Source organism: Brevibacillus ginsengisoli (assembly GCF_050113715.1).
GTDB classification, from domain to species: Bacteria; Bacillota; Bacilli; order Brevibacillales; family Brevibacillaceae; genus Brevibacillus_H; species Brevibacillus_H ginsengisoli.
The window spans coordinates 115,344-172,316 of the sequence record NZ_JBNJQR010000011.1; the positions used below are offsets into that span (position 1 = coordinate 115,344).

A 56,973-nucleotide genomic window follows, 5' to 3' on the forward strand; every position below is an offset into this window, starting at 1 on the left:
CCTCCAAGCGCTTTAATTCACTCATCGCTTGCCTGCACGTCTGACATTGCTCCAAATGCAGGGCAATCTCTTTTCGTTCATCTCGCTCAATCTCGCCGTCTATATAGGCTTGCAATAGCCCCCATTGTGGACAGTTCATTACTCTTGCCCCCTTATGCGCTGATAGTACTCACGAAAGCGTTTCTTGGCTCTGACCAGCAATGTGCCGATTGAGCTGCTCTCCACCTCTGCCGCCCGCGCAAGCTCTTGATAGTTGTAGCCTGAGTATTTCATCAGAAGAAGCAACCGATCCCGTTCACTTAATTCGTGCAGGACCGCTCGTACCTCTTCGATCTCATCCAAATGAAGCCATTTCTCTTCCGTGGACACAATCACCTGATGATCCGCCTCAAAATCTTTTGCTTCGCGCAATACCCTTCGCTTCTCCTGACGAAGCTGGTTATACGTCGTAGTTATCGCCGTTTTGATTAGCCAAGCCGAGATGTTCTCAATCTCAGAAAGATTCGCGGCATAAAGCTTCAGAAAAACGTCTTGCGCGATGTCTTCAGCTATTGTCTGCTCATGGACAAATCTCATAATATATCGAACAACCTGCGGATAATGCGTGCGAAATATCGTCTGAAAATCTTCCGCCGCAGATTGTGGTTCTTCTCTCATCCGGGCCAAACCCTCCATTTCTCTCCCCCCTCTTCCGTCTACACTAGATAGACACCACGGAGATGATTTTTGTGACAGGTCTTTTTAAAAATTTTTCAAATAAAAAAGTGGAAACCTTACAATCAGGTTCCCACTCTCTTCTGGTTTCATTCTGGTCAGGCGATTTCTGGATTGTAGCGCTTGAGATAGTTGTAGATCTCTGTTTCACGCAAACTGGAGGCTTCCAGTTCAAACCCACACTCTTTCAGATAGTTAGATAAAGCGATACCTCCACGAATTAATCGTTTCTGCGCTTGCTCCAATGGGGTAAACAAATAGGGAATCAGAAGCTGCAAATACCAAGTATCCTGAGATTCTTCGGATACGTCAACCTGTACTTCCAGATCGGCATGTTCAAATCCAAATAACGCGTCAAACAAAGCTTCTCTTGCTTGTTCATTCAGTTCTTTAATCGAAACCCTCCACACACTGATGTAGTGCTCTTCATTAAATAAAGCTAGTTTCTCATCGACTAACTGATACGTTTTTTGAAATGCGTCCCCTGTCATCTGTGTACCTCCCTTTGAACTCAATTGCCTATTGCATCGCTTCGTTGGAGTACTGCTTGTTGCTTTGTTTACCTAAAACTATAAAAGAGACGTCCCTTCCGAGAGCGCAATCGCATCCTCCGCGGTAATCAATACGGCTCTTGGCTTGCCGCCGCTTTGTCCAGCGACATAACCTGCTGCCTCCATCATATCGATCAGGCGGGCGGCCCGATTATAGCCTACACGGAATCTGCGCTGCAGAGATGAGGCTGAAGCTTGACCTTGCTCTGCGACAAAGACCAGCGCTTCATGAAACAAGCTGTCGTCTCCCATCTCATAGCTGCTCATGGTCTGTTCCAGCTCTTCCTTGCTGAAGAAGTAAACAGGTTTTCGTTGATCTTTTATGACTTCGGTTACACGATCAATTTCGTCATCGGAGACGTAATTTCCTTGTAAACGTACAGGCGGTGCTCCGCTTTCCAAAAACAGCATATCCCCGCGTCCGAGCAATCGTTCGGCGCCGCTCTGGTCAAGGATGGTACGGGAATCGATCTGAGAAAATACGGCGAACGCGAGGCGTGTCGGTACATTCGCTTTGATATTACCTGTAATGACATCCACTGACGGACGCTGTGTAGCCAACAGGAGATGAATCCCGCAAGCGCGAGCCTTTTGGGCAATACGGATAATGCAATCCTCTACATCCTGTGGAGAAACCATCATGAGATCAGCCAACTCGTCAATGATAATGACAATGTACGGAAGCTCCTGATCGGCCTGCTTGTTGTATCGTTCAATATCTCTTACACCCGCGTCGACGAACAAGGCGTAACGTTTCTCCATCTCCTCCACCGCCCATTTCAATGCGGCAGTGGCTTGTTTAGCGTCAGTCACAACTGGCGTAACCAGATGCGGCAGATTATTGTAAGGGGCAAGCTCAACCATTTTCGGGTCGATCAACAACAGTCGTACCTGCTCGGGAGTTGCTTTATACAGCAGACTGACAATAATCGAGTTGATACATACGCTCTTACCCGACCCCGTTGCGCCAGCGATCAATCCGTGCGGCATTTTTTTGATATCGGCCACAATCGGCTCGCCACCAATATCCATGCCCAAGGCAATTGCTAGTGGTGACGGGTGGTTCTGAAACTTCTCCGATCCAATAATTCTTCGCAGGAAGATCGGCTCACTTTTGACGTTAGGAACTTCAATCCCAACCGCATTGCGTCCTGGAATCGGCGCTTCAATCCGAATATCCTTGGCGGCCAGATTCAGCTTGATATCATCCGATAAGCTGGTAATCTTGTTGACCTTAACCCCTGGAGCGGGCTGTAGCTCAAAGCGTGTGACAGCTGGCCCTTTCACAATCCCAACGACAACAGCATTGACATGGAAGTTTTCCAGCGTCTCTTCCAATAAGCGTTTCTGCTCCAATGTATATTCATAGGAATCATTCGACATAACGGGCGGAGAATCCAACAGAGACAAGTCAGGGAACTCATAGTCCGCTAGCTCTGGTTGTTCTTCCTGCTCCAGTGGTTCTGCATCGTCATTTTGATCAACCGATTGTGAAGAGTAGATGAAAGTCGTGCTCGTGAAAGCTGGCTCGCTTGTCGCTGAAGTGTTAATAAGCGGTTGTGACCAAGCTGCTGGCGGCATATGCGCTTCACTCTCCGGCTGATCTTCGTCATCCGTGGTATGCTCTTCCAGGTATGAAGGAACATCTACGGTTTGGTCTATCACATACGATTCTTCATACGGGGTCATCTCTTCTATATGCGATTGTTCATCAGAGGTCATCTCTTCCACATGTGGTTGATCATCCGCCAGAGTCGCCCGTTCCAGCAGGGCTTCAATCGCTTGAGCGCGCTTGTCGGATAAATCGGTACTCATTGTTGGCCTTGCATACCATGGAGCTGCTTCATCGACTGCTGGTTCGGTTTGGATTTCATTATGTATAATAGCTGGTTGTTCACTGGACGGTTCCTCGATGTTCTCCTCAGGTTCCTCTTCGTGGGTTGCTTCATCTTGTACTTCATCTTGTACTTCATCTTGTACTTCGTCTTGTTCTTCATTTTGTACTTCATTTTGTACTTCATTTTGTTCTTCGTTCTGTTCTTCGTCTTGTACTTCGTCTTGTTCCGCAGACTGCTCCTTGATTGCCTCGCCTGTTTCTTCTGGCAGGTCAAGAGACTCGAACGGCTGCTCTTCCGTAATCATCGGAGTTTCTAGATGCTCGTTACCGTACTCGGCTTCTTTGGTCGTTCCGGTTCCGGTTTTGGTTTCAATCACTCCTATGGTTTCAATTGCTCCAGCCACTTCAGCCTCAGCAGCAACCTCTGTCCAAACCCGCTTGTCCGGTCTGACTCGCTCAGATTTGTCATTTTGTACACGCTCGAGCTTGGTTGTGTCAATTTTTCCGTGAATGGGGGAAATAACGTCTGTCGGCTTGAATGACTGGTCCTGTCGCCCGGAATACACTGACTGGGTCTGTTTGAACGCGGATACCTCAGGCTTTCTCTCTTTTCGAATGAAGTCATCCTGCTTCTGCTTTTTTTCTGTGAACACCGGCTCTACGTTGGTTTTTAAGGTAGATGCGCCTGTTTGTCGGTTTACATTTGTGTCCCCCGAAGAGTTCGGAAAACGTCCATGTCCGTTTTGTTTAAATTCCTCTATAGGCGACTCCATCTCCGGCGTCGGTTTACGTCGAGAGACCGTCTTGTCATTGTCTGGGATTACCGGAAAACGAAACTGTCCACCAGATTGTACTTCTCCCTCAGGTTGTGTCGGTTGTGTCGGTTGTGTAGGTTGTGTCCGTCTGCGTTCCCGTTCACGTGGGTAGATGTTTTTGGTTCTCGTCTGCGGCTGCTTGGAGGATGACGCTACACGTTGTTCTCTCTCTTCTGTTTCTTCCCCAGTATCCGCCTGTAGGCTTTTTAACAATCTTTCTAACCACGACCACATTTTTAAACGTCCTTTCTTGCCATTAATCCACATTTTCTACTTTCATCTTACCATGAAAACTTTCTCTAGTATCTTTTTTCGAAATGATTGCAACCTTTTTCCTTTTTTTTCGTATATACTTATGTCGGGGTGGCAGTTTGTACCAATATTGGTCGGATTACTTAAATAATCGGGTAAATCTGCCAACCCAAAACTCAAAAAAGGTGGTACATACACATGTTGAAAAAGGGTAGTATACTTCTGCTAGCATTCATGTTGCTACTGACAGGCTGCTCCTCCCAGGCATCACTGGTTCGCGATGCTGTCGTGAAAACGATGGATAATCCAAACTACGATTCTCAAGGTACATTGAAAATCGTTGGTGACTTCCAAAAAGTTGCTGATCTCACTGGGGAAGCTCTTGATCCTGAAGCCAAATCAATAATCTCCGCCCTGCAAAGCGGCGTAACAATTGAAGGTTCCACCAAGGATCTTCAAACTGGTAAAGTAGTCCTTACGTTAAATGATGACAAAATTCTGCGTGATCACAATCTTTGGACTGGTGACAAAAAAGCCACCATGGAATTTCTAGTTAACAAAGAAAATCTCTATTTGAAATCAGGGTTGGATAACAAATACTTAAGTCTGAATACCGGAACAGTTCCTCCTGATGCTAAATTTGATCCTGTGAAACTTAAAGAAATGCAGGAAAAAATTCAGAACCTGACCCTCTCTTTCATGAAAAAATACATTGCTCAATACGGCTACAAATTGAACAATGTAACGAATCATGGCAAAGAAACTGTTCAATTGCCAAACGGTGAAAAAGTGGACACAACCCACCTCACCATCACCCTCGATGCTAAAGAAATCATGAACATGCTGCTCTTCACAGCAAAAGACGCAACGGTTAATAAAGAAGTTCGTTCCTTCGCTGTTGATATGATCCTCTTGATCAATCAATACGCTGATCCACAAGAAAAAATGTTGAAACCAGGTATTGATGAGCGCAAACAAGCAGAATTGATGGTTGACGCGGGAATGCTTGCTGCGAAAGACGAAATCGCTAACTTCGAAAAAACCAACTCGATTGACAAATTGTTGGCGGATGCCAAAAAAGAAGGCTTGGAAGGCGTAAACTTTACGTTTGATTACTACATTTCAGCTGACAAATTACCGGTTGAATCCAACGCGAAACTTCTTGTAACTGTTAAAGATCCAGAAGGTAAAATCAAAGAGCCATTCACATTTGGCTTTGAAACAACCAGCTTCTCATGGAACTGGGGCAAAGCAACTTCCTTCAGCTTCCCAACAGCTGATCAAGTGGTAACCGTTCAACAATTGGAGAAAGATCCGAATGCCATCAAAGCGTTTAACGAAAAAGGATTCTTCTACCAATTGATGAAAAAGGAACAAGAAGATAAGAAAATGAACGGCGAATCTCTCCTGCTCCAATAGGAGCTTGAGATTCCCTACAGTTCATTCTCGGGTTTAGAAGGCAAGGAAGAGGTACTACCGCGACGGCGTTAGTACCTCTTTTCTATAAACAGGAGGAATAGGTCGATGAAGAATATCATAAATCATCGGAAGCTGGATGAAGTGGCGCTTGCCCCATTCGCGCAGCGGATCACGAAAGATAAAATAGACACCTGCTTAATCAGCGAGAAGAGCTTGACAGTGCTTCAGTACTATAAAAACAGAAAAATGGCGGAAAAGCTTCACAAGGTCAACTCCGTTACCAAAAGCGTGCTCTCCATTCTAGTCGGCATTGCCATAGACCAAGGCGCAATCGCAGGGATTGACCAACCGATTCGTGATTTCTTGCCCAACTGTCCGCAAGACAAACAGGAGCTTACCATCGAACATCTGTTGACCATGACCCCTGGCTTCGATTGGCCCGAGTTTGGCGCGTGGGGTGGAAGGCCTTTTCCCATGATTAACAGTAAAGATTGGGTTCAGTTTGTGCTCGAACGAGACATGCTAACGTCACCAGGACAGACCATGTTCTACAATTCAGGTTGTTCCCATCTGCTTAGCGCTATTGTGCAAAAGGCTGTCGGAATGAGCTTAACCCAATTCGCTGAGCGCCAACTGTTCAAACCATTGGGAATTCAAGAATATGACTGGCATATCGATTCTAAAGGGATTATCATCGGGGGCTTCGGGTTATCTCTTAAAGCGCGTGATATGCTCAATATCGGACGTCTAATGTTACTAGAAGGTGTCTGGAAGGAACAGCGAATTGTCTCGGCAGAATGGGTCCAAGCTTCTTCCCTTGCCGGCTTCCATACGCACTCCAAGATCGGCGCTTACGGCTATCATTGGTGGATACTAGCCGATGAATCTGGTCATCCTGTTGAACCCTATACCTATTTTGCGATGGGATATGGAGGACAGTATATTATTGTCGTACCGAAGCATGAACTTGTTGTTTCCATGACGAGTGAGCTATACCGGGATACCTTTCGTCCTCTGAGCTACTTTCGCGAGTTGATTCTGCCAATTCTTTAGCTGTTCGTTACATAGCGGCCATGCTCAGGAACAGCGATTTGACCAAAATCACGAACCAGTTTGGCCAGTTCACGAGACAGCAACTCCCCTTCAATTGGCAATCCATGGCCTGTCACGGCTACAGAAGGTCTCAATTTTTCCAGACGCTCTACGGATTCTCGAGCCGCTTCCCAATCGGTGGTGAAGTATTTAGGCGGACCGCTCATTTCCAGCTCCTGAAAGATCACCTTATAAAGCGATTCCTGTTTGACTGTAACAAACGCGTCTCCAGCAATAAGCGCGTGGTCTTTAACTCTAAAAAGCGAGACGTGTCCAGGGGTGTGTCCTGGTGTGTGAATCCACTTCCAATCCGCCAAAAATGGAATGCTTCCGTCAGCAGGCAATGGGTGAACCTGATCCCCTAACTGAATGGCCTCATGCGGAAAGAACGGAGACATCTCGGTGACAAGACCCCCATCCACAGTCGGGTCAGCAGGAGGATAATTCCTCTGTCCTGTCAGGTAAGGCATCTCCCGTTCATGGGCATAAATAGGTACAGCCCACCGTTTCATCAGCTCTGGCAATGCCCCCACATGATCAAAATGCCCATGTGTCAGAATGATTGCTTGTGGACAGGCACCGCTGCCGAACCTTTCTTCCGCTGCTCCGATAATGGCTTCAGCCGAGTAGGGCATTCCCGCATCAATCAGCACCCATTCCTTCGTTTGATTGGGCTGTCCTACAAAACACACATTCACAATTTGCACCGGCAGACAGAAGAGATCGGCCCGCACTTCTTGACCAAGACCGCTAGTTATCGAAGTGATTGGCATAAACAGGTTATTCATCGTTGTCCCCCTTTTCGTTCTCACAGGCAACTCGTTCCTCAAGTAGTGTGTCTTTCCAACCGCTATCTATGCTTTTCCCTCAACGAGAAAAGCCCAGAGATTATCTCTCTAGGCTTTATGTCATTTTTACTGACATCTCATTCGATTCTATAGTATACTAACCTACAACATGTCAGATTTCCTAACAAGGTGATACATATGAAGAAACGCCCACTTGAGCTTTGCCCGATCTGTCGCGCTGTGCTTACTGCCCATTACGGAAAAGGCGTAACCGTACTTTGGTGCTCCCGCAATCCCGCTCATTTTCGTTGGACACAGGAGAAGTAATCCCCTAGTTAATTGACCCTTAGTGATAACCTTTTGCCTTTTCTGCTGTAATTTTTTCTTTGAAGATCCGTTGAACCCAAATTTGATAAGCGATGACGATTGGAACAATGATGACGGCTACAAAGAACATGATTTTCAGGTTTAATTCACTGCCTGCCGCATCAAATAAAGATAAAGAATAAGCTGTATCAACCTTCGACAGGATCATATAAGGGAACATACCGATAAAGCCTGTCGCCGCTAGTGTCAGAATCGAAAGACTGACAGTGAAGAACGCCCAGATATAGTGTGCTTTGGCAACAAACCTTCTGGTGATGAGGATTGCGGCAATGCACAGGAGTGGAACAATCCAGAGCAGCGGATATTGACCGAATTTATCGTAAAGCTTTGTCTGATTGGCCGTTGCCACAAGGAACAGCACCGTTACAAGCGAAGCGACAAACCAGATGTAATCGATCCACTTCACAGCTTTTCGCTGAATGTCCCCAGCAGTCTTAAGCGAAACCCAAATCGCTCCTGATAACGCGAACAAAGAAACGAACGTGATTCCACCCAAGACGGCGTACGGATTTAACAAATTAAGCAGCGTCACATGCGATCCCGTCTGATCAATCAAGAGCCCTTTATAGAGGTTGCCAAACGCTACTCCGAACAACAAGGCGATCAGAAGGCTGCCTGTAAAAAACGCCCACTTCCACGTCTTCTTCCACCACTCGGCATGATGCTTATGCATAAATTCCAGGCCAATCGCCCGAAAAAACAAGGCAAACAGGATCAAGAACAACGGTGTATAAAGAGAGCTGAACAGCAACGCGTATGTTTTTGGAAACGCGGCAAAGGTCGCTCCACCCGCTGTTATCAGCCACACCTCATTGGCGCCCCAGAACGGGCCAATCGTTTCTTGAAGCTGTCGCTGTTCCTTCTCGTTTGAAGCAAGGAAAGGAAACAGCATGCCAACCCCTAATGAATAGCCGTCCAAAACGAAGTAAAGTGCCCAAATCAGCCCCCACAGACCAAACCAAATAACTGCCAAGACGTCATGTGTCATTGTAATTCCTCCCTTTTATGCGACTTGTTGGCTGGTTCCTTTTTGATCGGGCAAATCAGGGCCTTTTTTCGCATATTTCCTTAACAGAAATACATCGGCAACAATCAAGAGACTGTAAAATACAACCAAACCAACAATAGAGAAAATCACTTGTCCAGTCGCAATCGGCGATACCGCATTGGATGTTTTCATAAGTCCGTAAACGATCCACGGTTGTCTTCCCGCTTCCGCTACAACCCAGCCCAAATTAATGGCCAAGTATGGAAGCGGCAAGGCATACAGCATGATTTTGAGATAAGTTGGCGTCTCCAGGAGTTTTCCTTTCCGCACCAGATAGAAGCCATACCAGGATAATAGAACCATGATGACCCCGAAACCGACCATCAGACGGAAGCTCCAGAAAACCAACGGAACATTCGGACGTTCATCTGCCGGAATATCCTTCAAGCCTGTTACTTTTCCAAACGGATTATTGGTGTAAAGAATGCTGCCCAGATAAGGAATGGACAGGCCTTCTACAAGATTTCGCTCTTCTTTTGCGGATGGGACCTGGATAATGTGGAACGGATGACTCTCCGATGTTTCCCAAACCGCTTCCATTGCCGCCGCTTTTGCCGGTTGGGATTTAGCGGTATTTACCCCATGCTGGTGACCGATAAATGGAGTTAGTGTCGCCGCGAACAATGCCAAGCCCAAGCCGATCCGAAACGATTTGGTAAAGAACTCGACATGTTGCTTACGCAGCAAATGGTATGCGCTGATCGCCATCACAAAGAATGAACCGACGATATAACAAGCGATGACTGTGTGGAAAAACATATACCAGGTATATGGATTAGTTGTCAGTTCAGCAAAACTGTTGAGTTCTGCACGTCCATTGCGAATGACATAACCAACCGGATGCTGCATGAAGCCATTGGCTGTCAGAATCCACAAAGCGGAAATATTCGTTCCGAGCGCGACCATCCACATGGCAAAAGCACGCATTTTCGGAGTGAGTCGATCACGTCCAAAAATCCATACCCCAATAAACGTGGACTCTAAAAAGAACGCAAACAAGGCCTCAATGGCCAATGGGGAACCAAAAATGTCACCCATGTATTTGGAATACTCCGACCAGTTGGTACCAAATTGGAATTCCATGGTGATACCCGTAACCACACCTAATGCGAAGTTAATCGTAAACAACTTTCCCCAGAAGTCTGCCATTCTCCGATACAGATCGTTCTTGGTTCTCGCGTACATTGTTTCCATAATTGACACTAAGATGACAAGACCGATCGTCAATGGCACAAATAAAAAGTGGTAGATTACAGTTATAGCAAACTGAATCCTGCTAAGCTCGATTACCCCTTCCATCCTTCCTCACTCCTATCTTTTTTCTTGCTGTTGTTATTTTTACTGTATAGGAGGGAAGTAGTCGAACACATGAGGGAAGTCCCCTATTCTTGTTTGAGTATATGACTATTCTGTGAAAGAAGGATCAAACAGGATGAAACTGGAATGGTATAAAAGCATCATGGATCACTTATCGGAAGGTATCGTCATCATGGATGATAAGCGAACGATTCATTATCTCAACGAGTCGGCTTCTGAGATGACTAGTTGGCGTATTGGAGAGACAGTCCCCCACTGCTCCTATTGCAAGATCAGAGGGATTACTGAGGGTGTACAGAGGTGCTTATTATCTCAGGAGAACCCCCTTCCCATTTTTCAGTCTAATATGCCTACATACAACGGGGATATTAAGAACTTTCACATGCGGACTACCCACTTACGTTTAGATGGCGCAGATTACATCGTATTAGCGCTTCGAAATTCTGAGCAAGAGGAAGAGGAAGGAAGCAGAAAAGTTAAGAATTTGCTTGTGCGGGAAACCATGATGGCACAGGAAGCGGAACGCAAACGGATTGCTATGGAACTACACGATCAGATTGGCCAGAGTATCTATAGTATTTTTCTCGGCCTGCAAAGCATGAAGCATGTGGTAACCGATAGCCGGTATCAAAAACATCTAGGAAAAATGGAGCTTAATCTGGAGAATACTCTTGAAAATGTGAAACGTCTGTCTACTGAACTGCGCCCAGCTATTCTTGATCACTTAGGACTTGAGAAGGCGATTTCTTCTATGGTAGACATTTGGCAAGATGCCTACCCCGTTATTTTTGAGACCCATGTCATCAATGTGGATCGGCTCAAGCTGCCGAAAGACGCTAACTTGCACATTTTCCGAATTATCCAGGAAGCCGTTCACAACGCCGTTCGTCACGGAAAGCCCCGTACTATTAAAATTCATTGCTCCATTGAGAACGACAATCTCTTTTTCCAGGTAACGGACGATGGAATTGGTTACGACCCGAACGGATTGCTCGAAAACAGCTTCGGTATGTACCACATGATGGAACGCATTGATATGATCGGTGGCAAATTGACTTTATTTAGCCAGATCGGCGGACCAACTAGAGTGGAAGGTGTAGTCCCGCTTCCACAACCACAGGAGAATTCATAATGAAGGTATTAATTACAGATGATCACGAAATTGTTCGTGACGGATTAGCCCTGCTGATACAGGATCACTATCAAGTAGAAGGAATCTACTTTGCGACTGAGGGTAGAGAAGCAATTCAACTGTCCCTTCAATTTCCGTTTGACTTGGTGCTTCTTGATCTGTCGATGCCGCATGGCTTGGATGGGCTTCAAGCGTCTGTTGAGCTTCGCAAACAGTTGCCTGATGCCAAGATCGTCATATTCTCAATGTATGGCGAGGAAGCTTATCAACGGAAAGCGTACGAAATTGGATTGGATGGTTATCTGGTCAAAAGGCTGAAAGGAAGCGAAATCATTCAATCGCTCAATATGGTCCTCGCCGGACAAAAGGTATTCAGCAATCAAATGGTCCAAAGCGCTTCGGAAGCAGCCAACAGACAGCATCCCTGGGAATTGCCGATCAGTCAACGGGAGAAGGAAGTCTTTACGCTAACCATCATGGGACATTCTCAGAAGGAAATAGCTGAAATACTCGCCATCTCTCCAAAAACGGTAGAAAATCATCGTCGCAACATCAGCAACAAATTAGGGACGAATAAAAAAAGTGACTGGTTTGAACTCGGGAAGAAGTACAATCTGCAAAACTTTTATTAGCGAAGTCTTTTCTTGAGCGGGCTTACGCGAACGGAAAAAGTTAAAGCGCTTGACAACTTTAAAGCACTTTTACTTCTTATTTAGAAAAGCACGGCGACGTAAGTTAATTCCCTTACGTCGCCGTGCTTTTATTGAGAAACTGGCTCCGGTCTTGCTGTAAAGTGACGGAGAATGGGAGGCTCACGCGTTCCGAGCAAAACAAGCGGCATCAAACAAGACGCGAACCTTGTACTGCTTATCTTGTTGGTATTCTTCAGGGTTTGGCATGGTTGAGCAGATTCGACAACTCTCGCAAATTCCCCGGGAAATCATAGGTTCCATCGCCAAAATCGCATCATTCGACAGCTTACCCGCCCGATCTCTAGCTTATTGATCGCTTTATCCAGAAAAAATGCGGAAAAGCACGGATATCCTCGGTGATTTCGCGCAGAGGAGGCAACTCAATGGTCATCCTGGTCATATGAATCCCCTACTTCTTGATCAGATTCAGAATTTGTTCGTGAATCAAACCATTCGTCGCCATAATGCTCGGAAGCGCCTGTGGATCAAAATACGTATGCACATACTCCCGATCCTCCCAATCCGTCACCCTTGCTCCCGCTTCCTGGGCGATTAATACGCCAGCAAGTACGTCCATAATTCCCGATTTTTGCATCACAATGTAGTCCAACCAGCCGTGGGCTAGCAAACACCAATCCAAAGCGGGAGCGATGTTTCTCATGACTCGTTTGGTGTTCAGAAAAAATGGCTCCGTGAAGGCAAGCTCTTCCGCTTTCGTTACCGAATCCCGCCCTCGAACATACGTCCCTACCGAACGAGCAAGGTCATTCTTCTGATTCACTGACATTTTCTTATCGTTTAGATAGGCGCCCTTGCCTTTTTCCGCCCAAAACATCTGCTCAGAAATCGGATTATAGACAACGCCTAACACGGTTTCTCCTCGATTCTGCAAGGCAATAGAAACGGAGAAATACGGATATCCGATAAAATAATTATTGGTTCCATCCAATGGATCCACAATCCAGACGAACTCGTCATCCCGTTCTACGACTCCGATCTCTTCCGAGTAGATGGTATGGGTTGGGAAGTGACGATGAATCACTTCGATGACCAGCCGTTCACTCTCTTTGTCTTCGGGTAATTTTACATCATTATGGGATTCCAGATCAGGAAACAACTGCTGAGTGAATCTTTCCTTTAAATAAGCACCAGCGACTAATGCCGCTTCTTTGGCTACATGTATCAACTGTATCTACTCCTTTATGGCTTGTTGCTAATGGGCTAATTTCATAATTTTCCTGCATTTTCCCTTGCAATCATACGCTAAACTGTCTATGATGAAAAGACCATTTTCTGAGGAAGGGGGCGTAAGCATTGAACAGTGATTTCATCCGCCTCAAGAACCTCGAAGGCGAATTGAAGCTTACGCAGATGAATAGCGTACTGGGTTGTTCTGTAACGAGCAAGGAACTCGTATTTCAGAAGCCTCATATGACCTACCATCTTTTCTTGCAGGATATTATCAGTATGGTTCCCGTAACCTTGAATAAACGAAACATCTCTTTTCGAAACTCCTCCGAATGGATTCAAACCAGCTTCGGCGGTGACTATTATAAACTCTCGGTAAAATGGGTGCGGGTGGTTACCCGTTCTGGAGTAACGGAGAGGGAAGACGTTGAATTTATTGTTCCGCTATCCACCAAAATGCTGGAATATATCTCTGCCTACAGTGGATTAGTGGTTATCCATTAATATTTACAGGATATTGCGGGACTTGCCAATTGCTGCGCACATTCTGATGCCTTATCCGCTCTATGAAGAAACGCTCTTGCTGAGATGAATCAGCAAGAGCGTTTTTTTATGTATTAGACCCAAGAATCATGAAGGTCGCTGTCGCATGAACCACTAGTCGATCACGATCGTCGTAAATACTCCCCTCACTGACCACCAGTTGTTTTCCACGGTTCAGGATTCGAGCTTCCACACGAAGATTTCCCGATTTCGCCGCGCGGATATAGTTGGTTTTTAACTCGGTAGTGACCGCGGCTTGTCCCTCGGGCAATAGCTCCTTAATCATGAAGCCCATGGCGGTATCTACCAAAGTAGCTGTGATCCCCCCATGCACGACCCCAAGGCTGTTATGCATAAACGGCGTGACGGGAACGATGAACTGATAGGTATTGTCCTCTACAAAACGCCCTTGCAACCCAAGAAACCCGGATAGATACATACTCCCTCTTTCTTTTCGCTGACGAATTGCTTGCAGTGCCAGCTCAAGAATCGCGCGGTCTTCCTCTGTTCCCTGCTCATAGACTGCTTGAATTTCTTCGATCATCTCTACTCCTCCACTCTACTCACGATGTCCCAGCGATTTGAAAAACCCACACGGCTTTACATTCGTTCACCGAGTGGGATCCAAAATTCTGTTTATATACGTAAGATTTTACAGTAGACAAGACAAGATTTCACGCATTAACTTCACTCGAAGCCGATTCATTCTTCACATGCAGTCCCTTAGGAGCGCGACGTCTGCGCGGCTGTCGGAAGGAGAATAAGACCCCGGACAGAATGAACATGCCGCCAATCGCCTGAGCCACTTCCAGCTTCTCTCCCAACAAAACCATCGCAAAAAGAGTGGCAAACAGCGGTACTAGATTTAAGAATGGAGATGATTTGCTCGGGCCAATCCTTTGAATCGATAAGGTCCAGCAGAAAAAGGAGACAACAGAAGCGAAAATCCCTAAATAAAAGAGTGACAACCAGACATGAACAGAAGCGAGATGAGCTTCTCGGAATTGCAATTCAATCAATGAGGCAGGGAGCAGAAACATCACACCAGCTGCTATCGTAAGGGCAAAACTGGTTAATCCAGGAATGAGTCCCGCGGTTTTGCGAAGAAGTATCGAGTAGAACGCCCAAATTAGGTTTCCGCCCATCATAATTAAATCGCCCGCATTAAATTGTAAATGTCCCAACTGAGCCAAACTTCCTTTGCTGACGATCCACATCACTCCCAGCAAAGATAGGACGAAACCGACCACCTGCGAGCTGTTGACCTTCTCGCCGAGAATGAAGTAAGCTACGATCACAATCATGACAGGTGAACACGACGACAGGATGGACGCATTAATCGCGGTAGTATGCTGGATGGAGATATAGACCGTTGCGGTAAATGCGGCGATCCCCAAAAATCCCATGCCCAGAATAGTTTTCCAGTGCTTGGCATATTTCTTGTAATTCATTCGGATATCACGGTACGTAAACGGAAGAATAATCATCAATGCCAAAGCCCATCTCAAGAAAGATAAAGTAAACGGCGGTACCTCTGGCAGGATATAGCGTCCAGCCACGAAATTACCCCCCCAAAACAAAGCGGCGATCAATGGCAACATATAGGGTGATTTCAGTTGCATCTACGTTGTTCCTCCTGTTTTACGTTCTGTGATTTCTATCACTTTAGCATATACAAACCTCCAAAACTCAGATTCCGAATTATTTTGCTATTTTGTTTTTATTCATTCCTTTCATCTTGCAAAGCGTTTAAGCGAATACGCAAAAAAGCGATAAAACATTGATAATAGTTCCCCTGACGGAGAGAATGGTGGTTATTTTCACCATGATTATTTATTCTGTTCTATTGAATTTTTATTCATATAATTACAGTGTTGTCGCCCTTTTCGGATCTTGCGCATTTCGGCTTTTGTTGGAAAGCAGTCGAATAGGGTAAGATGATAGAAGTAAAAGTAAAAGTAAAAGTAAAAGTATAGGCTTGTTCACAAGGAGGGACATTTCGTTTTGTTCCAGAATGCTCGATCCAAAAGGTCTTTTTTTTCATTTCTTTTTATATCCGGATGTATTGTCACCACCCTTCTTTTTCTATTGTTATACAATCCGTATCTGAATGATCTTTTCCAGCCCGTTAAGAATATAACCATGCAGCATATCCAGATGGGTAAGCGCCTATTAGTGATTGCCCCACATCCTGATGACGAAGCCTTGGGTAGCGCTGGAATTATCCAACACGCTCTTGCGTCGGGCAATCAGGTCAAGGTAGTTCTGATGACAACTGGAGACGGCTTCACAAGTGCCGTGGAAGTGAATTATCAGCTCCTATCGCCCGGGCCGTCCGATTATCGACGTATGGGCGAAGAACGTCATCTAGAAACACTGGCGGCGATGACTCATTTGGGCGTTCCAAAAGAAAACGTCATCTTCTTGGGGTATCCTGACGGTGGAGTCAACACGTTATGGCAAAGCAATTGGGATACCAACAATCTCTTGCGGGCCACAAACGGTTCCGAGCGTGCTCCTTACGCGTTCAGTTATGAGAAAAATGCCCCCTATTGCGGTGAGAACGTTGTGAAGAATTTGACGAAAATCATCCACGATTATCAACCGACCGATATTGTCTACCCCGATCCGAACGATCAACATCCCGATCATTGGGCGACAAACGCGTTCGTCAAATATGTGTTGGCCGAGCAGCATTATCACGCACAGGAGCTGACCTATCTGGTTCATCGCGGGGACTTCCCCGTTCCTTGGCTGTACAGACCCAATCATTCTCTCAATCCGCCTCACGCTTTGGTAGGCTTGGATACTCGATGGGTTCACCTGCCAATGAACGAGCAGGAAGAACAGAAAAAAAGAGAAGCCATTAGTAAGTATGTGACCCAGGTAAAGGTGATGAACCCTTTTCTCGAAGCGTTCGTTCGAACAAATGAGCTGGTGGGAACCTATGTCCCAGCTGTTCTTCCACATACCACGGGACAACCGAATGTTAATCAGCTGGAGAAGACCTCCATCACCTTTTGCAAAGATGCCATGCGGGATACGATTCGCAGAGAATTGCACAAGGAAGCTGATATTTACACGGTGGGCGGGGTACAGTCCGATCATGGCATTCATATTCGATTAGACACAAGGGCACCCATAAACGCGCGAGTGACCTACAATATTCGCTTGAGGATCTTTGAACCGGGGATTGTCAGAAGGATCGACCTGGCTTTCTACGACTCAAAATTAACGAGCAGCATGTATGCCAGCAACAGCCTTAAACTCCCTCCTGGTTCTGCTTATCTCGTGAAGGATAACCGATTGTGGGTTCATTTACCTGCAATCCTTACCGATCAAACAACCGATTTTCTTATCTCGGCGGATACGCTTGTCGGTAATGAGCTTGTTGACAAGACCGCATGGCAGCTGGTTCGGGTTAAATAATGGTCGAAGGTGGTCGTTTCAGGTGGCTCACATCTCTATTCGAAACTACCGTAAGACGGACGAAGAGGAAGTATTAAACATAGGGTATCGAACGGGTTATATGGGTGAGGATTTAACCGAAAAACAGATATTCAACGACAAGCGGCTGTTCGGTTATCTATTTTGCCTCTACTACACTTTCTATGAGGAAGAAAACTGTTTTGTTGCTGTAGATGAAAGCAACGGGAACAAGGTTGTCGGTTATGTATTGGGGACAAATGATTCTCGGAGGCAGGAAATCCGCTTTGCCCTCACGATGGCATGGCGAATCGTTTTACGATTAACGCTGTATACGATTTGGAAGCATCCAGAGTCCTTCCAGTCTGTTATTTTTTTGCTGCGTAATATCGGCCAAAACAGAGTACCAGACAATCTTTACGAGCAATACCCGGCTCATTTGCATATCAACGTGCTTCCAGAATACCAGAGCTTTGGGATTGGCTCCTTGTTGATTAGCCAATTTGAAAAGCATCTGCAAGGACAACGTGTTCCGGGGGTCCATTTGCGCACGTCGAACAACAACCAGAAAGCGATCCCTTTTTACCATAAAAAGGGGTATAGCTTGCTCTATGAAGAAAAAGTCTGGCTATGGAAAAACACTACGGATACCAAAATCCTTATTTTTGCAAAAAAACTCGACTAACAGCAAGAAACCGACCCTCACAGGTCGGTTTCTCTTATTTCACAAACTCTTTCATTTCGTTCAGCGGATAGTATCGGAAAACGGCCTTCCCGATGATGGCACCTTTATCAACGAAAGGAGTCGGCCACAGATGGGAGTCAAAGCTGTCATTCCGATTATCTCCAAGGAAGAAGAACTTGCCTTTGGGGACAACAATCGGCCCATACGAATAATTCATTGGTTCCTTGATATAGGGCTCGTCGACCTTTTGATCATTTCGGTACAATGCGCCATCCTTCACTTCAATCTTATCTCCACCTACACCAATCAATCGCTTGATAAAGCGTTCTTCTTTGCCTTGGACTGGCGGATAGAAGACGACAATATCCCCTACGTGCAGATTTGATGGATCAGTTACTTTTTCAATAAACAATCTGTCATTTACTTGAAGTGTAGGAATCATGGAACCTGATGGGATTTCTACAGCTTCTGCAATATAAACTCGCACGGTAAAGCTTAGTGCAAGGGCGATAGCGATTGGCACAAACCACTCTTTCATAAACGCTACGACTCGGTTCAATGTATTCCCTCCATTCAAAATTATTGTCCATTCAAATATTACGTTACCGGAGTGAGAAAAGTTGCACGAAAATATTTCCTGAGCGAATGTTCAGACTTTTTGGGTTGTTCAATCATTTGCAACAATGGTAAGATAATTTGAAATACAAGAGAAGATTTGGAGGGGTAGAGAGTGGCTGAAAGAAGAAGTGACATGATCAAAAAAGGTTTTGACCGAGCGCCTCATCGCAGTTTGTTGCGTGCTGCCGGTGTGAAAGACGAGGATTTTGACAAACCGTTTATCGCGATTTGTAATTCCTACATTGATATTATCCCCGGTCACGTGCATCTGCAGGAATTCGGCAAGCTGGTTAAGGAAGCCGTTCGCGCTGCGGGTGGAGTGCCTTTTGAATTCAATACAATTGGAGTGGATGACGGAATCGCGATGGGTCATATCGGGATGCGCTATTCCCTACCGAGCCGTGAGATCATTGCGGACAGTCTGGAAACCGTCGTCTCGGCTCACTGGTTTGACGGTCTAATCTGTATCCCGAACTGTGACAAAATTACGCCCGGCATGATGATGGGAGCTTTGCGCGTCAACATCCCGACGATGTTCGTCACCGGTGGACCAATGAAAGCCGGGAAGACGTCTGACGGCCGCTCGATCTCTCTTTCCTCTGTTTTTGAGGGAGTCGGTTCCTATCAAGCGGGTTTGATTGACGAATCTCAATTGCAGGAATTAGAGCAATTCGGTTGTCCAAGCTGCGGTTCCTGTTCCGGGATGTTTACAGCCAACTCCATGAACTGTCTGCTTGAAGCGATCGGTTTGACCTTACCAGGGAACGGGACGACGCTTGCTGTCTCGCCTGAACGCCGTGAGTTGGTCAAATCTACCGCTTCCTATCTGATGCAATTAATTGAAAAAGATATCAAACCGCGTGACATCGTAACCTTGGAGGCGTTGGACGATGCCTTCGCATTGGATATGGCCATGGGTGGCTCTACCAACACCGTGCTTCATACCTTGGCGCTTGCTCAGGAAGCTGGTATCGAGTATCCAATTGAACGAATCAATCAAGTAGCTAATCGAATCCCACATCTGTGCAAGCTCGCTCCAGCATCCGACTACCACATCGAAGATTGCCATCAAGCAGGCGGTGTGTCGGCGATCTTGAACGAGCTGTCCAAAAAACCGGGTGCCTTGAGCCTAGACCGCATCACGGTTACGGGTAAAACACTTCGAGAAAATGTTGCCGAAGCGAAGATTCTGGATGAAAAAGTGATTCGTCCACTCGATAACCCATACAGCGAACGTGGCGGCTTGGCCGTATTGTTTGGGAATCTGGCTCCGCAAGGCTCGATTATCAAAGCAGGTGCCGTTGACCCTTCGATCTCACGTCATGTAGGACCAGCCATTTGCTTTGACTCCCAAGAGGAAGCGCTCGCGGGAATTGCCAATGGCCAAGTAAAAGAAGGACACGTAGTGATCATCCGCTACGAAGGGCCAAAAGGCGGCCCAGGTATGCCAGAAATGCTTGCCCCTACCTCTCAAATCGTTGGCATGGGACTTGGCAGCAAAGTAGCCTTGGTGACAGACGGTCGTTTCTCCGGCGCTTCTCGCGGAATCAGCATCGGACATGTGTCGCCTGAAGCTGCCGAGGGCGGGCCAATCGCTTTCGTCCAGGACGGAGATATGGTCAGCATCGACATTGCCGAGCGTTCGATCGAGCTTCAAATCTCTCCCGATGAGTTCGCTCGTCGCCAAGCGGCATGGAACGGATTCGAACCAAAAGTAAAAACAGGCTATCTGGCACGTTACTCCAAGTTAGTCACAAACGCTAGCATGGGTGGAGTCCTAAAGATTTAATAGAGAAGGCACGAAAAGGTGGCCACACGTTAGACAGATCTAATGTGTGGCCACCCTATTTTTTTTATCCTTTGACTAAGAGCGATCCAGTTTTGATAGTTGAATCTCTCATGGGTTGATCGGTATCAGCATTTCTAATTTATTCAAAGCTTTTGGAGATGGAAGCTCCCGAGTCACAAATTTCAGCTTTTGATCCGGTCTAAATGCCGGATATTCTCGAACAAAAGAATAGGTTTCGGGACGATCTATCTCCACTTTTTTATCTAGAAGAATATGCTTCTTCCCCGATTCGTCTTCTATCCACAAAGGATTGCTCTGTTCAAACGGATTATCTCCAATCACATGATAATGTACCAGCGTTTTATCAGCTAAAATCTCTACTTGCGTAATCTCTAGTCTGCCAGCTTCCCCTTGAGATAAAACTAACGGGTGATCTTTCGTCGGGGAATGATCCATAGCTACATGGACTTCCTTCAATGGAGTACTCGCCATCTCATGACGGATCGGACGAACGAGTATCGATTTCGGAAGCTCTTTCACTGGAGCAAAATTCGCCTTTAACTGCCAAATCTCCGCTTGTCCATCGTTGTTCGCGCTGCCAGATGACCCGAAGGCTTGTAAGATAATGCCTTTATCATCAACCAATTGAAAGTCTATCTGTTCTGATTGAATCGGCTTCCTCAGTTCAACATTCAATTCTGTTGAACTTGGTGTGAAAAGAATTTTTTTCACGGTTATTGACTGGGCTCCCTCAGTTTTTGTCATCATCGGCATGATGATCTTGTTATCTGAAGCCATTTTCTTTACGGGGAATGTAAATTGCCATTTTCCTTCGATATTTCCTATACGCATAACGGTCATCTTTAATCGAAATTGATCAGGTAACTCTTTCTCCGGGGTAAGCGTTAGCGTCCCGGCATAGGTTTGCTGATTGATGATGCTACCTCTTGAGCTCATTGCAGAATGAAATGGTGTTTCGTTTATTTCAAATTCCATATCCATGCTTTTCATCTCTTGAATGCCCTTAGAGGATTCTTGTAGATAACCAATAGAAAGACGGGAACCATCATACAAAACTTCTGATACGTTTAGCGTTATCCCTTTGTCCGTCACACTCTGATTGACTTCTATAGTCATATTCTTTTCATCCGCGGTTTTTAATCCGTAATCACCAGCAATTTTAAACACGGATTCGATGATGGGAATTTGTTTGAGTGTATTGGCTATGGCTGGGGAAACGAATGGAGAACCAATGACGCATCCCAACGCCACAACCGCTGCTGTCGAAGCAAAAATGATTTTCCGAGCAGGACTTTTCCTACGCTTTTCGGGTAAAGAAGATAACGTTTGGTCAATTCGGTTTTTGACCACCTCAGGAAGCTTCGTAGGATGATTTTCAAGGATTTTTTTCAGTTCTCTCTCCAAGTTAACATTCATAGCCGGTCTTCCTTTCTTCCGGGATTTTCAACCATTCCGCCAAGGTTGATCGGGCACGGTTTAGACGGGATTTGATCGTACCCTCGGGAGTTTCTAGCAACTCCGCAATCTGTTTGAGCGGCATGTCTTCGAAATAATGTAAAGTGATAACGATACGAAGCGTTTCTTCCAGACGATCAACAGCCTCTCGTAGATCAATTCTTTCATAATCCGAGGAGGAATGAGAAGGTCGAGTCGGGAATTCCGAAACCGTCACGATTCGCTTCTGCCTTCGCAAAATCTGCTGGCATTCATGAATGAGAATTCGAAACATCCAGGTTTTAAAATAAGCTGGATCTTTCAGAGTATGCAGTGCTCGATAAGCCTTAAGGATCGCTTCCTGTATGGCGTCCGCGCAATCTTCATCCCGTTTGACTATTGCTCGAGCTACCCCGTACAATTTCAGCTCTATATGATTGATCAAGCGAATAAAAGCATCTTTGTCCCCATTTTGGGCTAGTTGTACGTTTTCTTCCAACTTCACATTACTTAGCCTCCTTCATTTTTTTCTATGGATTAGATGGAGAAGAAAGCCGTTTGGTTCACGGAAAATTTATTTAAAACCTTTTCGGTAGTCACTCGGCGTAACGCCCACTCTTTTTTAAATATTGCCGAGCGTTCGATCGAGCTTCAAATCTCTTTAGATGAGTTCGCTCGTCGCCAAGCGGCATGGAACGGCTTTGAACCAGATGATCAAGTCCTAATTGAAAATACAAAAAGGTGGCCGCATGTTAGAAAAATTTGCGTGTGGCCACCCTGTTTTTAGACGAAGAAACTTCCTTTACAATTCTGTTCAAGTCCGATAATATCCCACCAATCTCTCGAAGAACGAAAGGTGATTTTATCCGAGTCATTTCATTTAAGCAAGTAAACAGGATAGACTCTACATGTTGAACATTGACCCTCTGCGCTTCTTTATTTTCGGCTGACTCATGAATAATCAGTTCACCGAAATGCTCAATGCAGTCTGCCGTTGTCTCCAAGGCTCTGCAAATCCGCTCTATGCACATACATTCACTTTCGTAACCTTCCATTTTTCTTAGATCCGTCAAACTGCGGCGAATCCCTCTAATTTGTACGGTTACCTTTTCTAATTGATTCACGCCAAAAGAGAGAACTTCCAGGCGGCCCCTAATTTTTGCGCGAAAAGGACTATATTTTTGGCTTTGTTCGGCCAACCGCATCGCTTCAAGACTTTTCTCCGTTTCAATGATCAATCTTTCCACCTCATCGTAACCACTCATTTCGCCACCCTTTTGTTCAAACAACAAAACTAAAGCTTTTAGAGTATTGGCGGCATGCTTACTAAGATGAAGGAGAGAAGTCTCGACGCTTGGGAGTGGATTCGGAGGTATCAGAAAAGCATTGATCACAATAGCCACTGCGCAACCAATCACGGTTTCAATGATTCTCCCGAAGGCATACCCTTGATGGTGTCCGAAGGCTAAAACCAGTAACGAACTGACTGCTACTTGGGAAGTAATTTGAGTATTTAGCTGGAGGGAATTAGGTATTACCATTCCAATCAGAACTACGATAAAGATAGATAATGCCCCTATACTGATCCAATACCCAAACAAGAGGCTGACGGAGACTCCGAGAACAATTCCTACAATACGCTGCAGCGCTTTTTCAAGGGAATCCGCCACAGTAACTTGAACCGTTAAAATAGCGGCTAGCGGCGCAAAATATGGGTAGGGATTATAGAATAATACGGTTGTCAACCACCACGATATGGCTGCAGCGAGAGCTGTCTTAACTATCTGAAGTGTCAAACTGAAACGAAACGGCTTGCGATATCTCAGCTGCATAGTTGTAATCCTCCAAAGAAATGCGCAAAGGTGGTTCTTACTGTTGTTGTCAATTTAATCCCATCTTTACCATTCCCTGCAACCCTTATTACCTATGCCTCGAAAGAGAAAGAACCGAGATGTGATTTCACCCAAGACATTTAGGCTATTTCTTTGACACTTTCGGTACGTGTTTCTACATATTTTATGAAAAGAGATCGTGACGGTTAAAAGGAGTGGCATTCATGAAAGACATACAGGAATTACTAAAACATTTGCAAAATATAAATCAATTGATCTCTCCCCTGCAAACAGCCGGTTTCATGCATGAAGCGTTTGGGGAGAAATTTTGGGATAGTATGTCTAAACTCACCAATTCCGGTGTTAATCACATGGACGTGGAACAGTCTCAATTAGCGCCACAAATGGATGTGTTTCAAACAAAAACAAAAGTGATCGTCTATTGCGAAATTCCCGGTTTGCAGCTGGATAGCCTGGAAGTTTCACTTGATAACAGTCGTCAATTAATGATTAAAGGTACGATCATCAAAAAGACACATCCGGGTGTGTTAGTAAAAAGAGAGCGTTTTTTCGGGAATTTTTTAAGAGAAATTAAACTTCCTCATCCTGTATCTACTGTAGGAATGAAAAGGATCTATCAAGATGGCCTGCTCGAATTACACTTCATCAAGAAGTCGATAAAGTCTGGTTCTCGGGGATCTGCTTTGTTTCCTTGGGAGTAACGGGATCTGTGGACTGAAGATAAGGGAATCCTCCGGCGTGTCAAAAACACTGGAACAGGTTATTACCTCCGCATCCCCTATCAAAAAAAGCGATGAACGGGCAACTTCCTCCACCTCAATGTCCCCTACTGAAATCCTCTTGTTGGTAACGTTCATAAACATGCTTCCATCAATCCTCCTGCCACCATTTTTGTATCATATGCAAGCCGGTGGATAGGTGTCAGCCCACGGCGTAAGAATACCAATCATTCTGGACTTTTTTCAGCGTAGAGATGACCAACCAACAAACTTCAACATACAATACTATCAGGTTTTCCTGACAAAGGGAGTATGGAACATGCCTGCTATCGTGGGAACCGTCAATGTGAATAGCGTAAGCGGCGCCTTTAATATTGGGGATGCCCACACTATCGCACCACAGTCCTGGACGAAAACATTCGCGGGCGGCGGTTCTTTTAATTCGGGAAAAACACTGACCATCAATGCGGGACGCACCGTTCTAAACGTATATGATACCTGCGATAATGATGAAACCGTCATGGTTCAAGCCGATTAGAATTTTGAAGAAGGAGCGAATCGGATTCATGAACTTTTTCGTTCAACAAACCATAACCATCCATACGCTGCGAATTGAAGGGATCACGAATTCTTCAGTATGTCAGATTGGGAGTGCTGGGATCATCAAACCTTTATCCAATCTGTTCAATACAGGATGTTTTACAGAAGCAGCCCCTCCCGCAGGTGAACCGCCTACTGAAACGGAACGCCCAACTCCGCCCTTGGTTCCACTTGTCGGCCCTGGTCGTTAGGGAAACGAATAAGCAAGTTTCAAAAGAAGGTGTATTAAGATGTATTTCAGTAACGAAATGATGCAGTATTTTCACCAAGTGAATACGTACCTGCAGACACAAAGCAAGCAAATGGCTGACATGACGACGATGATTCAGCAGCTCCAGCGTGATATTCGGAAGCTGCAAGCAAATATGACCCCACCCCCAACCAAAAATGAATACAAATTCGATCTGTTAAAGATCGAACGGTTGGAAGGCACGTTAAACATTGGACTGAATCCAAAAGGTTCTGACGCTTCTATCGACGAAATGTCTGTCGATCAATCGATGAATGTTCCTTCTTCCAAGAATAAAGAGAACGCTCTTTTTCAAAACATTCATCATAATATTAAAGAATATCTGGATCAAGACGCTGTCAATGTGCTTGTTAGCATGGAACATAAATATAATTATCCCCTCGATGAATCCTATCGAAAGTTCATCTTGGATGATGTGAAGAAACAAATTGATCAACGAATCCGCTACTATATCAATCAAGTCAACACAGAAGCGCTTGAACCGAGACAAATGACCGATCTGGCGGAAAAAACGACACAACAGGTCGAGGAAGATATTAAAAATACCATCGAAGCATTTATTAGACACTTACCGAAGGAGCATGAATCATCGTCATGAGATATCAGGTGATCAATGGTGAACTCTCTATTGGAAAAATTACTATCACGAGTGTGGCATCCTCTTCTACCGTGTTGGTGGGGGATACCCGAAATATTGCGTTATCAGCCATTTTTGAGGGACCTCCTGAATCGCTTATCATTGGTGTGACGACCTTGCCTCCTGCTCTTCCAATACCTCCCCAAGTCCCTCTTTAAATTTCACGATAAAGGAGTTGTTCCCTTGAACGGTAGAATCTCCGCTGTGCAGCATATCCGTATAATTAGCTTTGATGAATCGTCTGTTTTTGAGATAGGTGATTCCGTACAGCTTTCCCCTGTCGCTAAAGTTTTAACTGTGCAACGTGAAAAGGCTACTTTTTTCGATAAGGAGTTCTCCTTCGAGGATTATGAACTATATACGGAAGAAATCCCGCAACCGAGGGTAGATGAGTATATCACCATTAAAACCCTGAATAAATTACCGCAGATCCGCGTGAACCGCATGGAAATCGACAACATTGCCGCCTCTTCCATTATTCATGTTGGATTAACGGAAGCGATTACAGCTGAAGCCCGTGTAAAGAACATTCGTCATCTTTTACGAGAGAAAAATAAACGGGCATAACGAAGGAGGTAGTTTGATTGCCGTCCATCGTTGGAGCGGTTAATATAACCAGTAACTCCGGAGCAGTAAACTTTGGTGATACTCTTAAAGTTTCTCCAAAATCTATTTCGAAGTCCTATAAAGGTTCAGGCAGTGACAATAATGCAAACGTGATGATTGCGAACAACTGGATCAGTTCGACCAATACCATTGACGATGATGTGGCCGATAATACTCAAGTCGCTAACGCGTAAGTAATTTCATGAAGCAGCTAAGGCTTGAGTTCGATATAATACGGACTTAAGCCTTTTTTGTTTACCTACTCGCTGACCTCAATCTTCCAAATCATATGATCATAACCTTTACCCCAATGATCTTTTAACCAGTAGTTCGGCTCTCCAAACTTCTTTTTCCAGATTTTTTGCGCATTACTGTATCCACTATCTAAACAAAATTCTGTTATCCCTTTATTTCGTAAGGTAGAATGCATAGTATTCAATAACAGGTTTCCTATCCCCATCCTTTGGTAACGAGGATGAACAAATAATGTGCCTACCTCAACAAGCCCTTTAAAAGAATGATTTGTACACGTACATATGAGATCGCTAACTGGTCCATATTCAATTGAACCAATAATTTGGTCGTTCACCACAGCAATTAAAAAATATCGTTCTACACCATTTGTCTTAAAATCACTTTCCAGGTATTTTTTCTTCATTTCAATTTCATCTTTGATGACCTCCAGCCTTTCCCCTAAACCTTCTCTCGTAAACGTGTCAGTAATCACTAGTTTGAAAAGTTGATGTAACTCTTGAATATCCTCTATTCTTGGCCTTCTTATTTCCACATTTAACAACTCAAAATCACTCCTAACCTTTGTTCGCTGTAACGCTATACTTGTTTCATTATTCAGGCTATTACACGTAAGTTGCACATGTAAATTTCAGGAAAATTTGTTACACTTATTACAAACCACTTAGAGGAGGAATAATCGATGCTCTATATCCTTGGTTTTGTAGCAGCTGTCGTTGGTGCAGGCTACTTTATGACAGGTTTGTTAAGCCTTAAAGCAAGGGACTCACATTCCATCAAGCATTACAGTGACGATGCATATGCTCAACAAGTCATGAATCAGATGTATCATCACAACCACAGCAACGACCATTTTTAACTCACACGCGAATCGCGTGTTTTTCTTTTATCCCCATACTGGAAATTATATCCTCGTGTAGTCGGAATGCATAGACTTTAGACAAAAACCCAAAGAGACCCTTTGCTGCCAAGCCAATATAAGTATGGAAAAAGCAAAAAAACAGCCGGTGCAAATAAAGTTCTGCACTGACTGTTTATGTTCAGTTACAAGCAGCTAAGACTTGGCTTCTTTGTTGGGGATAACTGCAACAGTACAACGAGAGACACAGATAAGCTTGCCTTCCTCGTCTGTGATCCTGATGTCCCATACATACGTGCTGCGCCCTTTGTGCAGCGGTGTGCCGATTGCCGTCACGATGCCATCTCGCTTGCTTTTGAGGTGGTTGGCGTTAATCTCTAGTCCAACACAAACTTCATTTTCCTGATCGATCAGATTCCACGTTCCCATGCTGGCGACCGTTTCTGCCAACACGACAGACGCTCCCCCATGCAGAATGCCTACTGGTTGATGGGTGGGACCATGAACAGGCATTGTGGCGACCACTCTCTCTTCGTTCATCTCGGTAATTTGAATATCCAGTGCTTCCATAATGGTAGACGCTTGACTCATGTTCCCACTCCTCTACCTTGTTGGATTATTTTTCTGTGAAAAACGTCTCGACGTTTTTCATAAAGTTGGATGTGACAGCATGGCTGTCAACAAATAAAACGGTCACGACCGTTTTATTTGTTCATTTTTTCCCACATGGTTGGCGCTTCCTTGCCAACGGTCTGCATAAGCAGTTCATACAACGGAAGTGTTGCGGGATCTGCTTGTTGTTCACTTTCTCCCGCTAACGCCAATAGATCCTGAAGTGTCAACTGTTTATCGCGCAAGGTACGCATCGTTTTTTCCCAAGCGACTGTGTGCGGACCATGGTAGTCTTTTAGCGTCTCCCACTTCTCTTGATCAAGCGCCATACAGCATTCCCACATATCGGAGACGACATCAACCGTTGCTCCTTGCGCGCCCCGTTCGAATAAACGCTGACGGAAGACACTCTTGATCAGGGCTTCCTCGCTGAATTCCATCAAGAACGGCGGCATGATATACCCAACCGGCAACAGCGAACGCGCCGCTTGCATCTGTTCACGATCCGATTCCCTCTTGGTCAATTCGACTACTTCCTGAATGAGAGGCATTGCCCGATCAATATAGGCTTGCGAATTCTTCGCTTCAACTGGCACCTCATAGCCCCAAGGAAGGTTGGCCCGTTGTCCACCGGCAATCCTTGTTGGACGTCCCACTGTATAGGTTACCATGTGATCATACACAGGCTTACCCACTCCAATAAACATGAAAAGAATGCTCTCTCCGCGGATTGGCTCATAGGAATGATGGGCTTTTACCATTTTGGTTAAGAAACGCTCCGTATTTTGCATATCATCGTATTTGCCAAGGTATAGCGCTGCCTTAAACGCGGAGTACATCCGTGATGTATCGGTCGCCCGAAGTGCCACAACTCTGCCTCGTTGGACAATTTGGCTGGTCTCGCCCGCTTTTTCCAACTCTTGAATTGCATTTTCCAGGTGGTCTAATGAGGATTCTACCCAATCTCCCAGAACGACTCGTCCATTTTTCGTCAGTTCGTTTCGATTCAATTCGAATGCCACTTCCGTATCCCCCTACCATTCTATTGCCTAATTCTGCTTTATTGTATCAGAATGGATGACTGAATTGAAACAGGTTGCTGGGATTCCGCAAGATGAACGATTTGCTCGCAACCATCAGAAAGCGGTGTTCTCGGCTTTGAATGCACCCTTCTTTGTTCAGCTTTTCTTGCAGCAAACAAAGCTTATCAAAGCATTTTTCTACAGAAAAATCAGGAAACTCCCATTCAATAATTTTGGCAAAATAGACCAGCGCCCCAATATCATAAAACGTAAGCATTGGAAAACTTTCCTTCGCGTCCAAAATCGTAAAGCCAGCTTTAAATCATCCGCGGCACTTCTTAAATGAAAATCTGCTTCAATCCTTTTCGATTCAGTCTCCAATAAGAATCTGGAGAGCTCTCTGTTATTCTGGCCCCCAACTTGTTGCGTAACAAATAGGCCTCCAGGCTTTAAGATCCTGTATACCTCGCTTGCACAAAAAGCTTCATGCCGGTTTATGATCAAATCAAAGAAGGAATTCTCAAAAGGCAATTCCTCATCAGAGAATACCTGACGAACTTCAATCCCATAATCGGGAAGCTTCTTACGGCATAATTCATAATTTGGCGGATACGCTTCGGTCGCAAATGTTCTATTCCGCGGCGGATGAAGCGAGACTAAAAACTCTCCGCCTCCCGTTCCCATATCCAGCATAGTTCGGGTGTTATTCATGTACGATGTAACGATACTTTTATAATCCCAAGGCAATTCTTGTTCTGAGATACGATTTGCTAGATAAGAAAAATCCCACCCTTTGAACGTCATTTTTTCCTCGGACAGCCAAAGGTTCTTGTTATTTTGAAAGTCCATTCTGAACACCTCTCACATTTTCGATTGAGAACAATGTGGATAGGTGCAGCTGACTGATAACAATGCGTAAATAGCCCGGCACAATCTGTTATCAGATTATGTCAACTGCACCGGGCAGCTACCGAGTTTCTTCATCTTTTACCTCACGATTCAATCATTTTATTATCTAAATGGAATACAACGCCTTCCTCCTTTTTCCTTCTCCTGCATCTTTTCTTTACACCCAACCTCCTCTCAGTTGTTTAACTGGGAAAAAATAATCCGGTCAACAGTCTTGAAACCTACTTGCATCACGTTATACTAAATAGAGCGACGAGATTCGACATCATTTGAATAAATTTGACTTTCGAATAGTATATAGGAGGTTTTCATGCGTTTACGTAACATTCCGGGGGCGGAAGAAGCGCTTCTTACTTACCCTACTTTTGTCGATCAACCCCAAACACTGAAAAATCGCTGGCATGAGCGATTTAACAATACAAACCCAATTCATCTGGAGATTGGCTGCGGAAAAGGAAGATTCATTACGACCTTGGCAGCCAGACATCCACAGATCAACTTCATTGCCCTTGAGAGACAGGCGGAAGTGATCTACCGAGCGGCACAAAAAACAGAGCGACAAGCGATTCCCAATCTCGCCATGATTCAGTATGATGCGACTCTTCTGCCGGAAATCTTCGCAGAGGGAGAACTGGACAGGATTTATTTGAATTTTAGCGATCCATGGCCGAAAAAACGGCACCACAAACGCCGCTTAACCTATCGCGATTTCTTGAAAATGTACAAGCAAGTGTTGAAGCCAACTGGTGAAATTCATATTAAAACAGACAATGAGGGACTTTTTGAATTCTCGCTCAATGAGCTTTCTCACGAACGTTTTCAATTGCGCAACATCACGTTTGATTTGCACCAATCCGATTTGGCGGAAGAAAATGTCATGACCGAGTACGAGCATCGTTTCTCCAGCCGAGGTCAACGGATCTATCGGACAGAAGCGATTTACCTCCCATAATGGAACGACGGAAGAGCCGGCATGCGTGTGCCGGTTCTTTTTTTCGCAAGCGAATCTTGCAGGAATTAATCCAAGACCCTAATACGTTCCCCATTTGTTTCCGATATGTTTGATAGGGGGGAGCGATTGTGAATTCGGCCGACTTTTATCAAGCAAAAGTAACATTTTTAATGCAGTATCCTGACGTAGACGAGCTGGCCTTTTACCGTGATTACACGAATCATCACCCCAATGAAGCAATTGGATGGCTTCATCTAGGTCGTGAATGGGAAAAGCGCAGCCAAAACGACAAGGCGCTGGACGCTTATCGCCGGGCGGCCTGGTGCAAGCAATCCGACAAATATACAGATGAAGCGCGTGATGCGTACCATCGTTTACTTCGAGCGAAAAAAAGACAGAGCAGACTTGCCTCCATACGCCGAGGAGTGGCTGCTCTGTTGTTCTTCCTCACTTTGTTGTCGGTCTTCGTTCAACCGAATCCATTAGCGGACGATCAGCAGTTTGCCCGCCAATCCACAGATCGAAGCGACCGGCATACCGAAGTGATTGCGGTTCCTTCTTCCATGTCCAACAGTCAAGCGAGCAAGCAGCTGCTTTCCTTCTTGTCGCGCCGAAACTTCACCTATGACAAGCCTTACACGCTTCTGGTGATCAATGAAGTAGAGGGACTTCCACTCTTTACCCCGCTGGTTTTCTACAAACCTGGACAAATTCGCGGCATGCTTGACTATAATCCGTCATTGAAACACTTCACGCTGGAAAAATGGTATCCAGCTCCATGCAATTGCGACAATGACACGTCGCTTCAAGCCTCTAGAATTGCCTTGGCCAAGGAACAGATAGCGTTAGCAAAAGTGCTCACTCTGCGCAACGCACTATTTAGACAGTATCAATTGGCAGGCAAGCTGCCCGAAACGTTATCCGACCTGGATAAACCTTATCCACAAAATGTCCTTAGCTATATTCCTCAGCATGCGATTCAGGGGGGCGAACGCTCAAGCAAGGGTGGGGATCAGCCGACGCGTATGACGAATCAAGAGTGGCCCTATCATCCCACTACCTTTGATCCAAAAGATGTGTGGGGCAGCCTGCGCAGAGTCATCCCTCTTTTGCATTACCCGGAGCCGTTAACGCCATTAGAACCACTCTCGATCTATATTCAACAATCTTCTTACCGCTTGACTTTGATGAGCGGTTCACATGTGGTACGCCGCTATTCGATAGGGATTGGCAGAGATCACTCGACTCCTGTAGGGTATTATCGGGTTCTGCAAAAGATTAACAATCCCCAAGGGCACAACCATGTGTTTGGCACACGCGGTCTATTATTTGCCAATGATTATGCGATTCACGGCACCAACAAGCCGGACAGCATCGGTCATTCTGAGTCGTTGGGCTGTGTCCGATTACACAACCAAGACGTTGAGGAGCTATATTCGTTTGTCTCTCCAGGCACGGAAGTGATCATCTCCTCACAGGAGGCGCCTCCCGCTATTTGGTCGAACGCGCTTTCGTTTCTCTTGCCTGCTGGTGCCGACGAGGAGACTCCGCAAACGGTTTATCATTGGTTGCATTAGAGCAAAAAAGGACAGCACCTCCAATGAGATGCTGTCCTGTTATTTTATTGGTCTTACTCTTCCAGCGAACTAACGCTCTCTTCCTCGTGATTATCCCCGCCAGGATACCAGTTATCCAGGACTTTACCTTGTAGCACTTTGCCCTGAATGAAGCTGATTTGCTGTTCAGAGAAATGGGTTTGCCACTCGATTCCAAGCTCATCCGCGAGCTTCACAATCGTGAGCAGCTCAGACCACGCGACATAACGTTTATACCAGAAGAACTGCGGTTGTTCGTTCATGTATGGGTACAGATTATCGAAATCTGTATGCTTGCAATCAAGTGCCCGTTCGAAGTGAATTTTTGAGCTTTCCAGTTTTCCAGCAAAAAACTCGTGTAAATTTTGTTGTTTATCGGACATGTGATTATCCTCCCTCGTTAAGTCGCTCTCTCTGACTGACCGCTTTTTGGATGTAGGTTAATTGTATCACGCGTTGCAGGAAGTTGAAATAGTGATCCTCTACCGCTAGTGACCATTCCCTTGACCATTTGTTGGCTGGTCTGGGGTCTGATTGCCTGAAGGCGGACTATTGGGATCGACTGTCCCGTTCGTATTGCCTTGGTTATTGTTGTCTGAAGGGCCTTGATTGTCTGAGCCGTTTGGTTTGCCAGACGAATTATTGTTGTCTGTGTTCGTTCCCCCGTTATCCGTGTTTGGAATGTCCGCCGGCTTATTCTCAGGGTTGTTGTTCCCTTGCTGATCCGTTGGCGTGTTGTTTTCTTGTTGTTGTTGATTCGCGTCATCTTTCAGCATCTGATCGATTTGAGACATATCAACCTTTGCTACGTTGGAAGAAGGACCATCCGTACCATCTGCTTTATGGGCAACAATCAAGTACTGGTAGATCTTAGCTCCCTTCACTGGATCAACAAACTTCGTATCTTTAAGACCAGCCACCAGAAGCTCCTTGTTGTCAGGTGAATCAAGGAAACGATACACGTCATAAGTGAGGTCCTTAGCATCTGAGCCCGACCAGCTTAACACGACTTTAGGCTCGTTGTTCTCCATTGCCAGAGTCGCTTCCAGTGTGATTGGTTTGGCTGTCTCTACCGGTTGGGTATCTCGTATGCCACCTGGTGGTGTAAATGGCGTAATGTCCGTACCGTTAAGTCCGTCTCGGAATACTTCCTTGAATAGTTTCGCGGTCTTCGAGCTACCATCGCGCATGAGATGGTCTCTGTCTTCCTTATCGAAGCCCATCCAGACAGCTCCCACGTATTCTGGCGTATAGCCTACAAACCAAGCGTCTTTATTGACATTGGAGCCGCCAAATGGGGATTGTGTCGTCCCTGTTTTACCGGCAACCGGACGATCCATGTTAGCGGCTTTCCCTGTTCCGTTGGTGACGACAGCCCGCAATAATTCATGGACTCTCCAAGCCGTGTCTGGAGAGATGACTTGAGTCTGATTGACTTTGGCCGTTGCTACTACATTGTCATTCTCATCTTTTATCGAGGTGATGGCATGCGCTTCACTCATGACACCGCCATTATCAAAAGCCGTATACGCTTGAGCCATGATCAATGGAGAGACCCCTTTGCTCAAGCCCCCCAAAGCGATGGCCAGGTTGCGATCGTCTGGCTCCAGCGGAATACCGAATTTTTTCAAATAATCAAGACTTTTGCCGATTCCGATTTCGTTTAACAGCCAGACAGCCGGAATGTTAAGCGATTGCTCCACCGCGTATTGCAGGTTGACGGAGTCACTGTATTTACCGTTCCAGTTGCTTGGTTTATAACCGCCAAAATCCTGCTTGTTGTTTGGCAGGGAAGATCCCGCATTCCAATTACCCGTGTCAAACGCTGGCGCGTAAACAGCAAGCGGTTTGAACGAAGAACCCGGCTGACGGCGCATATCCGTCGCGTGGCTGAAGCCTTTATGCGTGTAACCTCGTCCACCCATCATGGCGGCTACACCGCCTGTTTTTGGATCGACGACGACCATTCCCGCCTCAACTTTCTGCTTCGGACCGTCTTTCGGGAACAAGCTGTCTTTGGCAAAAGCATTCGCCATAGAATCCTGCATTTTCGGATCTAATGAAGTATAGATTTTCCAGCCGCCGCGATAAAGCATATCCTCGCTGATGCTGTACTTCTCTTCGGCTTCCTGTACCACATAATCCACATAGGACGCGTAGCTTGGATTAATCGTGCCCGGCAGAACAACCTTTTTACTAGGGAGAGGTTGTTGTTGCGCTTGTTCTTTTTCTGCCTTGGTGATGACACCTTGTTCCATCATCAGTCGAAGGATGGTGTCACGTCTTTCCTTCGCTTTGTCCGGATTGTTGAACGGCGAATAGATGGACGGTCCTTTCGGAATAGACGCAAGCATTGCCGCCTCATCCAGCGTCAGATCCTTTACGTTCTTCCCGTAATAGAGCTGAGCGGCATTTCCGATCCCATATACCCCGTGACCAAGATACACCTTGTTCAAATACATCTCCATAATTTCCTCTTTGGAGAAATGCTGCTCAAGGTTGATCGCGATACTCATTTCTTTGGTTTTACGCCAGAATGTCTTGTCATTGCTGAGAAAAACGTTACGAGCCAACTGCTGCGTAATGGTACTTCCACCTTCCGCTAACTCGCCTTTCGTAAGGTCTTTGAAAATCGCACCCGCTACACGCACCATGTCGACACCGTTATGCTCGAAGAATCGTTTATCTTCTACACAGATGAACGCATCTATCACGTGCTTCGGGATGTCCGTGTATTTCACATAGGTCCGATTATTCTCTTTTGATGATAGATTGCCAACCTTGGTACCAAACTTATCGTACAGCTCGGTAGGCTCCAGCTTGATGTCCTCTAGCTTCGTCATATCAACCATCTGACCGCCCGCATAGAGCAGCGCGAAATATCCCCCTACTACGCAAAACATAAGCAAAGCAATAAACGAAATAACAAACATGAGGAATCTATTTTTCTTTTTTGTTTTTTTCTTGGCTTGAGCCATGATGTACCTCCTGGTCTCTTTCCTCTCTCCCCTTCTATAGACGGAAATTTCGCCAAAAAGTTTCTGTGATCTTCCGACATGAGGAGTTAATTCCAAGCTCACCTTTTATATATCACCTCTAAATATCTATCATTCCACAGCACCTCTCATTTGTCGACCGTAAAAAATGCCCACATGCCCGCAAAATCAGGTAAAAAAGCCTTTCTCCGTTGATTAGAGAAAGGCTTTCGATTAATCACGACTATTTATTTCATTACACGCAGCGCATGTTCCACTACGTTGTCTACAGTGAAGCCATATTCTTTCATCACGCGTTCACCTGGTGCAGACGCTCCGAATGTATCGATGCCGATGACGACACCATGATCTCCCGCCCATCGATGCCAACCAAGCGGAGAACCCATCTCAACGGCAACGCGAGCTTTGACGCTTGGAGGAATGACAGAGTCACGGTACTCTTGAGATTGACGCTCAAACAAGCTCCAGCTAGGCATGCTGACAACACGCGCTTGAATTCCGCGAGATGCCAATTGTTCGCGAGCTTCCATACAGAGCGATACTTCGGAACCAGCCGCAAGCAAGATGACTTGAGGTTGTCCGTTCTCTGCATCAGCAAGTACATAAGCGCCTTTTTGGATACCTTCTGCCGCTTTCGCTGTGGTTTCAGCCATTACCGGCAGGTTTTGACGAGTGAGCACAAGCAGAGTAGGCTCATCTTTGCTGCTTAACGCATAACGCCAAGCTTCGTTTGTTTCAATCGCATCTGCTGGACGCATTACATTGAGTCCTGGCATCGCGCGGAACGCAGCCAAATGCTCGATTGGTTCGTGAGTTGGTCCGTCTTCACCAACCGCGATGGAATCGTGCGTGAACACGTAGATCACCGGTTGTTTCATGAGAGCGGACAAACGAACAGCGGGGCGTACGTAGTCAGAGAATACGAAGAAAGTACCGCCGAACACTTTCAAACCGCCGTGCAACAACATACCATTCATTGCCGCACCCATCGCGAATTCACGAACACCGAACCAGATGTTCTTGCCTTCGTAACTGCCTGGGAGTAAATTACCGCCATCTTTGATCAAGGTATTGTTAGAGTGAGCCAAGTCAGCTGATCCACCGATCAAGAATGGCACATTTTGAGTCAAACCGTTGATTGCGTTACCGGAAGCCACGCGGGTTGCCAATTTGCTGCCCACTTCATATTTAGGAAGTGCCGCATCCCATCCTGCTGGCAATTCACCACTTATCGCTTGAGCAAATTGTTTCGCAAGTTCAGGATGAGCTTTGGCATAAGCATCAAATTGAGCTTGCCATTCTTGTTGACGTTGCTGACCTTGTTTTGCCAGGTTTTCGAACAACTCATTTACTTCTGCTGGTACGTGGAACTGTGCTTCCACATCCCAGTTGTAATTTTGTTTGGTTAGTTTGATTTCTTCTTTTCCGAGCGGTGCGCCGTGGGATGCGGAAGTACCACCTTTATTCGGACTTCCATAACCAATGGTTGTTTTCACTTCAATTAATGTAGGACGGTTCAAATCTTGGCGCGCTTCGGCAATTGCCGCATCGATCGCTGCCAAATCGTTACCATCCTCCACACGAAGATATTGCCAGCCATACGCCTGATAGCGCTGCGCTACATTCTCAGAGAAGGACCGTTTCAATTCTCCATCAAGGGAGATGTCGTTGGAATCGTACAAGACGATCATTTTGCCGAGTTGCAGATGTGCTGCCAAAGAAGAGGCTTCACTGGATACGCCTTCCATCAAATCTCCGTCTCCGCAGATTACATAGGTGTAGTGATTCACGATTTCATGACCATCACGGTTGTAGGTTGCAGCCAAATGACGTTCAGCCATCGCCATCCCTACAGCGGTTGCGATCCCTTGTCCCAAAGGACCAGTTGTCGCGTCTACACCAGCTGTATGTCCAAATTCAGGATGACCAGGAGTTTTGCTGCCCCATTGGCGGAAGTTATGTAAATCTTCAATAGAAACGTCGTATTTCATCAGGTGCAGCATCGAGTACAAAAGCATAGAGCCATGGCCAGCAGACAATACAAAGCGGTCACGATCGATCCAGCTTGGGTTGGATGGGTTAACTTTCATGTAGCGGCTCCATAAAACATGAGCCATAGGCGCTGCGCCCATCGGCATTCCTGGGTGTCCGGAATTCGCTTTCTCGATTGCATCGATGGCGAGGGTGCGCAGTGTATTAATCGCTAATTGATCTACGGTTGCTTGCTGAGTGGTCATTCAATATATCCTCCCTGCGTATTATTGGCAGTGTGATTATAACACAGCCACCAGATGAATAAAAAAGTATTTGCATGACATTTTGCATTCTTACCTATTATGCCATATCCGATTGATTTTAGCGGGGATTCCGCCATAAAAGTTTCATTTTAAAGGAAGGTTCATCCATTCAATCCCAAAATCAAGACCGCTTCGCCTTCCGGATTTCGATCATCGCCGTCGTGTACTCCTCGTCGTCAATGATTCCCATCTGCCGTAACTCTCTCACTTCGTCCTCGATCAATATCCAGTCACCTTCAGGATCCCCGGTATAAATCAGTATGCCAAAGCGACGCAGAAACTCTTGCAGGTTAAATTGTTCCGGCTTTCCCCTCACTGCTTCCACTCCGCTTCTATTTGCCGCATAATTGGTTCATAGTCATAGTCCCATGTGTGTTCAACCACGACGATGCCCTTGGCATTAGGATAACGCTTGATCCACTCCTGTTTCTCTTCTTCACTATTTAATCCGACAAAGAACAAGGGAATTGCCGAGTAGAGCGGAGTTTGAACCAAAGCCTTCAGGAATTGCTCGGTCTCTTGCTTGCCTTCGCCGACGTTCACCACGATAATCAAACTTTGTTCATGATCATCCTTGATCTCGTCTTGAAGCGATTGAAGCGACTTCGGGGTGGGCACCATGGCATTCACTTCACGGAAGCGATCCAGAAACTCATCCAGCCATAAATCCTCTTCCCACGCGTAGTAAGCCAATATGTTTCTCTTCATTATGTATACACCTCAATTATCAACTGCTTTCTAGCCTAAAATTATAGCACGAATCAAGCCATTTTACTGTCTATGATTACCTTGACTTCCCAGATTCCTTCACGTATTTTATAAGCAAAGCTGTTCATCAGATGTTCACATTCAAAACATATACTAAAGAGGTAGAGACGTTTATCCCAAACGTTTTATTCCCTTATTGAAAGAGGTAAGGTTCATGCAAAAGAAACATCTTCTGCTTCTATTTATTACCATGTTCCTCATGATGCTTGGCTTCGGGATCATCATCCCCGTCATGCCCTTTTTCGCCAAAAATCTTGGAGCGTCGCCATTACAAATTTCCATATTATTTGCCAGCTACAACATCATGCAATTCATATTCTCGCCAATCTGGGGTGCTCTATCCGACCGAATTGGCCGTAAGCCGTTAGTTTTATTCGGATTACTCGGTTTCTCCTGTACCTTTGTTCTGTTTGGACTCGCCAGCTCATACCCTGAGATGCTGATCTATCGTATTCTCTCCGGAATTATTTCGGCGGCTGCCGTTCCGACTGTAACAGCCATCGTTGCCGACTGGCTCCCGCCTACAGAGCGTTCCAAAGGGATGGGGATTATCGGTGCCGGTGTGGGATTAAGCTTCGTATTCGGACCGGCAATTGGCGGTGTGTTGGGACAAAATCATTATTCTTATCCGTTTTTCGCTTCGGGAATTGTTGCATTTATCACGTTCTTCTTCGTTCTGGCTATGCTTCCTGAAAGCCTTCCAAAGGAAAAACGTAGTCATATCGTTCGAGAAAAACGGGGCAATCCTTTACAAGCTCTTACGGGGCCTTTGTCTCTTATGTACAATGTGTTGTTCATTGTTTCCTTTGTCTTCGCCGGGTTTGAAGCGGTATTTGCCTTGTATATCAATGAACTGTATGGTTTATCATCAGAGGACTTAGGATACATGTTCCTTGTGATGGGTATCATTGCTGCCATCATCCAGGGCGGATTTATAGGCAAACTGGTCAAATCTTACGGTGAACCCACAATTCTTGCAGTTGGCTTGTTCTTATATGTTCTCGGGTTTGTCTCGGTTAACTTCGGTACAAACTTCTGGACCTTCTCATTAGTCCTCTCCCTCTTCGGTGCCGGACAAGGGATGATTCGAGCGACTTCCACCGCAATGATTACCCAACGAACCACTCAAGGACAGGGCATTACCTCCGGGACCATGAGCTCGATGGACAGCTTGGGACGTATTCTTGGTCCATTGGTAGCTGGATCCCTTTACGAAGTCCTCAAGAACTCTCCATTTATTCTGGGTGCGGTGTTAATGATCATTCTGCTGATCTGGTTCCAGATGAGCAAGGATCGGCTGCCAAAAATTAATCCAAACGCATAGAAGATTTAAGGAAAAGGAGAAATTCCCTGAAAGAATTTCTCCTTTTTTCTGTAGCTTATTTTTTCAGTTATTCCAAAGATGGGGTTATGGAATCAAGTTAATGGGGTGCAGGTTTCCCCGCACCCCTCAACTTGCTGGCATTCTCATTTTTTATTCTGTTTTGTTCGAATTGACGTTGCTCGAGTTGGCGTTACTTTCCATAGAACCTTGCTCGTTATTCGCGTTATTCGTGGAACCGTCTACACCCTCGCCCATCTCGTTACCTAATGCACCGCCAACGACGGCTCCCGCAACTGTACCAATCGGTCCCAAAATGGACCCCACCGCAGCACCTGCTACAGCACCACCTACCGTACCTACAGCTTCACCAGTGTCAACGTCCGCCGCATTCGTGGTATTGTGGCCGCTAGCTTCATTCTGATTGCGCTCGTTGTTTTCAGCCATGCTTCTCACTCCCTCGATTAGTTGTTGGGAAGCGCTATTCCATTACTAACGCCAGTCCCGAATTATATTTTGCCCGACCGAGATGAATTAAATTCCAAAAAATTTACTTTACATAACTGGAGGGAAGCCTATGTTTCAACAACATCCTTTTACGTGCCGAATCGAATGGGGAAAACGCGGAGCAAGAGAGGCTGCGAAGCGTGGCGACATCACAATCATCGTAGATGTGCTCAGCTTCTCTTCTACCGTCGTAACCGCGCTTCACTTCGGCGCGATTATTTATCCGTATCCACCTCCTATTAACGAACAAGCAGCCAACTACGCAAACTTGGTTGGCGCTGAGCTGTTGTTGGGAAGAGCTGAGGCCGCAAGATTAGGGAAGCCTTCTTTATCCCCCGTTTCTTTCGGTGCCGAACATGCTGGCAACAAATTCGTACTATGCTCGTTAAATGGAGCAGCCTGCACCTGGCTGGCTTCACAAGTACCCGCACTGCTCGTTGGCAGTCTGTTGAATGCTTCGGCAGTTGCACACACGGCCAATCGACTCCAATCCAAAACTGGAGCTAACATCACCGTTGTGCCTTGCGGTGAGCATTGGAATCAGGTACAAGCTGATGAAAATGGGTTGAGACCAGCCATAGAAGATTATTTAGGCGCTGGCGCGATTCTCTCCAAATTAGATGGAAGCAAGTCTCCCGAAGCGCAGGTCTGCATTGGAGCGTTTCATTCTTCCGAGTCAAAAATAGCTGAGCTCCTCTGGGAATGTGGCAGCGGCCGTGAATTGAGGGAATTCGGTTTTGCGGAAGATGTCAGGCATTGTTCACGCCTCGATGTCTATCAGAATGTTCCGATACTTGACCACAATTTTTTTCGGTTGGAGAAAGACGAACTTGCCCCAACCGACCAATAATCGAGAATGGTTTATTCCTGCAACTGATACCACAGATCATACAGCTCTTCAATTTTTTGATTACATTCCTCCACTTCTTGTTGCCACTTCTGAAGCTGGTCGTAGTCGTTGCAATCGGAGTGAAGCAGCTGGTGTAATTCCTCTCGCCTGCTCTCACACTCGGCAATCTGCTGTTCGGTTTGCTGAAGTTTAAACGAATTGGTTCTCCGCGTTTCCTTGGTTTCTTTGGGTACTTCGGCCGCGGGGAGAGGCATTGCGGGCGTAGATTCTTTGGCAGTAGGCCGCTCCTTATCTGATTGCTTTGTTTGTTGTTTAACCGCCCCATCCCCCGGTGATTTGCGCTCTTGTTGGTACTTTGCCCTCGCCTCCTGATACCGCCCGTGATAATGCGTGATTCCGCCTTCCTGGAGCCAGAAAACGCCATCTACAATCTTTTGCAGGAAGTACCGGTCATGAGAAACGATGAAGAGAGAACCGCGGAAATCCGCTATCGCTTCCTCCAATGTCTCTCTCGCGTCAATATCGAGATGGTTGGTCGGTTCATCGAGTATTAACAGATTGATATCTTGATGCATCAGCTGGGCAAGACGAAGCCGCATTCGCTCACCGCCGCTCAAGCTCTCTAGTCGTTTAAATACCTGCTCTCCATAAAACATGAATTTGGCCAGTACATGCCTCGCTTCCGCTTCGTTGATCAGCACCGTTTCACGCAGGACGTCAATCACCCTGCGCTTGGGGTCACCTTCCAACGCCTGCTGGGAAAGGTACCCGACCTTTACGCTATTGCCCACCTTCACCTTGCCTTGGTCAGGCGTTACCTGATTCAACACGATTTTCAGCAGTGTCGACTTCCCGCTGCCGTTAGGACCGAGTAACGCCTTTCGTTCCCCATACCGCAGCAGCAGATCTGCGTCCTGAAATAGTTGTTTTTCTCCATAGGACTTGGTGACTCCCGATAACACCACCACTTCCTCGCCGCTGCGGTCCGTTTGATGAAACTGAAGTCCCATCCGTGTATTTTCCATTTTGGGACGATCTATTTTTTCCATGCGTTCCAACGCTTTCTCCATACTTTTGGCTCTGCGATGAAAACCCGCATTGGGTGGATTCGAGCGGTTTCCCCATTCTTTCAGGCGTTTGATCGTTTCTTTCATCTGTTTGATTTTTTTCTGCTGCTCCTCATATTGGGCGAACTGCCTGAGCAAACGCTCTTCTTTTTCTTTGACAAAGCTGGAGTAGTTGCCCTGATAGACTTCGAGTTCCCCGCCATCCACTTCACAGATTACAGTAGCAACCGCGTCGAGGAAAAAGCGGTCGTGAGAGATCACCAGAATCGCTCCTTGATAATCAAGCAAGAAGCTCTCCAGCCACTCCATCGATTCCACATCCAGGTGATTGGTCGGTTCATCCAGTAACAGGACATCGCTTTGTTCACACAAAATTTTGGCCAGACCCACTTTGGTTTTTTCTCCGCCGCTTAACTGTTCAAATGGCGTCGCAAGCATCTTAGCGCTGATCCCTAAACCATTGGTGACCTGCGCAATTCTCGTCTCAATCTGATACCCATCCAATTGTTCATATGTTTCCTGTAATTGTTGGTACTGATTAATGCACTTCTCTAGTTGTTCTGGTGTGGTTTCTTCGCTCATCTGCTGCTCCAGCTCTCTCATCTTATGGGAAATCTGAGTCGCTTCATGAAACGCGCTGCGGATGACTTCTTCGGCTGTCCAACCAGTCGGATACACGGGTGTCTGCGGCAAATATGCCCAGCGGCTTCCTTTGGCTCGAAAAATTTGTCCGGAATCGGCTGACTCCATTCCGCACAGAATCCGAAACAGAGTTGTTTTGCCGGCTCCATTCGGTCCAACAATGCCCACACGTTCACCTGATGTCACTTCGAATGATATTTGTTGCAACACGGGATTGTACCCATAATTTTTACTTACATTTTGAATACCAGCTACGATCATCATGAATTCCTCCTTGGATTAAAGGCCCTCGACTGAAGTCAAGACGAGCCTTGAAAATTGGACGCAAAAAAGCCACAGGCAGCAACCTGTGGCATCATCGGTAAACATTTGAAGGGCTGATGCAGGTACGCCTAACTACAGATCCATTCAGTTGTATGACTGTAAAAGGGCAGACTTCCCCCTTGACCCAAAAAATCATGTGTCATACTGGTGATTTCAACGATAAACCACGCATAAATGGAACCGATCAACGTACTGCACCTCCTTTATCCAAGAATTTAATTTCCATAAATATTACCATATCTGATTATCGAGCACAATAGCCGAACGACTGAAGAACGCCGATGGATCTACTTGTTGATCTTCACACGAACCAATTTACCTGTGAAGGCGTCGATGTAACCATCGTAATGTGGAATAGCCCCATAGATTAGCATTGGTTCCGGTGTTTTTTGACCATAGAAATTCGGCCACTCGTATACGGCATCAAACATCAAATTATTTCCCAGTGCTGTTTTCGCTTTCGTCGCAGATACTGTACCCTTGTTATCTGGCAGAGCAAGCTTGATGCTATTATCGGCAAAAGCGATTTCGCGAACCTCACCCGAATGGGCATCTACCACAACGGCATAGCCGCTATCATCAATTGGTACCCCTTGATACAATTCGTTCAAGAAAAACAGGTAGTTATCTGTATTCCAATTATTAGGCAATTTCTCTTTGTCGACCCAAGAAGGCAAATCTTGCTCATCCATCGGAGCCATCGCGAGTGACAATTGCGCTTCGTTCATACTAGTCTTCGCGAATGTTTGGAATGTATCCAGTGCGATTTTCTTCGCTTCTTCCTTGGAGATTACCTTCTGATCTTCCTTTTTTCTCTTGTAGATGTTGTGGGAATAGGCAAGCACCTGATTGGTTTTCTTATTCGCCATCAGAAAGACTTCTTCCCCATGTTCTTTATCCCATAAATTCCAATTGTATTGCAGGTACTCAGAAGAACGAGTATCTTGGTCTTCATCATCTGAATTTTGATCATATTCCCAACCAGTCACATCAATCTTGAATTGGCTTTTTAAGACAGCCTCCGCTTCAGCGCGATCGGAAGCTGACAGGACCTTGCCTTCTGGTTGCAATTTGATATTTTCCGGTTTCACTTCATCTTTACTATCGAAGATCGTTGCTTTTTTGCCTGTAATAGCATCCATTGCCCCGATGAAGGAAGGCACATATTTCAAAACTGGTTTTGTTTTGATTTCGTCTGTTTTTTCATTGTATTCCACAATCTGTTCATTACGATAAGCAAGGTTCATATCTATCAGCTTCAGGTAATGGCTCTTGACCTCACCAGGTTGAATGGCTTTTTTGGGATCAGGGAAATCGGATTCTTTTAACGCAAATGTATCATAGTTGCAGAAGTATCCATTAATATCACCGTCTCCATTCACGTAAAGCCCGACACCACGACCATCAAACGGAATACCGTTGATTGTACGGAGAAAATCAACACGCGCTTCTCCCGTATCCTCTTCTTCGTCTTCTCTGTCATGATAAATGGAAACACGATCAATCACATATTGGGATGCTTTTTTCCCCAGCACCTTTTCCAAGAAAACGCTCGCTTGATCCTTGGCTTCCTTCTCGGTTGGCGCTTTGCCAGGCTTCGCATTGGAATCATCATAATAATAGTGAAGAACCGTTCCGTCATTCGCCACTATAGCGACACTAGCTCGTTGGTCGATGCGGCCTTTTTTATTCTCAACAGCAAAGTCAAAACCCCATAGCTCTGGATACTCATCGGACTCAAACAAAATCTCCGCATGGACCAGCTTCATATCCTTCAGCTTGTGAAAAATCTTATACACGTTATCCAGGCTGTTTTTCATGTCTTTTGGGACGGATTTGATAGAGACACTTTTCTTCTTCCCGTCTAGCTGCTGCATCAACGGCTTGTTCATTTGAAGCTTTGCCGAAGACTTAGATTTGGTGAACAATTGATTGGAGTGAAGTGTTGGAAATGCTTGATCTTGCTTCTGACCGGGGTTCCACATTCCAGGCATCAGGAGCTGTTGCTCTTTCTTCCAGTTTTCTTTTGCTTGTTCGTGATTGTTTTGATCTGCCCATACTTGTGCGGGCGCGAGGAGCGATATAGCTACAAGCGCAGCCATGACCTTTGTTCCTTTTTTCACGAATTTTTCCTCCGATTTGTATAGATTTGGATATAAAAACAATTACTAGTATATACCGTGAATCTATTACAAAAAAGAGGAATATTTGGATAAGAAAAGTCTTCGTCCCTCTACCCCCTCTCATCGGGGGGCCGAACTCAATGGGCTTACGCGAATGGAAGAAAAAAATAAGCCACAGGCGACAACCTGTGACTTCAACTTCTTACTTGGTCTTTTTATTTTGGAACAAGACAGTACGATCTTTTGAATTGACGACGGTTACGGTGGTGTATGGAGCCAGCTTCATTTTGCCTACCAGATACGGATAGCTGATGACTTGTGGATACATCTTGCCTGGTTCCGGCTTCGTGAGTTCAACATAGAGGCTCACTTGTTCCCAGCCTCCCTTTTGCTCCACAAACTCTATCCCATGACCTGGATTGGGTACTTCACCACGGGCAATGACGATCAGATCTCCCTTTTGATGAATGCCTTCGACACGTCTGTTCTCCTCAACAAATTCCTTCTCATCCGCTGTTAATTCTTCCAGCTTCACACTTTTGAACACGTCAAGTTCCCCCTTCGGTTCAATGGAAATCATTCGAGTGGTCTGGTCAAACGCAACCTTATATCCAAGGTTCTCAAAAACGAAGCGAAGCGGCACCAATACAGTGGATCCGCTTACTTGAACCGCACCTTGATCAATCTTCGTCCAGGCTGACCCGCGGCCGCCTAATCGGATTTCATTGGACTTGGGATCAAAATCGATTTCGGTTGAATTCACCGTTAAGGTAAAGATCCCGTTTGATTTTGAGGTAGTACCATGCACAAGAGTCGCCAGATCATTCAGTGATATCATGGTTCGCTGATGATAAGACTGTAAGGGCTCCATCAAATGTACAACCTGATTGTCCATCTTCAGTTGGAGCGGTATGGGTTGAGCTTGTGGTTTAACAGTCTGCGCTTGCGTCGGAATTGCAACAAGCAGACTGAGACTGACCAGGATTGCCGCTAGTTTTCTTTTCGCCATTAGGTTATCTCCTTTCGTTGATTCGAATGCCTGCTTGTAATTTTTGACTGTACTTGCCGCCAAAACGTTTCATATACCTTCATAATTTATCTAGTGAATCAACATCTATGTACCAGATTAGTATAGCAAATATTCAATCGTCTTCATGAGATCTTCTCGGATGAATATTATATTTTATTTCATGAATTGAGAAACGATGACATACCCAAGGTACACACCCACAATCCCCATAACCCCTGCCAGTGTAGGTGGAGCGGGTAAAGGCAGGCGAAAGAGTGAAACGAGAACACCAAATATGAGACCAACTCCGAGTGATTTCATTACTTCTATCATGGTAGCAAGTACCTCCTATGGATGAGTATGCGTCAAAGGCAAGCTTATGGCATTGGTTCAGAGAATAAGTGCAATTGTCGCTTTTTTACAATACAGGCTTCTCAAGCATGAAGTAAACTGTCCAATAACAACATCAACTACTTAACAAAGATCGTTTAAGGAGGAAGAACAGATGTATCACACAATTCGTGAATTCGTTGAAGAATGGAAGATGGAATCAGCTGCAACCGGGCGATTAATGGATGCCCTGACGGACGAATCGTTGCAGCAATCGATTACCCCGGATCATAGACCCTTAGGACAGATCGCATGGCATATCACACAGGTCATTGGCAGCGTTTCCAAAGAGGGGTATTTAGAATTCGAAAAGCCAGACGGTGAAGAACTGGCGCCCACTTCCGCACTAAAAATCGCAAGCGAATATAAAAAAGTATCGCAAGCGCTGCTTCACGCAGTAGAAACCCAGTGGACCGACGCTACGTTGCAGATGACACAAGACATGCACGGCGAAGAATGGTCAAACGCTAATTTGTTGCATCTATTGGTTCAGCATGAAGTGCATCATCGCGCTCAGATGACCGTGCTTATGCGTCAAGCAGGATTACGGCCTTCAGGAATCTATGGCCCAACTCGCGACGATTGGATGGAAAAAGGACAAGAACCTTATCTTTAAAAAACGAGAAGATTTGATCAACGGAGGAAGACTACCGAGCATCATACTCTGCTGTTCTTCCTTACGTATTCCTCGGGAGATAATCCGACGATGCTCTTAAAGTCTTTGATGAAATGGCTCTGGTCGTAATACCCCAAATCGCTCGCAAATTGCGACCATGTAGGAGAATGGCTGCTCGCCAAATGATCTGCTACCTCAAGGAGCCGATAGCGCTGAATGACCCATTTGGGACTGATACCGACATACTTTTTAAACAGTCTCTGCAGCATTCTTGTCGAACAATTGAACCTGCTCGCAATGTCTTCGACGGTAATAATCTCCCGATCGGACATTACGAAGTCCACAATCGTCTTAATGAGCGTCACAGACTCGTCATGCCGAGGCAGCCGTTTACGAATGAAAACTTCGGAGCACTTAACCATTTCGCTTTCATCATCTGTCGAAAGGATTGTCTCCTCAAGCTGAGCGATGTCCGCCCCAAAAACATCATGTGCTGGAATCGAACGACCTGTGAATTGATAAACGGGAATGTTCACGAATGGATAAAAAGCGCCTGGCCTGAATTTGATGCCGAATACAAAGCCCTTCTCTTGAAGAAGCCTTGAGAATTTTTCTTTTACGATCCCTACGATTTGGGATACTCCTTCATCAATTACAAGGTGAACGGAAGGATGGGGCAGGTTCTCTGAAACGAATGGCTCCTGACCTCTTAAATCCCATTTGACGATCCAATAGTGTTCTATGTAGAGCTCAAGATCAGGCGAGGGCAGATACAAATTAAGCGTAACTTTATCGAATCTGAATGATGAATGCAGTAATCCACTCGGTTTCTTAGGGTTGGCTTTCAATCAATGCACACTCCAAACAAGGTCGAATTCTCCCCGATCATTATGAATAAAGATCGAGGCATAGCACTGATCACCTCGATCTTTTTGAAGGAATTACTTTATTCAATGCGAAGCCAGTTAAGCTCGTTTACCTGAGGGCGCTCACAGGTTTGCAAAAGATCACCGCACACCGGAACGGCTTGCTCCAAAGGAACACACCATTCGTTGGGATACGCCGCATCCTCGCCTTCGATGGTTAAGTGTTTCATTAATCCCGTCTGTTGATTAGTGGACAAGATATAATGCTGCTCGGTCGGATCGTATTCCTTCCATTGCACCAGGACCAAACCATCATTGCCGCCAGCGACCACGAGGTCTACGTGTTCACCGTATGCCGCGTGAATTAATGTATGCGTGCTGCCGTTCAATTCGGCAATCGCTCTTAGAACTTCATGCCAAGCAAGACCCTCACGATCCTGCTTCGTACCATCGTGATACAAACGCCAATCGTTCATGCCGTCGTCTCCCTTTAGAAACAAAAGCCTCCTTCATCGATGAAGAAGGCCATCTTTCATAGTAGATTAAACTTCTTTCTTGTATTCTACCACTACTTCGGTTCCAAGTCCTCCGCGCGCATTCCAATTAGCTTCAATTCGCATATACATTGGATCGCAGCAAGCAACGAGATCGTTCAGGATACGATTGGTTGCATGTTCTTGATAGATTCCAACATTGCGATAGGAAGTCAGGTAGTATTTCAATGATTTCATCTCGATCAATTTTTCATTCGGTACAATGTAGATTTTGAGATCAGCGAAATCTGGCAATCCTGACCAAGGGCACACGGAAGTGAATTCATTGGTCGGCATCATGATTTCAGTATGTTTGCCTACATATTCATATGGAATGGTCTCCAGAATATCGACCATGATAGCTGTCAAATCTTGGGTATCAAAACGAATGTTGTTGTACTTACTGTGGTTGTGTTCTACTGTTGCCATGATTTAATCTCTCCCTTTGGTTTGTTTTTTTAAAATTGGTTAATGAACTTAAGTTATGATTTGCTTGACCAATCAACGGAAACTGCATAAGCAATCGGGTCTTTTGCGCCAGCTTCCTTGAAGCCTTTGATTCGCAGACGACAGCTGTCGCATACGCCACAAGCCTCATCTCCCCCTTGGTAGCAGGAGGTTGTGAGATGGTATGGAACCCCAAGCGATAACCCCAGCTCAATGGTTTGTTGCTTGCTTAAATGCTGAAGTGGCGCCTCGATGACAAGATCTGTCCCTTCCGAACCCACTCGAGTGGCCAGATTAATGGTCTCGTTCATCGATTCAATGAAGGCAGGTCGGCAATCTGGATAGCCGCTGAAATCAACCGCGCTTACTCCCACATAGATTTTCTCTGCTCCGATTACCTCCGCATAAGCGGTAGCAAGCGAAAGGAAAATCAGGTTACGAGCAGGCACATAGGTAGATGGAATTCCATCCTCCACTCCGTCTGTTGGCACTTCAACCGAATCGTCCGTAAGCGCGCTCCCGCCAATCTCCCGAAGGAAGCCCATATTCACGATCTTGTGAGCGGGAACCTCGAAGAAGCTTGCAATTTGCTTTGCTTGTTCCACTTCTCGGTTATGCAGCTGACCGTAGTCGAAGGTAAGCGGATAAAGCTCATATCCAGCCTCTTTGGCGATTCCCATACAGGTCGTGCTGTCCAAACCGCCGCTTAATACCACAACAGCTTTTTTCTTCGTTGACATGTGTGTCCCTCCTATACTCCTCTGGTATCAGGATGCCAGATCACTTTATGAATTTGCAGGTTCAGCTTGATTTCTTTGCGGCCTGTTTGCAGTATTTTCTCCACCAAACGAGCTGGCGGCATACTCTCCCAAACCGGACTGAACAAGGCCAGCGCGCGAGGCTGATGCTGATCCAGCACGCCCAAGGCAGCCTCGAAATCCTGATCATCCGCCACCACAAACTTTAACTCGTCCTGTGACTGCAGCAGGCTCAGATTCTCGGGAATCATCCGTTCTACTTCACCGCTTGCGGGCAGCTTGTAATCCATGATGAAGCGCACTTTTTCCTGAACGGTTGCCACTTGTTCACGTAATTCATGGAATGGCGCAAGCTCAATCGCTCCATTGGTTTCAATGTGAATGTCTCGAATCAACGGAATTGCCGCCAAGGCTTCGATCAAGGCAAGGGACTTCTCCCCGTGCATCAGCGGTTCCCCGCCTGTCAAGCAGATATAATGGTTGCCCAGTTGCTCGACCTGTTCCACAATTTCCCCAACCGTTGCCATGAATTCTGGCGGATGCGGGGCGTAACTGTAAACCGTATCGCACCAGGTGCAGCGAAGGTTGCAATTATAGAGGCGGACAAACGTGGTGGGGAAACCCGCCCGCGTACCTTCTCCTTCAACCGTGGCGAAAATCTCCACCATCGGCAGTTTCATCTCCAATTGTTCCGGATGGATGGAAGCAAGTCGTGACATATTAAGACTCCTCCATCCATTCCCGCTTTAAGGTCGCATAGCTGGTCGGCGTCTCGTAGAGCTTCAGTTCCTCGATGCGACAGCCAGATTCTTTGAGCCCGGCACGCGTAAGATACGCGTCAATTTCTTCCCAAATCCAGACGATCATGTTCTCCGCCGTGGTGTTCATCGGCGGCAGTGTCTCGTTTAAATAACGGTGATCCAGCTTATCCTTAATAATCTCTTCATAGATTTGTTTAATCATGCCAAAATCAATGCTAATCCCAATCTCGTTCACAAAGCCGCTCATCATAATTTCCAGATGATACGTATGTCCGTGCAGATTGATGCATTTGCCTTCGTACATATGAAGGTGATGAGCCGCATCGAAGGTAAAGGTTTTGGTCACAGCTACACGCTTATTGTGATACCGCAGCTGATCGGGTGAAATATCTTCGTGGAGCCTCTGTACTTTTCTTGGGAAATCAAATGTTGCCATCTAGGATGCCACCTCCACTTTTTTGCGATCTCCTGATTTCAGTTGATTCACAAGTAAATAGGAAATCGGAGTATCAATTCCAGCGATTACAGTTTTGACAATATATTGGAAGAAAATCATTTGGAAGAGTGCCGCGGCAGGCATCGTTCCATAGAAAGCAATGGTGATAAAAATCGAAGTATCCAACAGCTGGCTCGCCGCGGTCGACAGATTCTTTCTCAGCCAATAGTGCTTCTCGCCCGTCTTGCGCTTGATCGCATGAAAGATTTTGACATCCAGCATCTGCGCAATGAAATAGGATAAAAGACTCGCCACCACAATTCGTGAAGACGAAGACAGGATCGTCACATACGCCTCTTGATTGTGCCAGAAATCGGCGGGCGGCAAGGCAATCGTCGCTTGAACAAACAATAGCATCAGGATATTGGCCCAAAAACCGGTGTACACGACCAGCTTCGCCCTTTTTTCTCCATACAGTTCACTGATCGTATCGGTTAACAGGTAGGTCAGCGGATAGCCGATTACCGCTGCGGGCAGAATGAATCCCCACAGGTTAATGACTTTGGCCGACACGATGTTGGAGATCACCAGCAACGCGACAAACGATGTGGTTAGAAATAAGAAACGGGTCAATTCCCGCTCGCTCTCAACTTGACTCATAAATCTTCCTCACTTTGCCACAGGATATCGTGAGGGTAATAAAAAAAACCACCCTTCACGCTAAGGAAACCCCTATTAGGCGTGGAGAGTGGTTATACTCACAAGAAATATAACACTTATGAAACTCTCCCCTAGTTTTGTTTAGCGAGAGGAGGGGGTCCCGAACTCTCGTTGGTTATTATTAGGCGCCGCTTCACCAAATTCAGCAACCGCCCAAAATCACCTATTACATAATAGCAGATGGGTGCAAGAAATAGAAGTATGTTGACAAAATAAATAATACCATATAAATTAATTAACATTAAATCATATCGGTATACTAGGAGATGACATCATGATTAAAAAACTCTCATCACTCGTCCTGACTATATTGGCATTATCCGTCGCATTGGTTGGTTGCGGATCCGCTAACCAACAAGCGGGACAAACTCCTTCAACACAAGCCCCAAGCAGCAGCGCCAAAGAGCCTGCCAATCTGTTGGAGAAAGTAAAAGCAGACGGCAAACTGTTAATTGGTACGGAAGGAACTTACGCTCCATTTACGTTCCATGATCAATCCGGTAAGTTGACCGGTTTCGATGTAGACGTCGCCACAGAAATCGCGAAACGTCTGGGCGTTCAACCAGAATTCCAAGAGACTCAATGGGATGCGATGTTAGCCGGTCTGGATTCCAAACGCTTCGATATGGTTGCCAATGAAGTAGGAATTCGACCTGACCGTCAAGAAAAATACGATTTCTCCAACCCGTACATCGTTTCATCCGCTGTTCTAGTGGTTAACAAAGACAACAACACTGTTAAAAACTTCTCGGATATCAAAGGTCTCAAATCCGCACAATCCTTAACAAGTAACTTGACGGATATCGCGCGTAAAAACGGCGCTGAAATCGTTGGGGTTGATGGCTTTAACCAAGCGATTGACTTGCTTGCCTCCAAACGCGTGGATGTAACAATCAATGATGGCTTGTCCGTGCTTGATCTGCTCCATCAAAAACCAGATACACCCATCAAAATTGTTGCCAAAGATCCTAATTCCTCAAAAAATGGCTTGATGTTCCGCAAAGGCAGCAAGGAATTGGTTGACGCGGTTAACAAAGCATTAGATGACATGAAAAAAGATGGCACGTACCTGAAAATCTCACAGAAATACTTTGGCGCCGATGTTTCTAAGTAATCTCTTCGGCAATCCTGAACGAATCTCGCGCTTAATTGACATCGCGCAAAGCTCCTTTCTCCCTTTGGTGAAAGGAGCCTTCACCTTTTCACTGGAATTGACCTTGATTTCTTTTGCCATTGGACTCGTCATCGCCATCCTGACGGCATTGGCACGTCTTTCCAGAATTGCGCCGTTGCGTTGGATTGCCCGATTCTATGTATCGATTATTCGCGGAACCCCGCTATTGGTTCAGTTGTTTATTATCTTTTTCGGTTTGCCGAGCGTTGGCGTGACCATTGATCCGTTTCCATCTGCGATTATCGGATTCTCCCTTAGTGTTGGCGCATATAACTCGGAGATTGTCCGGGCGGCTATTCTCTCCATCTCCAAAGGCCAATGGGAAGCGGCGTATTCACTTGGCATGAGCTATACGCAAGCGCTGAAACGCATTATTTTGCCGCAAGCTGCTCGTGTTTCTGTACCGCCTTTATCCAATTCATTCATCAGTCTGGTAAAAGATACTTCCCTCGCTGCAGCTATTCTCGTGCCAGAAATGTTTCGCAAGGCGCAAGAAATCGCCGCAGCTACCTATGAGCCACTCTTTGTCTATACGGAAGCGGCATTGATCTACTGGGTGATTTGTTTGGCCCTCTCTTTTGTGCAAGGGAAGATCGAGGAGCGATTTGATCGCTATACTGCCTAGAAGGAGGCCACCCAACCATGATAGCCATTCGTAATCTCAAAAAACGGTTCGGTTCCCTGGAAGTTCTGAAAGACATCTCACTCGAGGTGGACAAAGGCAAGGTTGTCGTCATTATCGGCCCGTCCGGTTCAGGGAAGACGACCCTGCTTCGCTGCCTCAATGTGTTGGAACAGCCGGACGGAGGACAGATTGAAATCCACAACACGAAGCTTGATTTCAACAAGCGAGTCGATAAATCCCAGATTGTGACCCTGCGCAAGCAGACCGGAATGGTGTTTCAAAACTATAATCTCTTTCCTCACATGACGGCGATCGAGAATGTGATGGAAGGCCCTGTTACCGTTCAAGGCCAATCCAAGGAAGCAGCCCGTCAAAAGGCGGAAAAGCTGCTCGCCAAGGTAGGGCTCTCTACCCATGCAAATAAATTCCCGGCTCAGCTATCTGGCGGCCAACAGCAACGTGTCGGGATTGCTCGCGCGCTGGCCATGGACCCGAATGTCATGCTGTTTGACGAACCTACCTCAGCCCTTGACCCCGAGTTGGTCGGCGAAGTGTTGAAAGCCATCAAGGAGCTGGCACAGGAAGGTATGACTATGGTCATTGTAACTCACGAGATGACATTTGCCCGCGAAGTGGCGGATGAAGTAATTTTTATGGATCACGGTGTTATCGTGGAATACGGCAAACCTGAGAAATTGTTTAGCGCTCCAGAACACGAGAGAACCAAACAGTTTTTGAAGCTGTTAGAGAAATAAGGTTGGAAATCCCCGGACATTCACTGGGGATTTTTTATTTTTAAGGATAGCAGCGTATTCTTCAACATTCACGAAAAGTTCATTGAATTCACTTCAAACATGTAGTAGGATGGAGAAACTGACCGTATAAGAGAGTGATAATCATGGGTAAGCTTAACGTAGTGATGTCTATCCTCAAATTACATACAAAAGGACTCTCATTCGCCTAGAATAAGAGTCCTTTTTTTCTTGCATAAAGGAAACAAACATGGGAGGGACTAACACTTTGGAGACAAGTCAAAAATCGAAATCAGTCTTTGCGATCTGGATTAGTTTAGTAGCGAATATTGTCTTAACGTTTCTTAAAATCATCGTGGGCTTTTTATATTCCAGCCAAGTATTGATTGCCGATGGAATCCATAACGCCGGAGATATTATTGCCTCCGTTGCCGCACTTGGGGCAACCAGCGTATCAAAGAAACCAGCCGACGAGGATCATCCTTATGGACATGGAAAAGCGGAAGTCATCGCTGCTGCCATCGTGGCGATCATCCTGATCATCGCGGCGATTTTCATGGGATACTCCTCATTTTCGGCCTTATTCGAACCCGCTGTGAAAGCCAGCATGATTGGGTTAACCGCAGCAATCATTTCTTTAGTGGTAAAGCAGCTTCTCTATGGATACTGTATGAGGCTTGGCAAGAAAGAAAACAGCAAAAGCTTGATTGCTACCGCCTATGATCACTTGGCCGATGTCTATTCTTCTATTGCCGCTGTGATCGGTATTGGACTTGCTCTCATTGGCGACCATTATAACATTGCGATCCTTCGCTACGGAGACCCTGTAGCGGGTATTGTCGTTTCCTTCTTTGTTCTTAAATTGGCGGTTGAAATCGGGAAAGAAGCGATTGACGTGTTGATGGAAACCACCGTCCCCGCTGAACAATTAGAGAAATACACGAACGTGGTTCAATTAATACCTGAGGTAAAGCGAATTGATCGAATTCGAGCACGCGAGCATGGACACTACGTGATTGTTGACATTCGAGTAGGTATTCCCGGGTATTATACGATCCAGCAAGGTCATGATATCTCCCGTCATATCAAACAGAATATTATGGATGCATACCAAGAAGTTGATGAGGTCTTGGTTCACTTAAATCCATGGTATGAGGATGAGGAGCGATAATAGAAGAAAATCCCCGGCAGCTACCGGGGATTTTTCAGTTCACTTCTGCTTTTAGTCGTCGGAAAAGAAGAAAATGAACGCGATAATGATGATAATCCAGATGAAGCTGTTGTTTTCAAAACCAAAAAACCCGCGGCTCATACCAATCCCTCCATTCCATAAACCCTGGTCAATTCAATGTGATTAACTTGACCTTTCATAAGATATGGGATGGAAACTGGACTTGTATGGATACTTGGCTATTCCATGGAAAAAAGGCGTCTAACACTCGGAGTAGTGTTCCACTTTTTTACGATTTCTTTACGTGAACTCCACTGTTTCTTCATCAGACTTTTTTATGATGAAGTTGTCAGACCCTACGATGGACTTAGCGTCCTCCAATCCCTCCACTAAGCGGTTGGTCCCCTTCCAATCCTCTTAGTGGCTTTTTTTTAGGGAAGGCATATCCTTACTGAATCAAGGCTAATTCCGCAACCAGCACCATGTACATAGCATGTGACCAGAGAAGCGGATTGGCCGGCTCTCCCGCTTGCTTGACCCAAAGGGGATAATCTTTTGGAGACAGCAAGTGATCTTGAACCTGCTCGGGAAGTCCCGCCTTCGTGTATTTGCGCTCGATCCACGTAAGAATTTCTTGCGCCTTCTCTCGTTCACCCGTCTTCACGTAATACCAACCCAACCACGCGGTCAACAAGATCCACTGTCCGCCTCCGTAGTAAGTATCTTGAGAATAACGATGAACCCCGCCCGCTTGATGCAGCTCCTGTTCGATCAGCCGCACAGTCTTCTTCATAATCGGATCATCCACATCCACCAGCGCGAACGGCAGGGAAACCCAGAGAAGGCTGGAATCGATGTCTCTTCGTCCAATTGATTTAATAAAGTGACCATCCACTACACCGTAAGTCATCACAAACTGCTTGATCTCTTTGCATACCTGCTCGATCTGTTCGCTTCGCTCAGGTAGGTAAGCGGCAACAGCGTGAAGACCTCCATATATCGCGGCGAGTGTGGCTGGATGAACCAAATCACCGAACTCTTCCCAGCAATCGTAATTCGGCAATGCCCAACAAGCTGTCAAATAATCGACTGTAAGCTCCATCGCTTGTCTGAAGGACGAGGCCAGTTCAAAGCGGCCAGTCAGCTTCATATGCTGGCAGATTCCCCACAGCCACGCTCCATACCCATCCAGTTGGAAGTTCCCCC

At 45.8% G+C, this 56,973-nt stretch carries 62 protein-coding genes (2 of these 62 running past the window's edge); 26 read left to right on the top strand and 36 right to left on the bottom strand.

The features are described from left to right. The 4 genes from ACQCN2_RS20435 to ACQCN2_RS20450 all read right to left on the bottom strand — a co-directional run. Positions 1-139 carry the beginning of an anti-sigma factor family protein gene (locus ACQCN2_RS20435; protein WP_426930798.1) on the bottom strand. 1,085 nt of this gene lie to the left of the window's left edge, so the window shows 139 of its 1,224 coding nt (coding positions 1-139); its start codon is at positions 137-139; its stop codon lies off the left edge, out of view. Next, positions 139-675 carry a sigma-70 family RNA polymerase sigma factor gene (locus ACQCN2_RS20440; RefSeq protein ID WP_426930799.1) on the bottom strand — a complete coding sequence of 179 codons (537 nt, stop codon included), beginning with the start codon at positions 673-675 and terminating at the stop codon, positions 139-141. Before ACQCN2_RS20440 ends, ACQCN2_RS20435 begins: the two co-directional genes overlap by 1 nt. A 137-nt stretch (positions 676-812) precedes the next feature. Beyond that, on the bottom strand, positions 813-1,205 hold the full coding sequence (locus ACQCN2_RS20445) for a hypothetical protein (RefSeq protein ID WP_426930800.1): 393 nt from the start codon (positions 1,203-1,205) through the stop codon (positions 813-815). 78 nt (positions 1,206-1,283) lie between these two features. Continuing rightward, positions 1,284-4,151, bottom strand: a complete 2,868-nt coding sequence (locus ACQCN2_RS20450) for a DNA translocase FtsK (RefSeq protein WP_426930801.1) — start codon at positions 4,149-4,151, stop codon at positions 1,284-1,286. A 216-nt stretch (positions 4,152-4,367) separates the two neighbouring features. Between ACQCN2_RS20450 and ACQCN2_RS20455 the strand changes: the two genes are divergently transcribed. Both ACQCN2_RS20455 and ACQCN2_RS20460 read left to right on the top strand, forming a co-directional pair. Continuing rightward, positions 4,368-5,588, top strand: coding sequence for a hypothetical protein (locus ACQCN2_RS20455; RefSeq protein ID WP_426930802.1), 1,221 nt, complete (start codon positions 4,368-4,370; stop codon positions 5,586-5,588). 105 nt (positions 5,589-5,693) lie between these two features. Further along, a complete protein-coding gene (locus ACQCN2_RS20460; RefSeq protein WP_426930803.1) occupies positions 5,694-6,641 on the top strand; it encodes a serine hydrolase domain-containing protein in 948 nt (315 codons plus the stop codon). Here ACQCN2_RS20460 and ACQCN2_RS20465 read toward each other — a convergent pair. Continuing rightward, on the bottom strand, positions 6,638-7,468 hold the full coding sequence (locus ACQCN2_RS20465) for an MBL fold metallo-hydrolase (protein ID WP_426930804.1): 831 nt from the start codon (positions 7,466-7,468) through the stop codon (positions 6,638-6,640). The two genes, ACQCN2_RS20460 and ACQCN2_RS20465, sit on opposite strands and share 4 nt — an antisense overlap. Positions 7,469-7,666: 198 nt before the next feature. On the opposite strand from ACQCN2_RS20465, the gene ACQCN2_RS20470 reads away from it, so the two are divergent. Further along, positions 7,667-7,795, top strand: a complete 129-nt coding sequence (locus ACQCN2_RS20470) for a hypothetical protein (RefSeq protein WP_426930805.1) — start codon at positions 7,667-7,669, stop codon at positions 7,793-7,795. Between the two features lie 19 nt (positions 7,796-7,814). Here ACQCN2_RS20470 and cydB read toward each other — a convergent pair whose 3' ends face one another. Both cydB and ACQCN2_RS20480 read right to left on the bottom strand, forming a co-directional pair. Next, a complete protein-coding gene (cydB, locus tag ACQCN2_RS20475; RefSeq protein WP_426930806.1) occupies positions 7,815-8,843 on the bottom strand; it encodes a cytochrome d ubiquinol oxidase subunit II in 1,029 nt (342 codons plus the stop codon). Positions 8,844-8,858: 15 nt separating this feature from the next. Then, positions 8,859-10,202, bottom strand: coding sequence for a cytochrome ubiquinol oxidase subunit I (locus tag ACQCN2_RS20480; protein ID WP_426930807.1), 1,344 nt, complete (start codon positions 10,200-10,202; stop codon positions 8,859-8,861). 133 nt (positions 10,203-10,335) lie between these two features. Here ACQCN2_RS20480 and ACQCN2_RS20485 point away from each other — a divergent pair, with 133 nt between their 5' ends. Beyond that, entirely contained in the window at positions 10,336-11,352 is a 1,017-nt protein-coding gene (locus ACQCN2_RS20485) for a sensor histidine kinase (protein WP_426930808.1), read from the top strand. Further along, positions 11,352-11,984: a response regulator gene (locus ACQCN2_RS20490; protein ID WP_426930809.1), complete on the top strand. Its 633-nt coding sequence runs from the start codon at positions 11,352-11,354 to the stop codon at positions 11,982-11,984. The genes ACQCN2_RS20485 and ACQCN2_RS20490 overlap by 1 nt, the downstream gene beginning before the upstream one ends. A gap of 469 nt (positions 11,985-12,453) precedes the next feature. Here the strand turns inward: ACQCN2_RS20490 and ACQCN2_RS20495 are convergent, their stop codons facing one another. Further along, on the bottom strand, positions 12,454-13,230 hold the full coding sequence (locus ACQCN2_RS20495; RefSeq protein WP_426930810.1) for an inositol monophosphatase family protein: 777 nt from the start codon (positions 13,228-13,230) through the stop codon (positions 12,454-12,456). Between the two features lie 128 nt (positions 13,231-13,358). Here ACQCN2_RS20495 and ACQCN2_RS20500 point away from each other — a divergent pair, with 128 nt between their 5' ends. Further along, entirely contained in the window at positions 13,359-13,736 is a 378-nt protein-coding gene (locus ACQCN2_RS20500) for a hypothetical protein (protein ID WP_426930811.1), read from the top strand. 106 nt (positions 13,737-13,842) lie between these two features. On the opposite strand, the gene ACQCN2_RS20505 is transcribed toward ACQCN2_RS20500, so the two are convergent. After that, entirely contained in the window at positions 13,843-14,319 is a 477-nt protein-coding gene (locus ACQCN2_RS20505) for a PaaI family thioesterase (protein WP_426930812.1), read from the bottom strand. Between the two features lie 130 nt (positions 14,320-14,449). After that, complete coding sequence (locus ACQCN2_RS20510; protein WP_426930813.1) at positions 14,450-15,397, bottom strand: DMT family transporter; 948 nt, start codon at positions 15,395-15,397, stop codon at positions 14,450-14,452. Between the two features lie 520 nt (positions 15,398-15,917). Between ACQCN2_RS20510 and ACQCN2_RS20515 the strand changes: the two genes are divergently transcribed. Beyond that, entirely contained in the window at positions 15,918-17,204 is a 1,287-nt protein-coding gene (locus ACQCN2_RS20515; RefSeq protein WP_426930814.1) for a PIG-L deacetylase family protein, read from the top strand. A gap of 22 nt (positions 17,205-17,226) precedes the next feature. After that, positions 17,227-17,886, top strand: coding sequence for a GNAT family N-acetyltransferase (locus ACQCN2_RS20520; RefSeq protein ID WP_426930815.1), 660 nt, complete (start codon positions 17,227-17,229; stop codon positions 17,884-17,886). Positions 17,887-17,920: 34 nt separating this feature from the next. Here ACQCN2_RS20520 and lepB read toward each other — a convergent pair whose 3' ends face one another. After that, positions 17,921-18,445, bottom strand: a complete 525-nt coding sequence (gene lepB, locus ACQCN2_RS20525) for a signal peptidase I (protein ID WP_426930816.1) — start codon at positions 18,443-18,445, stop codon at positions 17,921-17,923. Positions 18,446-18,616: 171 nt separating this feature from the next. Between lepB and ilvD the strand changes: the two genes are divergently transcribed. Next, on the top strand, positions 18,617-20,293 hold the full coding sequence (ilvD, locus tag ACQCN2_RS20530; RefSeq protein WP_426930817.1) for a dihydroxy-acid dehydratase: 1,677 nt from the start codon (positions 18,617-18,619) through the stop codon (positions 20,291-20,293). 108 nt (positions 20,294-20,401) lie between these two features. On the opposite strand, the gene ACQCN2_RS20535 is transcribed toward ilvD, so the two are convergent. From ACQCN2_RS20535 to ACQCN2_RS20545, 3 genes are all read right to left on the bottom strand, one after another. Beyond that, positions 20,402-21,730 carry a DUF4179 domain-containing protein gene (locus ACQCN2_RS20535; protein ID WP_426930818.1) on the bottom strand — a complete coding sequence of 443 codons (1,329 nt, stop codon included), beginning with the start codon at positions 21,728-21,730 and terminating at the stop codon, positions 20,402-20,404. Further along, the gene (locus ACQCN2_RS20540) at positions 21,720-22,253 is read right to left on the bottom strand and encodes a sigma-70 family RNA polymerase sigma factor (protein ID WP_426930819.1); all 534 of its coding nucleotides are present in this window, start codon (positions 22,251-22,253) and stop codon (positions 21,720-21,722) included. The genes ACQCN2_RS20535 and ACQCN2_RS20540 overlap by 11 nt, the downstream gene beginning before the upstream one ends. A 247-nt stretch (positions 22,254-22,500) precedes the next feature. Further along, the gene (locus ACQCN2_RS20545; RefSeq protein WP_426930820.1) at positions 22,501-23,580 is read right to left on the bottom strand and encodes an FUSC family protein; all 1,080 of its coding nucleotides are present in this window, start codon (positions 23,578-23,580) and stop codon (positions 22,501-22,503) included. A 224-nt stretch (positions 23,581-23,804) separates the two neighbouring features. Here ACQCN2_RS20545 and ACQCN2_RS20550 point away from each other — a divergent pair, with 224 nt between their 5' ends. From ACQCN2_RS20550 to ACQCN2_RS20580, 7 genes are all read left to right on the top strand, one after another. Continuing rightward, complete coding sequence (locus ACQCN2_RS20550; RefSeq protein WP_426930821.1) at positions 23,805-24,302, top strand: Hsp20/alpha crystallin family protein; 498 nt, start codon at positions 23,805-23,807, stop codon at positions 24,300-24,302. Between the two features lie 337 nt (positions 24,303-24,639). Then, the gene (locus ACQCN2_RS20555; RefSeq protein ID WP_426930822.1) at positions 24,640-24,858 is read left to right on the top strand and encodes a spore germination protein; all 219 of its coding nucleotides are present in this window, start codon (positions 24,640-24,642) and stop codon (positions 24,856-24,858) included. Between the two features lie 28 nt (positions 24,859-24,886). Beyond that, positions 24,887-25,111 carry a spore germination protein GerPB gene (locus ACQCN2_RS20560; RefSeq protein ID WP_426930823.1) on the top strand — a complete coding sequence of 75 codons (225 nt, stop codon included), beginning with the start codon at positions 24,887-24,889 and terminating at the stop codon, positions 25,109-25,111. 39 nt (positions 25,112-25,150) lie between these two features. Next, positions 25,151-25,768, top strand: coding sequence for a spore germination protein GerPC (gene gerPC, locus ACQCN2_RS20565; RefSeq protein ID WP_426930824.1), 618 nt, complete (start codon positions 25,151-25,153; stop codon positions 25,766-25,768). After that, a complete protein-coding gene (locus ACQCN2_RS20570) occupies positions 25,765-25,965 on the top strand; it encodes a spore gernimation protein GerPD (RefSeq protein WP_426930825.1) in 201 nt (66 codons plus the stop codon). The genes gerPC and ACQCN2_RS20570 overlap by 4 nt, the downstream gene beginning before the upstream one ends. A gap of 25 nt (positions 25,966-25,990) precedes the next feature. Then, a complete protein-coding gene (locus ACQCN2_RS20575; protein WP_426930826.1) occupies positions 25,991-26,374 on the top strand; it encodes a spore germination protein GerPE in 384 nt (127 codons plus the stop codon). Between the two features lie 17 nt (positions 26,375-26,391). Continuing rightward, the gene (locus ACQCN2_RS20580; protein WP_426930827.1) at positions 26,392-26,607 is read left to right on the top strand and encodes a spore germination protein; all 216 of its coding nucleotides are present in this window, start codon (positions 26,392-26,394) and stop codon (positions 26,605-26,607) included. 65 nt (positions 26,608-26,672) lie between these two features. On the opposite strand, the gene ACQCN2_RS20585 is transcribed toward ACQCN2_RS20580, so the two are convergent. Continuing rightward, entirely contained in the window at positions 26,673-27,209 is a 537-nt protein-coding gene (locus ACQCN2_RS20585; RefSeq protein WP_426930828.1) for a GNAT family N-acetyltransferase, read from the bottom strand. Between the two features lie 138 nt (positions 27,210-27,347). Here ACQCN2_RS20585 and ACQCN2_RS20590 point away from each other — a divergent pair, with 138 nt between their 5' ends. Further along, on the top strand, positions 27,348-27,524 hold the full coding sequence (locus tag ACQCN2_RS20590) for a hypothetical protein (RefSeq protein WP_426930829.1): 177 nt from the start codon (positions 27,348-27,350) through the stop codon (positions 27,522-27,524). Positions 27,525-27,719: 195 nt separating this feature from the next. Here ACQCN2_RS20590 and ACQCN2_RS20595 read toward each other — a convergent pair whose 3' ends face one another. The 3 genes from ACQCN2_RS20595 to ACQCN2_RS20605 form a co-directional block, all read right to left on the bottom strand. Then, a complete protein-coding gene (locus ACQCN2_RS20595) occupies positions 27,720-28,094 on the bottom strand; it encodes a hotdog fold thioesterase (protein WP_426930917.1) in 375 nt (124 codons plus the stop codon). 134 nt (positions 28,095-28,228) lie between these two features. Next, positions 28,229-29,158 carry a hypothetical protein gene (locus tag ACQCN2_RS20600; protein WP_426930830.1) on the bottom strand — a complete coding sequence of 310 codons (930 nt, stop codon included), beginning with the start codon at positions 29,156-29,158 and terminating at the stop codon, positions 28,229-28,231. Positions 29,159-29,356: 198 nt separating this feature from the next. Beyond that, on the bottom strand, positions 29,357-30,007 hold the full coding sequence (locus ACQCN2_RS20605) for a class I SAM-dependent methyltransferase (RefSeq protein ID WP_426930831.1): 651 nt from the start codon (positions 30,005-30,007) through the stop codon (positions 29,357-29,359). 370 nt (positions 30,008-30,377) lie between these two features. Between ACQCN2_RS20605 and trmB the strand changes: the two genes are divergently transcribed. Then, positions 30,378-31,019 (top strand): tRNA (guanosine(46)-N7)-methyltransferase TrmB, encoded by a 642-nt coding sequence (gene trmB, locus ACQCN2_RS20610; RefSeq protein WP_426930832.1) that lies wholly within the window; start codon positions 30,378-30,380, stop codon positions 31,017-31,019. A 128-nt stretch (positions 31,020-31,147) separates the two neighbouring features. Further along, positions 31,148-32,596, top strand: coding sequence for a L,D-transpeptidase (locus ACQCN2_RS20615; RefSeq protein WP_426930833.1), 1,449 nt, complete (start codon positions 31,148-31,150; stop codon positions 32,594-32,596). A 53-nt stretch (positions 32,597-32,649) separates the two neighbouring features. Here ACQCN2_RS20615 and ACQCN2_RS20620 read toward each other — a convergent pair whose 3' ends face one another. From ACQCN2_RS20620 to ACQCN2_RS20640, 5 genes are all read right to left on the bottom strand, one after another. Continuing rightward, complete coding sequence (locus ACQCN2_RS20620) at positions 32,650-32,997, bottom strand: hypothetical protein (protein ID WP_426930834.1); 348 nt, start codon at positions 32,995-32,997, stop codon at positions 32,650-32,652. A 105-nt stretch (positions 32,998-33,102) separates the two neighbouring features. Beyond that, positions 33,103-35,592 carry a transglycosylase domain-containing protein gene (locus ACQCN2_RS20625; RefSeq protein WP_426930835.1) on the bottom strand — a complete coding sequence of 830 codons (2,490 nt, stop codon included), beginning with the start codon at positions 35,590-35,592 and terminating at the stop codon, positions 33,103-33,105. Positions 35,593-35,837: 245 nt separating this feature from the next. Beyond that, the gene (tkt, locus tag ACQCN2_RS20630) at positions 35,838-37,847 is read right to left on the bottom strand and encodes a transketolase (protein ID WP_426930836.1); all 2,010 of its coding nucleotides are present in this window, start codon (positions 37,845-37,847) and stop codon (positions 35,838-35,840) included. Positions 37,848-38,028: 181 nt separating this feature from the next. After that, positions 38,029-38,223 (bottom strand): YqgQ family protein, encoded by a 195-nt coding sequence (locus tag ACQCN2_RS20635; RefSeq protein ID WP_426930837.1) that lies wholly within the window; start codon positions 38,221-38,223, stop codon positions 38,029-38,031. Then, positions 38,220-38,615 (bottom strand): hypothetical protein, encoded by a 396-nt coding sequence (locus ACQCN2_RS20640; protein WP_426930838.1) that lies wholly within the window; start codon positions 38,613-38,615, stop codon positions 38,220-38,222. Before ACQCN2_RS20640 ends, ACQCN2_RS20635 begins: the two co-directional genes overlap by 4 nt. Positions 38,616-38,829: 214 nt before the next feature. On the opposite strand from ACQCN2_RS20640, the gene ACQCN2_RS20645 reads away from it, so the two are divergent. Then, on the top strand, positions 38,830-39,999 hold the full coding sequence (locus ACQCN2_RS20645) for an MFS transporter (RefSeq protein WP_426930839.1): 1,170 nt from the start codon (positions 38,830-38,832) through the stop codon (positions 39,997-39,999). Between the two features lie 150 nt (positions 40,000-40,149). Here ACQCN2_RS20645 and ACQCN2_RS20650 read toward each other — a convergent pair whose 3' ends face one another. Further along, positions 40,150-40,443, bottom strand: coding sequence for a hypothetical protein (locus tag ACQCN2_RS20650; protein ID WP_426930840.1), 294 nt, complete (start codon positions 40,441-40,443; stop codon positions 40,150-40,152). 130 nt (positions 40,444-40,573) lie between these two features. On the opposite strand from ACQCN2_RS20650, the gene ACQCN2_RS20655 reads away from it, so the two are divergent. Next, positions 40,574-41,353, top strand: a complete 780-nt coding sequence (locus tag ACQCN2_RS20655; RefSeq protein ID WP_426930841.1) for a 2-phosphosulfolactate phosphatase — start codon at positions 40,574-40,576, stop codon at positions 41,351-41,353. Between the two features lie 11 nt (positions 41,354-41,364). Here the strand turns inward: ACQCN2_RS20655 and abc-f are convergent, their stop codons facing one another. From abc-f to ACQCN2_RS20675, 4 genes are all read right to left on the bottom strand, one after another. Continuing rightward, positions 41,365-43,323: a ribosomal protection-like ABC-F family protein gene (gene abc-f, locus ACQCN2_RS20660; RefSeq protein ID WP_426930918.1), complete on the bottom strand. Its 1,959-nt coding sequence runs from the start codon at positions 43,321-43,323 to the stop codon at positions 41,365-41,367. A gap of 350 nt (positions 43,324-43,673) precedes the next feature. Next, a complete protein-coding gene (locus ACQCN2_RS20665) occupies positions 43,674-45,509 on the bottom strand; it encodes a YcdB/YcdC domain-containing protein (RefSeq protein ID WP_426930842.1) in 1,836 nt (611 codons plus the stop codon). 202 nt (positions 45,510-45,711) lie between these two features. Further along, the gene (locus ACQCN2_RS20670) at positions 45,712-46,518 is read right to left on the bottom strand and encodes a stalk domain-containing protein (RefSeq protein ID WP_426930843.1); all 807 of its coding nucleotides are present in this window, start codon (positions 46,516-46,518) and stop codon (positions 45,712-45,714) included. A 174-nt stretch (positions 46,519-46,692) separates the two neighbouring features. Further along, positions 46,693-46,851: a XapX domain-containing protein gene (locus ACQCN2_RS20675; RefSeq protein ID WP_426930844.1), complete on the bottom strand. Its 159-nt coding sequence runs from the start codon at positions 46,849-46,851 to the stop codon at positions 46,693-46,695. A 172-nt stretch (positions 46,852-47,023) separates the two neighbouring features. Here ACQCN2_RS20675 and ACQCN2_RS20680 point away from each other — a divergent pair, with 172 nt between their 5' ends. After that, the gene (locus tag ACQCN2_RS20680) at positions 47,024-47,524 is read left to right on the top strand and encodes a DinB family protein (RefSeq protein ID WP_426930845.1); all 501 of its coding nucleotides are present in this window, start codon (positions 47,024-47,026) and stop codon (positions 47,522-47,524) included. A gap of 41 nt (positions 47,525-47,565) precedes the next feature. On the opposite strand, the gene ACQCN2_RS20685 is transcribed toward ACQCN2_RS20680, so the two are convergent. The 7 genes from ACQCN2_RS20685 to ACQCN2_RS20715 all read right to left on the bottom strand — a co-directional run bounded on the left by ACQCN2_RS20685 (position 47,566) and on the right by ACQCN2_RS20715 (position 51,985). Beyond that, positions 47,566-48,372, bottom strand: coding sequence for a DUF6597 domain-containing transcriptional factor (locus tag ACQCN2_RS20685; RefSeq protein ID WP_426930846.1), 807 nt, complete (start codon positions 48,370-48,372; stop codon positions 47,566-47,568). A 98-nt stretch (positions 48,373-48,470) separates the two neighbouring features. Then, positions 48,471-48,866 carry a hypothetical protein gene (locus ACQCN2_RS20690; protein WP_426930847.1) on the bottom strand — a complete coding sequence of 132 codons (396 nt, stop codon included), beginning with the start codon at positions 48,864-48,866 and terminating at the stop codon, positions 48,471-48,473. Between the two features lie 66 nt (positions 48,867-48,932). After that, on the bottom strand, positions 48,933-49,352 hold the full coding sequence (queF, locus tag ACQCN2_RS20695) for a preQ(1) synthase (RefSeq protein WP_426930848.1): 420 nt from the start codon (positions 49,350-49,352) through the stop codon (positions 48,933-48,935). A gap of 53 nt (positions 49,353-49,405) precedes the next feature. Continuing rightward, positions 49,406-50,110 carry a 7-cyano-7-deazaguanine synthase QueC gene (queC, locus tag ACQCN2_RS20700; RefSeq protein WP_426930849.1) on the bottom strand — a complete coding sequence of 235 codons (705 nt, stop codon included), beginning with the start codon at positions 50,108-50,110 and terminating at the stop codon, positions 49,406-49,408. An 11-nt stretch (positions 50,111-50,121) separates the two neighbouring features. Beyond that, entirely contained in the window at positions 50,122-50,847 is a 726-nt protein-coding gene (locus ACQCN2_RS20705; RefSeq protein ID WP_426930850.1) for a 7-carboxy-7-deazaguanine synthase QueE, read from the bottom strand. Position 50,848: 1 nt separating this feature from the next. Beyond that, entirely contained in the window at positions 50,849-51,325 is a 477-nt protein-coding gene (queD, locus tag ACQCN2_RS20710) for a 6-carboxytetrahydropterin synthase QueD (protein WP_426930851.1), read from the bottom strand. Beyond that, a complete protein-coding gene (locus tag ACQCN2_RS20715) occupies positions 51,326-51,985 on the bottom strand; it encodes a queuosine precursor transporter (RefSeq protein WP_426930852.1) in 660 nt (219 codons plus the stop codon). It lies immediately after the preceding gene. Positions 51,986-52,319: 334 nt separating this feature from the next. Here ACQCN2_RS20715 and ACQCN2_RS20720 point away from each other — a divergent pair, with 334 nt between their 5' ends. The 4 genes from ACQCN2_RS20720 (at position 52,320) to ACQCN2_RS20735 (ending at position 55,767) form a co-directional block, all read left to right on the top strand. Next, positions 52,320-53,159 (top strand): amino acid ABC transporter substrate-binding protein, encoded by an 840-nt coding sequence (locus ACQCN2_RS20720; protein ID WP_426930853.1) that lies wholly within the window; start codon positions 52,320-52,322, stop codon positions 53,157-53,159. Next, a complete protein-coding gene (locus ACQCN2_RS20725; RefSeq protein ID WP_426930854.1) occupies positions 53,146-53,844 on the top strand; it encodes an amino acid ABC transporter permease in 699 nt (232 codons plus the stop codon). The genes ACQCN2_RS20720 and ACQCN2_RS20725 overlap by 14 nt, the downstream gene beginning before the upstream one ends. Before the next feature lie 17 nt (positions 53,845-53,861). Beyond that, positions 53,862-54,599 carry an amino acid ABC transporter ATP-binding protein gene (locus ACQCN2_RS20730; RefSeq protein WP_426930855.1) on the top strand — a complete coding sequence of 246 codons (738 nt, stop codon included), beginning with the start codon at positions 53,862-53,864 and terminating at the stop codon, positions 54,597-54,599. Between the two features lie 247 nt (positions 54,600-54,846). Beyond that, a complete protein-coding gene (locus ACQCN2_RS20735) occupies positions 54,847-55,767 on the top strand; it encodes a cation diffusion facilitator family transporter (protein WP_426930856.1) in 921 nt (306 codons plus the stop codon). A gap of 448 nt (positions 55,768-56,215) precedes the next feature. Here ACQCN2_RS20735 and ACQCN2_RS20740 read toward each other — a convergent pair whose 3' ends face one another. Further along, on the bottom strand, positions 56,216-56,973 hold the 3' portion of the coding sequence (locus ACQCN2_RS20740) for a glycoside hydrolase family 15 protein (protein ID WP_426930857.1). The gene runs 328 nt beyond the window's last position; the window shows 758 of its 1,086 coding nt (coding positions 329-1,086); the start codon falls outside the window, past its right edge — the gene reads right to left on this strand; the stop codon is at positions 56,216-56,218.

Excerpts from the sequence above, each read along its gene's own strand:
- ACQCN2_RS20440 (WP_426930799.1), bottom strand. The coding sequence starts at position 675 with ATGGAGGGTTTGGCCCGGATGAGAGAAGAACCACAATCTGCGGCGGAA.
- ACQCN2_RS20445 (WP_426930800.1), bottom strand. The coding sequence starts at position 1,205 with ATGACAGGGGACGCATTTCAAAAAACGTATCAGTTAGTCGATGAGAAA.
- ACQCN2_RS20450 (WP_426930801.1), bottom strand. The coding sequence starts at position 4,151 with ATGTGGTCGTGGTTAGAAAGATTGTTAAAAAGCCTACAGGCGGATACT.
- ACQCN2_RS20455 (WP_426930802.1), top strand. The coding sequence starts at position 4,368 with ATGTTGAAAAAGGGTAGTATACTTCTGCTAGCATTCATGTTGCTACTG.
- ACQCN2_RS20460 (WP_426930803.1), top strand. The coding sequence starts at position 5,694 with ATGAAGAATATCATAAATCATCGGAAGCTGGATGAAGTGGCGCTTGCC.
- ACQCN2_RS20465 (WP_426930804.1), bottom strand. The coding sequence starts at position 7,468 with ATGAATAACCTGTTTATGCCAATCACTTCGATAACTAGCGGTCTTGGT.
- ACQCN2_RS20470 (WP_426930805.1), top strand. The coding sequence starts at position 7,667 with ATGAAGAAACGCCCACTTGAGCTTTGCCCGATCTGTCGCGCTGTGCTT.
- cydB (WP_426930806.1), bottom strand. The coding sequence starts at position 8,843 with ATGACACATGACGTCTTGGCAGTTATTTGGTTTGGTCTGTGGGGGCTG.
- ACQCN2_RS20480 (WP_426930807.1), bottom strand. The coding sequence starts at position 10,202 with ATGGAAGGGGTAATCGAGCTTAGCAGGATTCAGTTTGCTATAACTGTA.
- ACQCN2_RS20485 (WP_426930808.1), top strand. The coding sequence starts at position 10,336 with ATGAAACTGGAATGGTATAAAAGCATCATGGATCACTTATCGGAAGGT.
- ACQCN2_RS20490 (WP_426930809.1), top strand. The coding sequence starts at position 11,352 with ATGAAGGTATTAATTACAGATGATCACGAAATTGTTCGTGACGGATTA.
- ACQCN2_RS20505 (WP_426930812.1), bottom strand. The coding sequence starts at position 14,319 with ATGATCGAAGAAATTCAAGCAGTCTATGAGCAGGGAACAGAGGAAGAC.
- ACQCN2_RS20510 (WP_426930813.1), bottom strand. The coding sequence starts at position 15,397 with ATGCAACTGAAATCACCCTATATGTTGCCATTGATCGCCGCTTTGTTT.
- ACQCN2_RS20515 (WP_426930814.1), top strand. The coding sequence starts at position 15,918 with ATGCAGCATATCCAGATGGGTAAGCGCCTATTAGTGATTGCCCCACAT.
- ACQCN2_RS20535 (WP_426930818.1), bottom strand. The coding sequence starts at position 21,730 with ATGAATGTTAACTTGGAGAGAGAACTGAAAAAAATCCTTGAAAATCAT.
- ACQCN2_RS20545 (WP_426930820.1), bottom strand. The coding sequence starts at position 23,580 with ATGCAGCTGAGATATCGCAAGCCGTTTCGTTTCAGTTTGACACTTCAG.
- ACQCN2_RS20550 (WP_426930821.1), top strand. The coding sequence starts at position 23,805 with ATGAAAGACATACAGGAATTACTAAAACATTTGCAAAATATAAATCAA.
- ACQCN2_RS20555 (WP_426930822.1), top strand. The coding sequence starts at position 24,640 with ATGCCTGCTATCGTGGGAACCGTCAATGTGAATAGCGTAAGCGGCGCC.
- ACQCN2_RS20560 (WP_426930823.1), top strand. The coding sequence starts at position 24,887 with ATGAACTTTTTCGTTCAACAAACCATAACCATCCATACGCTGCGAATT.
- gerPC (WP_426930824.1), top strand. The coding sequence starts at position 25,151 with ATGTATTTCAGTAACGAAATGATGCAGTATTTTCACCAAGTGAATACG.
- ACQCN2_RS20570 (WP_426930825.1), top strand. The coding sequence starts at position 25,765 with ATGAGATATCAGGTGATCAATGGTGAACTCTCTATTGGAAAAATTACT.
- ACQCN2_RS20590 (WP_426930829.1), top strand. The coding sequence starts at position 27,348 with ATGCTCTATATCCTTGGTTTTGTAGCAGCTGTCGTTGGTGCAGGCTAC.
- ACQCN2_RS20595 (WP_426930917.1), bottom strand. The coding sequence starts at position 28,094 with ATGGAAGCACTGGATATTCAAATTACCGAGATGAACGAAGAGAGAGTG.
- ACQCN2_RS20605 (WP_426930831.1), bottom strand. The coding sequence starts at position 30,007 with ATGGACTTTCAAAATAACAAGAACCTTTGGCTGTCCGAGGAAAAAATG.
- trmB (WP_426930832.1), top strand. The coding sequence starts at position 30,378 with ATGCGTTTACGTAACATTCCGGGGGCGGAAGAAGCGCTTCTTACTTAC.
- ACQCN2_RS20620 (WP_426930834.1), bottom strand. The coding sequence starts at position 32,997 with ATGTCCGATAAACAACAAAATTTACACGAGTTTTTTGCTGGAAAACTG.
- ACQCN2_RS20625 (WP_426930835.1), bottom strand. The coding sequence starts at position 35,592 with ATGGCTCAAGCCAAGAAAAAAACAAAAAAGAAAAATAGATTCCTCATG.
- tkt (WP_426930836.1), bottom strand. The coding sequence starts at position 37,847 with ATGACCACTCAGCAAGCAACCGTAGATCAATTAGCGATTAATACACTG.
- ACQCN2_RS20640 (WP_426930838.1), bottom strand. The coding sequence starts at position 38,615 with ATGAAGAGAAACATATTGGCTTACTACGCGTGGGAAGAGGATTTATGG.
- ACQCN2_RS20645 (WP_426930839.1), top strand. The coding sequence starts at position 38,830 with ATGCAAAAGAAACATCTTCTGCTTCTATTTATTACCATGTTCCTCATG.
- ACQCN2_RS20650 (WP_426930840.1), bottom strand. The coding sequence starts at position 40,443 with ATGGCTGAAAACAACGAGCGCAATCAGAATGAAGCTAGCGGCCACAAT.
- ACQCN2_RS20655 (WP_426930841.1), top strand. The coding sequence starts at position 40,574 with ATGTTTCAACAACATCCTTTTACGTGCCGAATCGAATGGGGAAAACGC.
- abc-f (WP_426930918.1), bottom strand. The coding sequence starts at position 43,323 with ATGATCGTAGCTGGTATTCAAAATGTAAGTAAAAATTATGGGTACAAT.
- ACQCN2_RS20670 (WP_426930843.1), bottom strand. The coding sequence starts at position 46,518 with ATGGCGAAAAGAAAACTAGCGGCAATCCTGGTCAGTCTCAGTCTGCTT.
- ACQCN2_RS20675 (WP_426930844.1), bottom strand. The coding sequence starts at position 46,851 with ATGATAGAAGTAATGAAATCACTCGGAGTTGGTCTCATATTTGGTGTT.
- ACQCN2_RS20680 (WP_426930845.1), top strand. The coding sequence starts at position 47,024 with ATGTATCACACAATTCGTGAATTCGTTGAAGAATGGAAGATGGAATCA.
- ACQCN2_RS20690 (WP_426930847.1), bottom strand. The coding sequence starts at position 48,866 with ATGAACGATTGGCGTTTGTATCACGATGGTACGAAGCAGGATCGTGAG.
- queF (WP_426930848.1), bottom strand. The coding sequence starts at position 49,352 with ATGGCAACAGTAGAACACAACCACAGTAAGTACAACAACATTCGTTTT.
- queC (WP_426930849.1), bottom strand. The coding sequence starts at position 50,110 with ATGTCAACGAAGAAAAAAGCTGTTGTGGTATTAAGCGGCGGTTTGGAC.
- ACQCN2_RS20705 (WP_426930850.1), bottom strand. The coding sequence starts at position 50,847 with ATGTCACGACTTGCTTCCATCCATCCGGAACAATTGGAGATGAAACTG.
- queD (WP_426930851.1), bottom strand. The coding sequence starts at position 51,325 with ATGGCAACATTTGATTTCCCAAGAAAAGTACAGAGGCTCCACGAAGAT.
- ACQCN2_RS20715 (WP_426930852.1), bottom strand. The coding sequence starts at position 51,985 with ATGAGTCAAGTTGAGAGCGAGCGGGAATTGACCCGTTTCTTATTTCTA.
- ACQCN2_RS20720 (WP_426930853.1), top strand. The coding sequence starts at position 52,320 with ATGATTAAAAAACTCTCATCACTCGTCCTGACTATATTGGCATTATCC.
- ACQCN2_RS20725 (WP_426930854.1), top strand. The coding sequence starts at position 53,146 with ATGTTTCTAAGTAATCTCTTCGGCAATCCTGAACGAATCTCGCGCTTA.
- ACQCN2_RS20730 (WP_426930855.1), top strand. The coding sequence starts at position 53,862 with ATGATAGCCATTCGTAATCTCAAAAAACGGTTCGGTTCCCTGGAAGTT.
- ACQCN2_RS20735 (WP_426930856.1), top strand. The coding sequence starts at position 54,847 with ATGGGAGGGACTAACACTTTGGAGACAAGTCAAAAATCGAAATCAGTC.